Annotated in this window: 45 protein-coding genes and 10 pseudogenes; 44 read left to right on the top strand and 11 right to left on the bottom strand. The window is 42.4% G+C overall.

Annotation, left to right across the window (positions count from 1 at the left end; all coding sequences use genetic code 11):
• Positions 1–289: 289 nt before the first annotated feature.
• Complete coding sequence (locus HPY74_05675; protein ID NSW90161.1) at positions 290–589, top strand: HNH endonuclease; 300 nt, start codon at positions 290–292, stop codon at positions 587–589.
• Between the two features lie 650 nt (positions 590–1,239).
• Here the strand turns inward: HPY74_05675 and HPY74_05670 are convergent.
• Positions 1,240–1,536, bottom strand: a complete 297-nt coding sequence (locus tag HPY74_05670) for a hypothetical protein (GenBank protein ID NSW90160.1) — start codon at positions 1,534–1,536, stop codon at positions 1,240–1,242.
• Between the two features lie 219 nt (positions 1,537–1,755).
• Here HPY74_05670 and HPY74_05665 point away from each other — a divergent pair, with 219 nt between their 5' ends.
• The 8 genes from HPY74_05665 to HPY74_05630 all read left to right on the top strand — a co-directional run bounded on the left by HPY74_05665 (position 1,756) and on the right by HPY74_05630 (position 6,684).
• Entirely contained in the window at positions 1,756–2,088 is a 333-nt protein-coding gene (locus HPY74_05665; GenBank protein ID NSW90159.1) for a divalent metal cation transporter, read from the top strand.
• Positions 2,089–2,220: 132 nt separating this feature from the next.
• Positions 2,221–2,727, top strand: coding sequence for a ferritin family protein (locus tag HPY74_05660; GenBank protein NSW90158.1), 507 nt, complete (start codon positions 2,221–2,223; stop codon positions 2,725–2,727).
• Between the two features lie 222 nt (positions 2,728–2,949).
• Entirely contained in the window at positions 2,950–3,543 is a 594-nt protein-coding gene (locus HPY74_05655; protein ID NSW90157.1) for a rubrerythrin family protein, read from the top strand.
• A gap of 70 nt (positions 3,544–3,613) precedes the next feature.
• The gene (locus tag HPY74_05650) at positions 3,614–3,994 is read left to right on the top strand and encodes a desulfoferrodoxin FeS4 iron-binding domain-containing protein (protein ID NSW90156.1); all 381 of its coding nucleotides are present in this window, start codon (positions 3,614–3,616) and stop codon (positions 3,992–3,994) included.
• On the top strand, positions 3,973–4,308 hold the full coding sequence (locus tag HPY74_05645) for a hypothetical protein (GenBank protein ID NSW90155.1): 336 nt from the start codon (positions 3,973–3,975) through the stop codon (positions 4,306–4,308). Before HPY74_05650 ends, HPY74_05645 begins: the two co-directional genes overlap by 22 nt.
• A gap of 55 nt (positions 4,309–4,363) precedes the next feature.
• Positions 4,364–5,086 carry a rubredoxin gene (locus HPY74_05640; GenBank protein NSW90154.1) on the top strand — a complete coding sequence of 241 codons (723 nt, stop codon included), beginning with the start codon at positions 4,364–4,366 and terminating at the stop codon, positions 5,084–5,086.
• Positions 5,087–5,106: 20 nt separating this feature from the next.
• Positions 5,107–6,285 (top strand): FprA family A-type flavoprotein, encoded by a 1,179-nt coding sequence (locus tag HPY74_05635; GenBank protein NSW90153.1) that lies wholly within the window; start codon positions 5,107–5,109, stop codon positions 6,283–6,285.
• A 21-nt stretch (positions 6,286–6,306) separates the two neighbouring features.
• A complete protein-coding gene (locus HPY74_05630) occupies positions 6,307–6,684 on the top strand; it encodes a desulfoferrodoxin (GenBank protein ID NSW90152.1) in 378 nt (125 codons plus the stop codon).
• Positions 6,685–6,863: 179 nt separating this feature from the next.
• Here the strand turns inward: HPY74_05630 and HPY74_05625 are convergent, their stop codons facing one another.
• Positions 6,864–7,043, bottom strand: a complete 180-nt coding sequence (locus tag HPY74_05625; protein ID NSW90151.1) for a hypothetical protein — start codon at positions 7,041–7,043, stop codon at positions 6,864–6,866.
• Positions 7,044–7,796: 753 nt separating this feature from the next.
• Here HPY74_05625 and HPY74_05620 point away from each other — a divergent pair.
• A complete protein-coding gene (locus HPY74_05620) occupies positions 7,797–7,997 on the top strand; it encodes a hypothetical protein (protein NSW90150.1) in 201 nt (66 codons plus the stop codon).
• A gap of 52 nt (positions 7,998–8,049) precedes the next feature.
• Here the strand turns inward: HPY74_05620 and HPY74_05615 are convergent, their stop codons facing one another.
• Genes HPY74_05615 through HPY74_05605 form a run of 3 tightly spaced genes read right to left on the bottom strand, consistent with a single transcriptional unit; the run spans position 8,050 to position 9,030 of the window.
• A complete protein-coding gene (locus HPY74_05615) occupies positions 8,050–8,388 on the bottom strand; it encodes an ImmA/IrrE family metallo-endopeptidase (protein NSW90149.1) in 339 nt (112 codons plus the stop codon).
• On the bottom strand, positions 8,364–8,564 hold the full coding sequence (locus HPY74_05610) for a hypothetical protein (protein NSW90148.1): 201 nt from the start codon (positions 8,562–8,564) through the stop codon (positions 8,364–8,366). The genes HPY74_05615 and HPY74_05610 overlap by 25 nt, the downstream gene beginning before the upstream one ends.
• A gap of 16 nt (positions 8,565–8,580) precedes the next feature.
• Entirely contained in the window at positions 8,581–9,030 is a 450-nt protein-coding gene (locus HPY74_05605) for a helix-turn-helix domain-containing protein (protein ID NSW90147.1), read from the bottom strand.
• Between the two features lie 161 nt (positions 9,031–9,191).
• Here HPY74_05605 and HPY74_05600 point away from each other — a divergent pair, with 161 nt between their 5' ends.
• The 24 genes and pseudogenes from HPY74_05600 to HPY74_05485 all read left to right on the top strand — a co-directional run bounded on the left by HPY74_05600 (position 9,192) and on the right by HPY74_05485 (position 31,959).
• Complete coding sequence (locus HPY74_05600) at positions 9,192–9,725, top strand: hypothetical protein (GenBank protein ID NSW90146.1); 534 nt, start codon at positions 9,192–9,194, stop codon at positions 9,723–9,725.
• 272 nt (positions 9,726–9,997) lie between these two features.
• Positions 9,998–10,387 carry a recombinase family protein gene (locus HPY74_05595; GenBank protein NSW90145.1) on the top strand — a complete coding sequence of 130 codons (390 nt, stop codon included), beginning with the start codon at positions 9,998–10,000 and terminating at the stop codon, positions 10,385–10,387.
• A 12-nt stretch (positions 10,388–10,399) separates the two neighbouring features.
• A complete protein-coding gene (locus HPY74_05590) occupies positions 10,400–10,561 on the top strand; it encodes a hypothetical protein (protein NSW90144.1) in 162 nt (53 codons plus the stop codon).
• 83 nt (positions 10,562–10,644) lie between these two features.
• Positions 10,645–12,246 (top strand): annotated as a pseudogene (locus HPY74_05585) (recombinase family protein).
• The gene (locus HPY74_05580) at positions 12,247–13,227 is read left to right on the top strand and encodes a recombinase family protein (protein NSW90143.1); all 981 of its coding nucleotides are present in this window, start codon (positions 12,247–12,249) and stop codon (positions 13,225–13,227) included. It abuts the pseudogene before it with no gap.
• Positions 13,175–14,825 (top strand): annotated as a pseudogene (locus tag HPY74_05575) (recombinase family protein). Before HPY74_05580 ends, HPY74_05575 begins: the two are co-directional and overlap by 53 nt.
• 174 nt (positions 14,826–14,999) lie before the next feature.
• Positions 15,000–15,170 (top strand): DNA-binding protein, encoded by a 171-nt coding sequence (locus tag HPY74_05570; GenBank protein ID NSW90142.1) that lies wholly within the window; start codon positions 15,000–15,002, stop codon positions 15,168–15,170.
• A complete protein-coding gene (locus HPY74_05565) occupies positions 15,171–17,198 on the top strand; it encodes an AAA family ATPase (GenBank protein NSW90141.1) in 2,028 nt (675 codons plus the stop codon).
• Complete coding sequence (locus HPY74_05560) at positions 17,179–18,936, top strand: ATP-dependent helicase (GenBank protein ID NSW90140.1); 1,758 nt, start codon at positions 17,179–17,181, stop codon at positions 18,934–18,936. Before HPY74_05565 ends, HPY74_05560 begins: the two co-directional genes overlap by 20 nt.
• A gap of 33 nt (positions 18,937–18,969) precedes the next feature.
• Complete coding sequence (locus HPY74_05555) at positions 18,970–20,427, top strand: NTPase (protein NSW90139.1); 1,458 nt, start codon at positions 18,970–18,972, stop codon at positions 20,425–20,427.
• Complete coding sequence (locus HPY74_05550) at positions 20,424–21,749, top strand: ATPase (protein ID NSW90138.1); 1,326 nt, start codon at positions 20,424–20,426, stop codon at positions 21,747–21,749. Before HPY74_05555 ends, HPY74_05550 begins: the two co-directional genes overlap by 4 nt.
• Positions 21,746–22,513: a TatD family hydrolase gene (locus tag HPY74_05545; GenBank protein ID NSW90137.1), complete on the top strand. Its 768-nt coding sequence runs from the start codon at positions 21,746–21,748 to the stop codon at positions 22,511–22,513. Before HPY74_05550 ends, HPY74_05545 begins: the two co-directional genes overlap by 4 nt.
• Before the next feature lie 320 nt (positions 22,514–22,833).
• A complete protein-coding gene (locus tag HPY74_05540; GenBank protein NSW90136.1) occupies positions 22,834–25,056 on the top strand; it encodes an ornithine cyclodeaminase in 2,223 nt (740 codons plus the stop codon).
• Positions 25,057–25,443: 387 nt separating this feature from the next.
• Positions 25,444–26,165, top strand: a pseudogene (locus HPY74_05535) (AAA family ATPase).
• Positions 26,162–27,172: a phosphotransferase gene (locus HPY74_05530; GenBank protein NSW90135.1), complete on the top strand. Its 1,011-nt coding sequence runs from the start codon at positions 26,162–26,164 to the stop codon at positions 27,170–27,172. The pseudogene HPY74_05535 and the gene HPY74_05530 overlap by 4 nt, the downstream one beginning before the upstream one ends.
• Before the next feature lie 2 nt (positions 27,173–27,174).
• Positions 27,175–28,146: a GNAT family N-acetyltransferase gene (locus HPY74_05525; GenBank protein ID NSW90134.1), complete on the top strand. Its 972-nt coding sequence runs from the start codon at positions 27,175–27,177 to the stop codon at positions 28,144–28,146.
• A 318-nt stretch (positions 28,147–28,464) separates the two neighbouring features.
• The gene (locus tag HPY74_05520; protein ID NSW90133.1) at positions 28,465–29,130 is read left to right on the top strand and encodes a GNAT family N-acetyltransferase; all 666 of its coding nucleotides are present in this window, start codon (positions 28,465–28,467) and stop codon (positions 29,128–29,130) included.
• Positions 29,131–29,177: 47 nt separating this feature from the next.
• Positions 29,178–29,501, top strand: coding sequence for a hypothetical protein (locus HPY74_05515; protein NSW90132.1), 324 nt, complete (start codon positions 29,178–29,180; stop codon positions 29,499–29,501).
• Between the two features lie 74 nt (positions 29,502–29,575).
• Positions 29,576–29,836 carry a type II toxin-antitoxin system Phd/YefM family antitoxin gene (locus HPY74_05510; GenBank protein NSW90131.1) on the top strand — a complete coding sequence of 87 codons (261 nt, stop codon included), beginning with the start codon at positions 29,576–29,578 and terminating at the stop codon, positions 29,834–29,836.
• Entirely contained in the window at positions 29,829–30,137 is a 309-nt protein-coding gene (locus tag HPY74_05505) for a type II toxin-antitoxin system RelE/ParE family toxin (protein NSW90130.1), read from the top strand. Before HPY74_05510 ends, HPY74_05505 begins: the two co-directional genes overlap by 8 nt.
• A gap of 80 nt (positions 30,138–30,217) precedes the next feature.
• A pseudogene (locus HPY74_05500) lies at positions 30,218–30,505 on the top strand (phage portal protein).
• A 4-nt stretch (positions 30,506–30,509) separates the two neighbouring features.
• Positions 30,510–31,328: pseudogene (locus tag HPY74_05495) on the top strand (phage major capsid protein).
• A gap of 21 nt (positions 31,329–31,349) precedes the next feature.
• Positions 31,350–31,658, top strand: a complete 309-nt coding sequence (locus HPY74_05490) for a phage gp6-like head-tail connector protein (protein NSW90129.1) — start codon at positions 31,350–31,352, stop codon at positions 31,656–31,658.
• A gap of 109 nt (positions 31,659–31,767) precedes the next feature.
• The gene (locus tag HPY74_05485; protein NSW90128.1) at positions 31,768–31,959 is read left to right on the top strand and encodes a hypothetical protein; all 192 of its coding nucleotides are present in this window, start codon (positions 31,768–31,770) and stop codon (positions 31,957–31,959) included.
• 46 nt (positions 31,960–32,005) lie between these two features.
• Here the strand turns inward: HPY74_05485 and HPY74_05480 are convergent, their stop codons facing one another.
• Positions 32,006–32,410, bottom strand: coding sequence for a putative toxin-antitoxin system toxin component, PIN family (locus HPY74_05480; protein NSW90127.1), 405 nt, complete (start codon positions 32,408–32,410; stop codon positions 32,006–32,008).
• Positions 32,407–32,679 (bottom strand): AbrB/MazE/SpoVT family DNA-binding domain-containing protein, encoded by a 273-nt coding sequence (locus tag HPY74_05475; protein ID NSW90126.1) that lies wholly within the window; start codon positions 32,677–32,679, stop codon positions 32,407–32,409. The genes HPY74_05480 and HPY74_05475 overlap by 4 nt, the downstream gene beginning before the upstream one ends.
• A gap of 141 nt (positions 32,680–32,820) precedes the next feature.
• On the opposite strand from HPY74_05475, the pseudogene HPY74_05470 reads away from it, so the two are divergent.
• The 10 genes and pseudogenes from HPY74_05470 to HPY74_05425 all read left to right on the top strand — a co-directional run bounded on the left by HPY74_05470 (position 32,821) and on the right by HPY74_05425 (position 42,300).
• Positions 32,821–33,384, top strand: a pseudogene (locus HPY74_05470) (phage tail protein).
• A 146-nt stretch (positions 33,385–33,530) separates the two neighbouring features.
• Positions 33,531–33,962, top strand: a pseudogene (locus HPY74_05465) (phage tail family protein).
• Positions 33,963–33,968: 6 nt separating this feature from the next.
• A pseudogene (locus tag HPY74_05460) lies at positions 33,969–36,490 on the top strand (phage tail protein).
• Positions 36,491–36,708: 218 nt separating this feature from the next.
• A complete protein-coding gene (locus HPY74_05455) occupies positions 36,709–37,284 on the top strand; it encodes a hypothetical protein (protein NSW90125.1) in 576 nt (191 codons plus the stop codon).
• Between the two features lie 2 nt (positions 37,285–37,286).
• Positions 37,287–38,261: pseudogene (locus HPY74_05450) on the top strand (glycosyl hydrolase).
• Between the two features lie 280 nt (positions 38,262–38,541).
• Positions 38,542–38,961 (top strand): phage holin family protein, encoded by a 420-nt coding sequence (locus HPY74_05445; GenBank protein NSW90124.1) that lies wholly within the window; start codon positions 38,542–38,544, stop codon positions 38,959–38,961.
• Positions 38,958–39,918 (top strand): annotated as a pseudogene (locus HPY74_05440) (N-acetylmuramoyl-L-alanine amidase). Before HPY74_05445 ends, HPY74_05440 begins: the two are co-directional and overlap by 4 nt.
• Before the next feature lie 237 nt (positions 39,919–40,155).
• Positions 40,156–40,749: a type IV toxin-antitoxin system AbiEi family antitoxin domain-containing protein gene (locus HPY74_05435; GenBank protein ID NSW90123.1), complete on the top strand. Its 594-nt coding sequence runs from the start codon at positions 40,156–40,158 to the stop codon at positions 40,747–40,749.
• Positions 40,746–41,582 carry a nucleotidyl transferase AbiEii/AbiGii toxin family protein gene (locus HPY74_05430; protein NSW90122.1) on the top strand — a complete coding sequence of 279 codons (837 nt, stop codon included), beginning with the start codon at positions 40,746–40,748 and terminating at the stop codon, positions 41,580–41,582. The genes HPY74_05435 and HPY74_05430 overlap by 4 nt, the downstream gene beginning before the upstream one ends.
• Positions 41,583–41,973: 391 nt before the next feature.
• Entirely contained in the window at positions 41,974–42,300 is a 327-nt protein-coding gene (locus tag HPY74_05425) for a hypothetical protein (GenBank protein ID NSW90121.1), read from the top strand.
• Positions 42,301–42,574: 274 nt separating this feature from the next.
• On the opposite strand, the gene HPY74_05420 is transcribed toward HPY74_05425, so the two are convergent.
• The 4 genes from HPY74_05420 to HPY74_05405 are packed head-to-tail and all read right to left on the bottom strand — an operon-like array spanning position 42,575 to position 44,355.
• Positions 42,575–42,955, bottom strand: coding sequence for a hypothetical protein (locus HPY74_05420; GenBank protein ID NSW90120.1), 381 nt, complete (start codon positions 42,953–42,955; stop codon positions 42,575–42,577).
• A gap of 14 nt (positions 42,956–42,969) precedes the next feature.
• A complete protein-coding gene (locus HPY74_05415; GenBank protein ID NSW90119.1) occupies positions 42,970–43,455 on the bottom strand; it encodes a hypothetical protein in 486 nt (161 codons plus the stop codon).
• Complete coding sequence (locus HPY74_05410) at positions 43,433–43,990, bottom strand: ATP-binding cassette domain-containing protein (GenBank protein ID NSW90118.1); 558 nt, start codon at positions 43,988–43,990, stop codon at positions 43,433–43,435. Before HPY74_05410 ends, HPY74_05415 begins: the two co-directional genes overlap by 23 nt.
• 5 nt (positions 43,991–43,995) lie before the next feature.
• Positions 43,996–44,355, bottom strand: coding sequence for a hypothetical protein (locus HPY74_05405; GenBank protein NSW90117.1), 360 nt, complete (start codon positions 44,353–44,355; stop codon positions 43,996–43,998).
• Between the last annotated feature and the right edge of the window lie 259 nt (positions 44,356–44,614).

Genomic DNA, 44,614 nt, shown 5'->3' with positions numbered 1-44,614 from the left:
GAAAATTCGTTATTATTTTATCAATCTCCTTCTAATATGCATTCCTTCGTTAAATTTTGGGGTAAAGTCTTTTTTTAGTACCCTGTAATATTACTATAACAGTTGTTTTCAACTTCGCAGTTAGCTTTATATATAGTGCATATTTTATCAGACTAATAAAGACTTCATAAATAGAGGTATTTTATGTGCAAGTGCAAAGGCTGTATCTGGGGAACATGGCTGACACGCCGCAAGGTGTTGTTCATGTTTCCCTTTTGTTTCAAAGAAAAGGATAAGCTGGTGAAGCCTGATGCCAAGAAAGCCTGAAAAACCTTGCGGTTATCCTGGTTGTCCTGCGTTGACCGATGAACAGTATTGTGACCGGCACAGTAGGGAGGAATATAAAAAATATAACCGTTTCAGAAGGGACGAGTTTAGCAAGCGGTTCTATAACTCACACGAATGGCAGCGGCTTCGAAAACAGAAGCTTGCCATAAACCCCCTGTGCGAGCACTGCGAAAGAGAAGGCAAGGTAACACCGGCAACGGTTGTAGACCATATTGTACCTATCAAGGAAGGCGGCGCTGCCTTGGATATAAACAACCTGTAGAGCTTGTGCAGGTATCACGATGATGTCAAGGGCTTGAAGGATAGAGGCATGGTATAGGCGGCAAGGGGGGGTGAAATCCTCACAGGCTACGCACCGAGAGCGGGTGGCTGGTCACGCGTGAAAAACCGCAAAATTCAAGGGTGGGGATTAAAACGGGCGCAAAATGCCGGAATCCGCACAGGAAGCAGAATACAGGAAAACGGGCTTGTTTAAAAAACCGCAAAAAAGTGCTTGTTTTCAGGCATTTTTAAAGCATTACGACGGGAGGGTGGAAACGTTGGAGATTCAAAAGGTTGCCATAGACAAACTAAAGCCTGCAAAATACAACCCAAGGAAAGATTTGAAGCCGGGTGATAAGGAATACGAAAAGTTAAAACGGTCCATTGAGGAATTAGTGTTATGAGACAAGCTAATTTACAGTGGTTTGGACAAAGTAAACTTCAGGAACAAATTGTACAAATTTTATAATGTAAATAATAAGGACAGAAAATAAACATATGCTACTTTACTGGTCTATAGAAATTAATATAGAATTTTCTACTATATCCTGAAAGGATGAAATCCTTTAGCCTGGTTGTGGAGTTAGGTGTTGCATTCCTGCAGAGCACTTTATCGACACAGAGCCAGACCTCAGTTCAAATTAATAAGATCTAATATGGTATCATATACAAAAAGTTAAAAAAGCCTCTGCTTTCAACTATGTTTTTAATATAGTCTGCTGTAATAATAGGCATCTTATCAATATATGCTCCTATTATAACCCTATAGCATAACTGGTTTATACGTCTTGGTATTCCAAAGCTTATCGAATGTATTAATGGATAGTATTTATCATCAAAAACAGATGTTTTTGATTTGGCATAATCCAGTTGATGATTTATGTACTTTATGGATTGTTCAGGAGACATAGATTCAAGTTCAACAACCATATTGATTCTCTGTTTCATAGGCAGGTTTACGGAAAGCTTCATTGTTTTTGATAGAGGTTAAAAAAGTTCTTGAAGAAATGACAGAATACCAAAAGTCTATTTGGGATAAGTTGCAGGAGATAATTTGATTTGTACTATACAACACCAATTCCCCTCAAATACCTTATTTCTATCAGTTTGAGGGGCATTTATATAGATAATCTCAGGAAATTTACGCTAGCAGCAGCCACGTTTTTCATGAAACATATACAGGTAGGCGAATTGGGACAGGCACAGCACCTTCTTGAACCTATACTGGGGAAGAATGCAGCTATTGTTTTTGGCATTGCTCTCTTGTTCTCAGGAATATCTTCCACTACAACTGCAGGTATGGCTGGAGGCAGCATAATTGCCGGGATGTTTAAGGTAATGAGGCAATATAAGAATTCATTGGCGGACAAAACTGTTTTATGGATGATAGGGATTATTGTTTCAGTGTTGAACATAATGCTTTTGGCAAGCTATATTTATGTTTTGATTTATGAAAACAGAAGTTTGAATATTAGTATTAAGCAAGAAATACCAACATGAAAAAGTTCAGGAGTTATATTGAAGATTTTATATAATATCAGATTAAATCCTAATTGCAATAAATAAAAACTGATTATGATTTGACCCGGGAGGGTATTTATTAATCAAATGACGAAAACAAGGAGTGATAGTATGGATAAAATCAAGCATATTTTGAAATTTGCCATGAGAATGGAAAAAAATACAGGAGACTTTTACGATTTTTATATGGATAAAGCCGTTTCAGAAGAAATAAGAAAGCTTTTTGAAGAGCTTGTCGAGATTGAAAAACAGCATTTCAATGTTCTAAAAGAAAAATATGATGAACTTGGGTCTTCCGAACCGCTAATTGAAATTTCATGGGTGGTGGATGAGAATTTCAAAGAGAAAGATCCTCACATATTGGCTGACAACTCTGATTTATTGCCTGAATTAAATGCGGATGTGTTAGATATTTCTGTAATTCGAATGGCTTATTTGATTGAAACTGATTTTGCGCATTTCTATAGTAAAGCAGCAGCAGCTGTGGAGACACCTGAAATTAAAAAACTGCTTTCCGAGCTGGCCGGATGGGAAAAACAGCATAGTGATATGTTTTACCAAAAGTACCTTGCACTATTGGATAAGAACTGGAGAGATATAAGGGCAATTTTAGAATAGTTAAACAGTTAGGTCGTTGTGCTCTTCCTGTAGACTTAAAGCGCACTCCAAACATTAATATAAAGGATCCTGATGCAGTTTTGTAACAAATAGATCACTTTCTTTAAGAAATATAAACCAGCAATTTGGAATCTTAAAAATAATGACAGAATAACACATGAAATGGTATAATATTCTTGGCAAATAAAAGAAAAATGTAAAAAAAAGACAGGGAGGTAATTCATGAAGAACTTAAAAGGAACTAAAACTGCTGAAAATCTTTTAAAGGCGTTTGCCGGGGAGTCTCAGGCACGCAACCGCTACACTTATTATGCATCGGTAGCCGACAAGGAAGGCTACAAGCAGATCAAGAATATCTTTATTGAAACAGCTGACAATGAAAAAGAGCATGCGAAAAGGTTTTATATATTCCTGCTTGAAGCATTTCAAGGGGAACTGCCGACAACAATAGAAATTAATGCTGCTTACCCTGTTGCGCAAGGAGCCACCCTTGATAACCTGAAGGCAGCGGCAAGTGGTGAAAACGAGGAGTGGGCAGACCTTTACCCGGCATTTGCAAAGGCAGCAGAGGAAGAAGGCTTCCCTGAAATTGCAGCAGCCTTTAAAATGATCGCTTCAGCTGAAAAAAGGCATGAAACAAGGTTCAATAAGCTTGCTACAAATATCGAAAATGGCAAGGTTTTCAAAAAGGATGAAAAGGTTTTGTGGAAATGTGGAAACTGCGGCTATGTACATGAAGGAACGGAAGCACCCGAGAAATGTCCGGCATGTGTTCATCCACAAGCATATTTTGAACTGTTTGCAGAAGCTTACTAATACTTACTTACTAATACTTATTAAAAGTAAAAGGCAATGATCCTATTTATAAAAGAAGGGGGATATCAAGATGAAAGCACCTGTATCTTTTTACAAATGCGAATTGTGTGGGAACTTGGTAGGTTTGATAAAACGTGGAGGCGGTCAGCTTGTTTGTTGTGGCAAACCAATGACAGAGCTGAAGGCAAACACTACGGAAGCGTCCTTTGAAAAGCATATTCCTGTTGCAACAAGGGATAATGGGAAGATAACCGTCCAGGTCGGGTCAGTCCTCCATCCCATGACAGAAGAGCACTATATAGAATGGATTGCTGTAGTTAGTAACGATGGGACTGAAAGGATTTCACTGTCTCCAGTTGACGATCCTAAAGCCGTATTCTGTAATAAGAAAAATGCGGAGGTATACGCTTACTGCAACCTTCATGGTTTATGGAAAGCAGAAGTAAAATAGACTCAAGAAATAGAAAAGAATCAGCAGCACAACTGTTTATTAAACATGCAAATTTGAGGTATAAGTACGAAGATCGTCATTTTTCGGCTGAAGGTTACTATGTAAGTATTGTAGGACTAAATAAGGCTATTATACAAAAATACATAAGGGATCAGGAAAATGACGATTTAATGATCGACAAGACAAGTGTAAGAGAACACGAGGACCCTTTTAAGGGTCGCCAGAGTGACAATTGCGGTTGGCTAAACCAACGTGCATTTTGCGGTGCTGCTGGTAGCAGCCCTATAAGGGCACATATTACTGGCAGAGTATAAAGACTCGTTGAAAGTTCTGACAACCGCAGTTTTTTTATAAATATAAAATAATTTATTGAAAAGGAGGTCGAAACAAGTCGATACCAAAGCTTTTCATAAGTTAAGCTACGGCCTTTATGTTATTGGTTCCACCAGGGAAGGGAGACTAAATGGACAGATAGCCAATACAGTATTTCAAATTTCTTCAAATCCCGCCACAGTGGCAATAAGCATTAACAGAAAAAATCTTACCAACGAATTTATTAAAGACAGTAAAGTTTTTTCGGTATCCGTTTTAGCCAAAGAAACGCCTTTAGATTTTATCGGTCACTTTGGTTTTAGATCAGGCCGGGAAATTGACAAGTACAAAAATGTTTCTTTCAAATTGGGCTTAAACGGCACGCCTGTTCTATTGGAACGAACTGTTAGTTCTTTAGAGGTTGTGGTAATTGACAGTATTGAAGTGGAGACACATACCATCTTCATAGGGAAAGTTATAAACGCTGAGGTATTTAGTAACGATGAGGTACTTACCTATGCATATTACCAACAGGTAAAAAGAGGGACGGTACCTCCAACAGCGCCAATTCAAGTAAAAGAAAAAATAAGTATTTTAAAAGGAAAGGTGGATAATAAGATGAAAAAATATCAGTGTGCGGTGTGTGGATACGTTTATGACCCAGATCTTGGTGATCCGAATTCCGGTATTGCCCCCGGAACAGCTTTTGAGGATATCCCGGCTGATTGGGTGTGCCCTGTGTGCGGCGTGACGAAAGATCAATTTGTGGCTGTAAAATAAAATTTTAATTGAGGTGCTAAATGAAACCTGTACAAATTAAAGAAAACATTTATTGGGTTGGGGCAATAGATTGGGATATCCGCAGTTTTCACGGTTACTCAACTCCCAGAGGAACTACTTATAATGCCTATCTTATCATCGACGAAAAAATAACCCTTGTAGATACAGTAAAACATTACTTATTTGATGAAATGGTGGCGCGGATCTCTTCTCTAATTGATCCCGCAAAAATTGATTATGTGATATCTAATCACGTGGAAATGGATCATTCCGGTGGACTCCCCCGACTAATGGCTTTGGTACCAAAAGCTAAAGTTTTCACCTCAGTGAATGGAGAAAAAGGTCTTAAAGCCCATTACAAGGGAAATTGGGATTTTAACATCATGAAATCTGGAGAAACTTTAAGTCTGGGAAAAAGGAGTTTAACCTTTATCCATACTCCTATGGTGCACTGGCCCGATAACATGATAAGTTATTTGCCGGAGGATAAGATACTGTTTTCCAACGATGCTTTTGGTCAGCATATTGCAACATCAGAACGCTTTGACGACCAGATTCCTTTGGATATCATACTGGAAGAGGCCGCTAAATACTATGCCAATATTGTTTTCCCTTATGGCAGTAATGTTCAAAAAGCACTGGAAGCTACATCTGATTTGGATATCGGTATCATAGCACCTAGTCACGGGATAATCTGGCGCTCCCATATTAAGGATATTGCCCGGGAGTACCGGAAATGGTCTGCTAATGCCATTGAGAACAAAGCGGTGATAGTCTATGATTCAATGTGGGGTTCGACAGAGAAGATTGCTTATGCTATTCAGGAGGCCTTTGAGAATAAGGATGTATCTACCAGAATGCTTAATCTTAAAGTTAATGATATTTCCGACGTGATGACACACATCCTTACCGCGAAATATATCTGCGTGGGTTCACCTACTCTCAATAATAATATGTTACCTACGGTAGCTGCATTTTTATATTACTTAAAAGGTCTGGCTCCCAAAAAACGTATAGGATTAGCTTTTGGTTCCTATGGTTGGGGTGGACAAAGTGTGGAGCAGATCGAGGAGATATTAAAAAGCTGTGGATTTGATCTTATGGAGCAGATACGTATACAGTACATACCGGATGCCAAACAATTAACAGAAGCGTCTGCGAAAATCTCGGAAAGTATCGCACAAAATACAAGTAATTAAATTTAAAGAGGTGGGTTAAAAATGAAAGCTAAAGTAGCATTCTATCGTTGTGAAATATGTGGCAATATTATAGGTCTCATTAAGAATGGAGGGGGAGAACTGGTCTGCTGCGGCAAACCTATGGTCAAACTGGAAGCCAATACTATTGATGCCGCAAAGGAAAAACATGTACCTGTCGCTTCCAGGAAAGAGGGTAAAATATATGTCGAGGTAGGTTCTACAGCCCACCCGATGACAGAAAAGCATTACATAGAGTGGATTGCAGTGGTTTCCGAGGGCGGTACCGAGAGAATTTCCCTCTCTCCTGCGGATGAGCCAAAAGCAATCTTTTGCGATAAACCAAATGCTGAGGTATATGCCTACTGTAATCTCCATGGTTTATGGAAAAGCAGTATCTAAGCTTCTTTTGCTGATTTACTTGCGGACCGGTTCTGTCCAGTATGTGGGTTGGGTAAGGATGCATTCAGTAAGATATAAAAAGAGATTTATAATAAGTGGCACCAGGGGGATTCCCATGGTGCTTTTTTAATTTGTCTAGGAAACAAACACATTATCAATTGAGAGCATGTTCAGCGATACTACGTGGCTAACCGGCTGTTAAAGTTTGGATAAAAGTCTTCTTCAAGTTTGGCTTTTACTTCTTTCCAATCCAACGGAAACTTTTCAATACTGAAATATGTAGGTTTTCCACATTTTTCACAAAAAACGTGCGTTACCTGGATTTTCATATTCCCGGCACCATTCTTGGTTATAGTCATTCCATTCCCCTTTACAGCGGTTAAACAACATTGCACTACAAATGCGGCAATAAATGGCATCGTGACTGAATTCCTTATTTTCACACCGAGGACAGATTTTTACACGATAATTCTCATCAAATTCAAAACCATCTGTATATCTCTGCTCGTCGACCTCCTCTTACAAAAGTGTACTTTGGCTGTTTTTATTATATATTTGTCTAATAAGCACCACCGTTATTTTGCAACCGTTCAGACAGCAATACTTGTTAAGCAGATAGGCAAGGTGTGTACGGATATATTCTTTATTCAGAGTAGCTACGCTATAAACATCATTGCAGCATATTACGAGAGCTGTGTCTGAAATATAAGCAGTAGTATTCATAAGAGCAATATAAAGTTCAGGATTATCCTCCACTCTATATGATAATTCCAATGTTCATAAGGTTCAAAACCGGGAAGGAAATCAGGAACTGCATGCGTATTGCCGTTTTGCAGCTGGTTTTTTACACTGTACCAGGGTTTAATAACACCCTTGTATTAAACAGTGAGAGGCTTCCGCATCGGGAGCAAAATCTTGATGTAGTATCTAATAAATGCTGCTTGCGGGAAAATCCGGTCTCATTAAGGCATTTATTATATAGTGGAGTGCCGCATATTTTACAAAATAAGGCTCCTTCTGAAAACTCATGATTTGAGCATATCGAACAAATTAGGATCCGGCCATTCATATCAATTCTGTTTACCGGGCTTCATGAGGTCGGGCATTTATGGTTGTATCCAGATGTATATATTGAATACAGTGAACAGTTGTCATTTTTCGATGTGCCTGAAATAAAGCCCGTAGTATGCTGCAGGAAAGAACATATCGAAAGCTTTGGCAGAAAAAGAGTTTTCGAACAGCAGAGGAATGGAGAGAGCATCACGCTGATTATTTTGCATCAGCTCGATATTAGGCAGTTGGCGATAGAATAAACAAAACAAAAATACCCCTTACATCTTTAAAACATGTGAATGTTTCAGGGGGCTATTTTTTCAGGAAATCTCCTGTCGCATTTAATGGAGCTTCAAGCCTGTAACCTTTGTTTTTTAATATCTGAAATTTGAAATCCATTAGTTCCGGTGGGATATAAAGTTCCCTTGCGGCTCTGAAAAAATTCATTTCCGCGTCATTTATCAGTTTAATAACATCAACATCAGGCAAAAGGACTTCAGCGGCGAAAATGTTTGCTTCCCTTTCCGGTTTTGATGACATATCATAGCTGATAAGCTCCTGGGCCTGGGGATTCATTATGGCCAAGTGCCTGTGGAAGCGGTCATGGCCAATTTCGTGAGCACATACTAATCGTTTGGCAGGACTGTCCAATTCATTGTTAATGCAGATATATCGGCTCCGCCTTGTGCATATGTAAATCCCTTCCCTTTAAGCTTGCCGAGTGGCCTGTAGAGAACATTAATATTAAGACAATCGGCAATCTCAAAGGGGTTTCGGGTTTTATGCGTTTGGATCAACCTCTCGGCTTCTCTTAAAATAAATTCCATACTTTTCACCCCGCAGCTAATCAGTTGGTGGATTTTTGTTTCCTTTACTTTTACGGACACCATACTTTTTGGCTTTTTTCTTTGAGTCAAAGTATATTTCGGTTAATACCTCAAAAAGCGCATCTTTATCTTCATCTGATAATTCTCCACCGGCAAATAAACATTTTGTAGTTTCGATGAACTTTTTTGCTTCGCTTTTTCCTCTGAACTTATCTTCTGCTTTTGCTTCCTCTAAAAATATTTCTTCCTTTGTCATTGCGATGCTTTCGCTATCGTCTGTCAGAAAATCTGAAGATACGTTAAAGAAATCGGCGATTTTATCAATAAGTCCTGCCTCCCGTGGAAAACGCTCTCCGTTTTCATAATAGACCAAAGCCCGCCTTGTAATCCCAAGCTGCTCTGCAAAATCTTTCTGAGAAATGCCTGCCCTTTTGCGTAATAACCTGATTTTTTCGCCAAACTGCATTTGAAAAGACACCTCCGGTAATATTATGCCCAAATTGTTCACTCATTATGCATTAAGAGAACAAATGTTTGACAAATTTATTGACAAAAATATTGTTCACATATTATAATACAAGAGAACAAAAAATATGTCAATGATTTTGAAAAGAAGGTGAAAAACAGATGAGTACTGAAAAAATGGCGTTAGCTGTGTTGAAAAGAGGATTAGCTTCCATGCACATTGATGAAGAACGGGTATATCATAAAACAAAATTGTTACTGAAAATATACAGGGATGTGGTTTGGTGTATTGAAGACAGGGTATGCGAGATTGAAGCAGAGTATTATGCCATGGGAAGCAATCGTCTGGCTGAAGCCTTGGATTACCTGGATGACTATGACCCAAATATCAATAAGAAAGACCTTGAAGAAAAGCTGTGCTCATTATTGAAAAGCAAGTGGCTTATTGAAATTGTGGACAAGGCATTGTTAAAAATAAAGAATTATCCTGATTATGGGGACTTGTATTTCAATATTCTTTACAAGCAGTACATTGTAAAAATACAGGTATTCGGAATTGGTAAACACGCGAAGACCGCCTGCGGATCGGTCAAGGCGACCCGTAAAAACGATGGCATCAAAGGCGACGAGCGAGAAATGCCTGGCCATAAAACAGTCTGTGGTGGACTGTATCGCAATGACCTGAACGGCCTATAATGATACTCCCGCATAGTTGAGGTTAGGTCCCAGAGTGCGGCCCGGAGGCTCTCGGGGAGGTGGAATTCCTGTGATATCCGTTGACCACGGATAGTTTGCGCTGCTGCCATTGGCGCTTGGGGAGCAGTGCCGAATTAAGCGCCGGAACGAAAATGAAGAACAGGCGCAACCGCCTTCTTTTGATACCAAAAACTATGCGGCAGAGCCGTCAAAGCCCTGCCGCATCCTTTTGGCATCAAACATCAATTCAAATAACAGGAGGGATGAAAATCATGAATCAAAGCAAAAGAGCATGGCTTTACTGCCGCATCGACGCCCCGGAGGACGAGCATGGCCGCCTTAAAGGGCAGCAGAAGGAACTCTCGGACTACGCCGAGCAGATGGGGTTTGAAGTGGTCGGAGTCTCCCAGGACACCGGCAGCGGCCTGAACTTTGAGAGAAACGGCCTTGTCGAGGTAATCGAGGCCGCGGCTGAAGGCAAGATGGACGCGCTGCTGATCGTCAATCTCTCCCGCCTGGGCAGGGATACCGTAAAAACATTGGATTTCATACGGGGACTGAACGAACGGGGCATCAAGGTCTACTCCCCCATGGAGGGCGAGATCAGGCTGAAAATGCATGATGAGACCTGTTCGCAGATCATCAGCATGCTGGAATTATAAGGAGGGGAAAACGTGTTACAGATGCAAATAGCCAATGAGGTGAAGTATAAGGTGGCGCTTTTGCTGCTGAATAGCCTGCTTGAAAGAGGTCTTATTACTCTTTATGAATTGAAAGAAATTGACAGATTAAATCGGAATTCATTCGCTCCATCCCTGGCGGAGGTATATGTGTAAAAACACTTGATATGGCCGGGGTTGTGTGGTACTGTGTGTTGCTGATAAAGCATCATGTACTGAAAAGCGAAAGGAGGAAGCGTATGCCAAAAGTAAGAGTTATCAAGCCAATCAATTGCATGGAAGCGGAAGTTGAAGCTCCAAAACTGCGGGTGTGCGCATACTGCCGGGTCAGCTCGGATCACACCGGACAGCTGCAATCCTTTTCAGCACAGGTGGAGTACTACACCCGGCTGATAGAAAGCAACAATGCTTGGACTTTTGCGGGAATTTATGCAGACGAAGGCATCAGCGGCACCGCCAAAGACAAGCGGGATGAGTTTCTAAGGCTCATTGCCGACTGTGAAGCCAAAAAGGTGGACATGGTCATTACCAAGTCCATATCCAGGTTTGCAAGAAACACCGCCGACTGCATTGAGACGGTGAGAAAGCTGAAAATGCTTGGGATTGCCGTTTATTTTGAAAAAGAAAACATCAACACCCTGTCCGCTGAAAGCGAGCTGCTGATGACGGTTTTAAGCTCCATTGCCCAGGAGGAATCCATATCCATATCAAAAAACAACCGGTGAGCGATACAAAAAAGGTTCATGAAAGGCGAATGGAAGCCTTCCTCCATTCCCTACGGTTATAAGAAGGACAAGGACGGAAGAATCATCACGAATGAAGAAGAAGCCGTTGTTGTCCGAAGGATTTATACCGATTACCTGAACGGGAAAGGAACATACATCATCGCAAAGGAGCTAACGGAAGAAGGAGTTCCAACAAGAAAAGAGGCGGAAGCCTGGGGAGAAAATGTGGTGAAGGAAATCCTGACCAATGAAAAATACTACGGCGACATACTCCTTCAGAAGACCTTCACCACCGACACATTGCCCTTCCGGCGAAAGCGGAACCGGGGACAAAAACAGTGCTGCTACATCGCCAACGACCACGAACCCATTATTGCAAAAGAGCAGGCTGAACGAGTCAGGGAAATCATGGAGCAGCGAAAAACAGAAAAAGCCATGGTGGATACCGACCCCCGAAAATATAACCAACAGTACCCGTTCAGCAGCAAAATCCAATGCGGTGGATGCGGAAGCACTTTCAAAAGGCAAATCATATACAAGGGCAAACCTTACGAGACAGAGCAGTGGTGCTGTACCAAGCATATCAGGAACTGGGCGGAATGCGGCATGACGGCCATCAAGGACAATCACATCAAAGCTGCATTCATCAATCTATATAACAAGCTGAAAAGCAATTATGACAAAATATTGACTCCCCTGGCCGAGGATTTGAAAAAGCTTCACTGCGGCAGGGAGTATGAATCCCAGGTCAGGGAAATCAATAAAAAAATAACGGAACTTACGGAACAGAGTCATGTATTAAGTAGACTGAGGTCGAAAGGATATCTTGACTCTGTTCTTTTTATAGAGCAAAGCAATCTGATCACCAAGCAACTCTACGAAGCCAAAAAGCAGCGAAGCAAGCTGTTCGAATATAACGGATTTAATGACGAGGCCGCCAAGACGAAGGAACTGATCGCTTTTCTCAAAAAGCAGGATGAGCTAATGGAGAGCTTTGATGAAAACATATTTTCGCTGATGGTAGAAAAGATCATCGTAAAATCTAAGCTTGAAATCGCCTTCCGCCTGATCAACGGACTGGAGCTTCCAGAAATCATCGGAGAGGAAGTGAACTAAATGGCGCAAAGACATATGCCCTTCGGCTATAAAATCATAGATGGAGCCGTAGTCATCGAACCGGAAAAAGCGGACCTGGTCAGGAAAATGTTCAATGATTTTATATCGGGCATATCTTTAAACCGGATGGCAAAGGCTCTTACTGAAATGAAGGTTCCCAATGCCAACGGAAAGCCCTCCCGGAATCACGGCTCCATCGGAAAAATTTTAAGCAACTGTAAATACACCGGAAGCGACTTCTATCCTGCCATTATCCCGGAGGAAGTATTCAATGTTGCCAACAGGCTCAGGGAAGAAAAGAACTCCCAGCTTGGCAGAAATGTCAATTATTATGCCAACAGCATTTCCAGCACTTATCCCTTCAGCGGCAGGTTGATATGCGGGGAATGCGGGAGTGTTTTCAAAAGGTATACTGAACACCATGACAAAAACAAAAAATGCAACTGGAAATGCAAACGGTATATCGTTGACAACAGGGTCTGCTGCAAAAGCGGCGTAGTTGACGACAGGCAGCTTGAAATGGCTTTTATGCAGATTATCAACCGGGTGATGGAGTACCCTAAAATTATAGAAAAACGTCCGGCAGCTCGTGCGGTGACAGAGAGTGTTGAATTAAGAAAAATAAAATTGCAAATATCCAACGGATTTGATCAAAACAGCTTGAAACCATCGGAAATGGCACAGATGCTATTCAAAAGAGCTGCAGAACAATATCGAATCTCCCGGGTGGATGATTTTGAATACAAAACCAGGAAATTGAAAACGGCGATTGAGAGCTGCAAGCCCATTAAAGCATTTGATGAGGCTTTATTCAAAGCAACCATCAAAAGCATTACGGTGGAAATCACCGGGCAACTCCGGTTTGAACTGATCAACGGAGTGGTGCTGAGCACTTCATATACACTACGGAGAAAAGGAGGAAAGGCCCATGGCGATGGGACAAAGAACGGTATCGGTAATCCCTGCAAATCCGATTTATGATTTTAAGGAAAAAGCAAAGATAAAAAAATTGAGAGTGGCTGCCTACTGCCGGGTCAGCACGGAACTGGAGGAACAGCAGTCCAGCTACCAGGCACAGGTGGATTATTACACGGCGGAGATTATGAAAAACCCAGGCTGGAAGTTTGCAGGCATCTATGCCGATGAGGGGATATCCGGCACCAGCACAAAAAACAGAACAGGGTTCAATAAATTGATTGAAGACTGCATGGCAGGCAAGATCGATCTGGTGCTGACAAAATCCATCAGCCGTTTTGCAAGAAACACCCTTGACTGCATTCAATACATACGGAAACTGAAAGAAAAAAACATCGGCGTGTTCTTCGAGAAAGAAAACGTCAACACCCTGGACAGCACCGGAGAATTTCTCATCACCATCCTCGGAAGCCTCGCCCAGGAAGAAAGCCGCCCAGGAAGAAAGCCGTTCCTTAAGCACAAACACAAGGTGGGGTGTCGTCCGCCGGTTCGAGAAAGGACAGGTTATGGTCAACCACAACCGGTTTTTGGGCTACACGAAGAATGAGGCCGGAGAGCTGATGATTGTACCCGAAGAAGCAGAAATTGTGAAGTTGATTTTCAGACTGTACCTAGAGGGTCAAAGCATTACCCAAATCAAAAAGTACCTAGAAGAAAACGGCATAAAAACCGTTACCGGAAAAAACGAATGGTCTACTACCACCATCAACAGGATGCTCTCCAATGAGAAGTACATGGGAGATGCCCTGCTGCAAAAAAGCTACACTGTGGATTATCTCACTAAGAAAAGAGTTAAAAACAATGGAATTGTTCCGCAGTATTATGTGGAGGACAGCCATCAAGCCATCATTTCCAAAGACTTGTTTCATCGGATACAGGAAGAAAAAGCACGCCGGGCTAACATCAGAAAGTCTGCCGATAAAAGAGTCAAAACCGACAGCGGAAAATACAGCTCAAAATATGCTCTTACCGAATTATTGATATGCGGGGAGTGCGGCAAGCCCTACAGACGGGCATCCTGGACAGCATACAGCGAGAAAAGGATTGTCTGGCGGTGCTTTAACAGGCTGGAGCATGGGAAGAAATACTGTCAAAAGTCTCCAACCATTGATGAAGATGTTTTGCATAGAGCCATTATGGATGCTTTTAATTCACTTATACATGATAAGGGAGATTTTATGGACACGCTCCAGTCAAATATTCAGCTGGTGATGGGCAACCGGGCCAAGCAGATGGACATAGCAAGAATAGAGGAACGGATCGCGGAATTAAAAAATGAGATGATAGGCTTCGTAGAGGGAAATGCAAGACGTGGAGCAGATAATACGGACTTTGACGAGCACTATGCTAAAATCTCCTCCGAGTTGAAAGAACTCCAGAAGAAGAAAACGCAATATACTGAACAGGAAGCCAGGCAAGACAGCTTCCAACGAAGAATCGAGGATATGAAGAAGTTTCTGAACGCCGCAGACTGCAAATTATCGGAGTTTGATAACCAGCTTGTCAGGCAGCTTGTATATAGCATCAAGGTCGTGTCGAAGGACAAGATTATCATTAAATTCAAGTCGGGTTTGGAGATGGAGCAGGAGCTGGGGGCAAAATAACATTACCGAGAAGAGACAACCGCCAAACTGTGGAAAGCATAACGGCGGCTGTTTTATTCACGCATGTTACTTGCTTGAATAGTTTCTTCACAGAAATAATTCACAGAATTCATTGTTTTCATTCGTTTCTTCGTATATAATACTATTGGAAAATATTTCTGCGAGGTATAAGGAATGGATTATATTACGGCAAAAGAAGCAGCAGAAAAATGGGGAATATCCCAGCGCAGGGTTCAGCTTCTATGTGAGCAAGGACGAGTGGCTGGGGCGGTTCGGTTAGGCTGGGCATGGGCAATTCCAAAAGAGGCGGACAAGCCTGCAGATGCCCGTACAAGGAGGAAATAAATGTATATCAGTAAAGTTGCGATTAGAAATTTTAGAGTATTTGACGATATTGGAATTGTTGCCACTTTCAAAAAGGGTGTTAATGCTATTATTGGAGAAAACAATAGCGGAAAAACAGCCCTGATTGATGCTATTAGAATCGCTTTCTCCAGTGTCCCTTATAAAAAAGACATTTACTTTAATAAATCAGATTTCCATATTAATACTAAGGGAGAAGTTGCGAAGACTGCACAAATAGATGTATATTTTGATGAAGTGTCAGAAGATCTTTTTGAAATATGGGACCCGGAAAATCCAACCAAGGGTGAGTTTCATGTTCGGTATTATACTGTGCCCGGAAAAAATGGTTTAGAGAAGATTCGCTATACGGCTTGGGGTGGGCCTGTTGAAGGTAACACATTATCAGTAGAAACTTTTGATGCCCTTGAAGTGGTATTTTTAGGGGCCTTAAGGGATGCTGAAAGTGAATTGAAGCCTTCACGTTCTAGCAAACTTGCGAACTTACTTGGGACAGTGGCAGATAGTGATATTGCACGACAAGAGCTTATCGATATACTTATCAAAGCAAATGCAGAATTACTAAAAAAGACAGCTATAACAAAAACACGAGAAATTATTAATACTAACCTTGCAATGATTGAACAAGAAGTTATGCAGCAAAGAATCGATATAGGTTTAATTGAACCAAGGTTTGAATCTATTGCATCATCTTTAAGAACATGGCTAAAACCCCGCTGGTTTTTTATTGATAAGGACAATGATATATACACAAATATAATTGAGATATGCTCTAAAGAAGGGAATCAGAAATTAATTGAACAATGTGTGGAAGGAGTTTACCTTGATATTCAGGGTTTTTTGAGGCTAGATGAGCCTATTGAAACAAAAACTAAAGAAGCACTTACCAATTTAGCATCTCACTCATTGGAATTATATCAAAACGGACTTGGGTATAACAACATTTTGTTTATGTCGGCAGTCTTAGGGGATATGGGATATTCAAAAGGCAATATAGTTTATAATCTTCTTATAGTAGAAGAACCAGAAGCCCATCTTCATCCTCAGTTACAAGAGTTAGTACATAGCTTTTTCGAAAATAAGCAGCAACCTTCGCCCAGCATACAAGTTTTTTACACATCACATTCGCCGACTCTTGTTTCACGTATTGGAATAGATAAAATCAATTTACTTTTTGAAAAAGACCATAGGATACAATGCACTCCATTAGCTGAAGCTAATTTAAGGGGCAACGAAAAGGAGTATCTTGAACGTTACCTTGATGTAACTAAATCACAAATGTTTTTTGCAAAAGGCATTATATTCGTTGAAGGAATTTGTGAAGCCTTACTATTACCGGAGATGGCGAAACTCTTATCACGACCATTAGATAAATATGCTGTCGAGGTAGTAAATGTTGACGGCGTTTCTTTTAAACCATTTGCACATCTATTCACTAAGTCGGATTCCTCAGTTTGTGCGTTCGCGAAAACGGCACTGATAACTGATGACGATAGATGCACTGATAAAGAGGATAAAGATACTTATATATCTAAGGATTACGACTATGATACGGACAAGCTGGACGAGGTAATTAAAAAACTTTCTATAGGAAAACCATCATCAAGGTGCACAGAAATATGTTCTGTATGTGAAGCTACTCATATACAGCCATTTACCGCTAAAAAGACTTTAGAGTACGAACTGGCACTATCACCTAATAATGTGCCGTTTATTCTTAACGCTATAATTGAAGCATACCCACAGGTAGGACCAAAACTATCAGAAAGAGTTGCATCCTTAAATACCGATGAAGAAAGGGCTGCATGCATATGGCTCTTTATTCAAACCAGAAATAAAAGCAAAGGTAGTTTTGCTCAAGCATTGTCAAAAATTATAAGAGACCAGGTTGAAAAACTAGCAGAAAACATAGAAGTAGAAAAGAAATTTTGTGTTCCATTGTACATTAAAAAGGCTATCTATGCTGTTACTGAAGAGGAGGACTCCGTTGATGAAGAAATTAACACCTGAGCAAGAAGCCTTTTTAGAAGCAGAGGGTAAAATTGTTCTTTGTGCGTGCCCCGGAAGTGGCAAAACATTTATCGTTGCAAGGAAATTGCTAAAATACGTTGAGAATTGGGAGTATGCACATAGAGGTGTAGCTGTACTGTCGTTTACTAATGTTGCAAGTCAAGAAATAGATAAACAAACTAAAGAACTGATGCCAGAGGGGTATCGTATAGAATACCCTCATTTTATTGGAACAATAGATAGCTTTATTGACAGCTTTATTCTATTAAGGTTTGGGTATCTGATGCAAGAAGGAAGTAGGAGAAGACCAGTAATATTACATGAAAACTATGGTGAGATAAGGTTTTATACCAAAAATAAGGAATGCCATGCTCGAGGTTGTATATCCAATCCTTTTGAATTTCATTGGTCTTCAGATGGGAAGTTGTTGAGAAATGGTAAAAAAGTCGATTGCTCCATTACGACCAAAAAACCATGTGTTGCGTTTAAACAGGCAATGATTAAAAAAGGCTTTGTAACACAAAATGAAGCAACTGCGTTATCATATATACTTCTTAAAAAATATCCTCAAATTGTGGATGCTATTGTACGGCGCTTCCCTATTATAATGATTGATGAAGCGCAAGATACATCAGAGGAACAAATGGCAATTATTGATTTGTTAACTGATGCAGGCATAAAAACTATTATTCTCGTTGGAGACCCAGACCAGTCAATATATGAATGGCGTAATGCTACTCCAGAATTTTTTATTGCCAAAGTGGAGGATGACAACTGGAAAACAATGTGGCTGACTTCCAATTTTAGGAGCTCACAGTTAATATGTAATGCAACACATTTGTTTTCACACTCATTGGCTTCAAGGGAACCAAGCAAGGCTGAGGGAGAGTTTGCCCAATATCAACAGAAACCGATTTTATTGAATTATAGCAATCAAACTGATAAGAGTCATATTATTAATAAATTTAAGGAACTCTGCCAAGAAAACGGAATTGACTGGACTCCAAGCAAAGTTGCAGTTTTGACTAGAGGTAAAATCCATAAAGGTATTGATATTGATGGGCTTTGGAAGAGCCCAGAGGTTGAATCTTTAGCTAAAGCATCTTACGAATGGTATATGGGTTCACGCCGTAAAGCATTTAGTCTTTGTGAAAAAGTACTGTACAGCCTTACAATTGGAGACATAGGTGATATCAAACATGAGATTAGGCAATATATCGAACAAATTATGCCTTACGAAAACTGGAGAAAACATGTAGTAAAACTACTTGTTTCACTCCCTGATCCAAACATCAAATTATCAGACTGGCTTAAAAGTATGTTATCAATAATTACTAATATAATTCAGTCTGCGGAAGATATTTCTCTGATACCAGCTATATCATTGCAAGATAAAATAAAAATTAAGTTACGGGATACTAAAAACCCAGGTTTTCAGTCAATACCATTACGTAATTATATTGAAAAAAGGGACGAAAATGATATTACCTTATCTTCTGTACATGGAGTAAAGGGAGAAACCTATGATGCAATTATGTTAATTATTGAAGGGATAAAAGGCAATACGTTAACGCCTACCATGATAGATACAGCTCCTTTAGATAGTGAGTTAATTCGTATAGCATATGTAGCTATGACAAGACCACGAAAGCTTCTTGTCGTAGCACTTCCGGTAATGAAAAATAAGAAGTCGTTTAAAAGGTTACCACCAGATAAATGGATATATACGCAAATTTAGTAAAGAGTTTTAAATTATTGCGGGGGGATAGAAATGAATTTATGGCCAGATCATGAAACAAATATCGACCTTCTTGGCTTTTCCTACATTGCTGATGTTGTTGCAAATCTGGCTTCCGCAGATCATTTGCTTCCGGCTACCATTGGCGTTTTTGGTGACTGGGGTAGTGGCAAGTCAAGCCTGATTTCAATGGTTCGACAAAAGCTTGAAAAAAACGAAAGAACATTAGTGCTAGATTTTAATGGCTGGCTCTTTGAGGGATATGATGACGCAAAGTCCGCGCTTATGGGTACAATTATCGATGAGATTTTAAGTCATCAAACACCAAGTAAAAAGGTAAAAACTCTTGCGGTGAATTTGTTGCGCCGGGTAAATTGGTTCCGGGTGGCAGGTACGCTGATGCGCCACAGTGTTAAATATGGGACAGCATTATTTACCGGAGGTCCAGCAGGTGTGGGGCTGATTGCAGGCCTTGATGCCAAACAGGCTCTGGAAAAGGCCTCAGAGAAAATTAATGATGTAAAAGAGGAAGAGTTAAACAAGCTGTTTGAGAGCGAGACGGCACACAATCTAAGGCGGGGCATACGTGAATTCCGGAAGGATTTTGAGTTCTTACTCAGTGAGAGTAACATAGAAAAACTAGTAGTTATCATTGATGATCTTGATAGGTGCCTGCCTGACACAATTATAGAAACTCTTGAAGCCATTAAGCTTTTTCTCTTTGTACCCCGGACAGCCTTTATAATAGGAGCGGATGAGAGGCTGGTAGAATACGCTGTAAAACAGCGTTTCCCAGAGTTTCAGGGCAACAAATCAGAGGTAAGCAAGGACTACCTGGAAAAGCTAATTCAATATCCGGTAAGGGTACCCCCTCTTGGCAGGGCAGAAATGGAAACCTATATCTCACTACTTTTTACCGAAGCCTCTGGTTTAGACAGTGACTTAATAACGAAAACACGCACCAAAGCTTTAGAGTGTATAGGCACGGACCTTGAACTAAGCTTTGGCATTGAGGAAGCCCAGGGAGTGATTGGGGAACTATCTAAAGAATTACAGGAGAGCCTGGCCATCTCTGCTCGGATTGCGCCGCTTTTAGCGAGGGGACTCAATGGGAATCCACGTCAGTGCAAGCGATTCCTAAACACATTTGTTCTCCGTTTAGAAATGGCTAGACTGCGTGGAATTACCCTTGAGCAGCGCGTCCTGGTAAAACTGATGTTGCTTGAGCGATTCAGGCCGGAATCTTTTAAACAACTTGCTCGCTGGCAGGCTGCCCAGGGGGGGCGGCCACAACAACTAAAAAATAAGGCAATTTCACCATTACAAGCAGTAGGTTTAGAACGTGATGTCAGGGTATATGTCAGGGAACGTGTAAGGCTTGAACTCGGAGAACAAGACCCGGTGTCGATTGACTGGAATGGTCCTGCTGGGCGTAATATCATTGATACAGTTTTTCAGGAGGCGTATGGCTTTTTGGAGGTGGAACAATGAGTTGGGATGTAGTTATCATAATTGGGAATAGTGATATTTTTGCTCCTATAAGCCAAGGTGGGCCAGTATTAGGCGTCTCCTTTGACAGGCCGGAAGATCCGTTTTTGGCTCGGGAAAGTGTTCTTAATAAAATCGCAGATGTTCTTGGTTCTGTCCCAGGAAATACTGCCTGCGATCTTTTGCGTGCTGCAATTGCTGTCTATTCTGCTGATCTATTAATCTCCCGCAGATATGCATCAGATGGGTGGACAAGGGATATTAATATCTATCTCCCTGTCACTTCGTTAGCAGTTTGGCAGCAGGCAGGGCCGTTACTTACCGAATTATTGACCTTTCTTAGTGGGGACCGCTGGCAATTTTACTTCCGGGAGTTTTCAGCAGAACGGGAAGGTTATAAAAAACTGCCTGAAAATCTGCCTGAGGCAGTATCTTTATTTTCCGGGGGTCTCGACTCCCTTATTGGTGCTATTGACCTGCTATCGGAAGGTAAAAAGGTAGCACTTGTGTCACACCATGGAGGGGGCAGCACGCCAAAATTCCAGAATGACCTATTTAAGTGTTTAAAAGACGAATATGGTGAACAGTTAGTGCCACTCCAGTTCTATGTTCTTCCCCCGCAAGTTCCCAGAATAGATTCGGACCCAGACAACGAAGATACTACACGCACGAGATCTTTTCTGTTTTTTGCACTAGGTATTGCAGTGGCAGATGCTCTTGGTACAGGTATTCCGCTATATGTGGCTGAAAACGGGCTTATCTCACTTAATGTTCCGCTGACACCAGCCCGGCTTGGCAGCTGCAGCACCCGTACAACCCATCCATACTACGTTGCTTTATATAGGGAAGTATTACAGGCTCTAAATTTGACTCATTCTCTTAATCTCAATTACCGTTTTAAGACAAAAGGTGAGATGATTAGGGAAAGTAAGAATCAGGATCTGCTCAGAAGAACCCTTCCTCTCATCATGTCTTGCGCACATCCGGATAATCGCCGCCTTGAATACCTGCCGCCTGGCGGTCACTGCGGTTATTGTTTTCCCTGCATCATCCGCCAGGCAGCAGTCTTTGAAAGTGGCATGCATGATGCAGAATATGACCATGATATTTTTAATCTTCCGCCACTCTCAGGATCGGATAAAGGGAAAGATCTACGGGCAATGGAAATTGCTCTAGAAAGGTTTAGTCAACGGGGAGAGGAGAAGGCTGTTTTTGACGTGCTCAGTTCTGGGCCTATTCCCCCTGATGAATTATCCCAGTATATCGAGGTATATTGCCGCGGTATGAAAGAAATAGCAAAATTTTTAGGGAGAAACAAAGGATGAATAGTCTGAATACGAGTCGGCTGGTAGACTGTCATTTTCATTTGGACCTGTTTGAGAATCCAGTAAAGATCGCAACTGAAATTGAGGCTTCAGGGGTTGAGGTAATAGCTGTTACAAATACGCCCTCTGTTTTTAAAGCCACTCAGAACCTTGTGGGTTGTTATAAATATATCCACGCTGCTCTGGGTTTACATCCCCAACTTGTAGGAACGCGGAGCCAGGAACTTGCACTCATGGAGAATCTATTGAAGGAAACCCGTTTTATTGGGGAAGTAGGCCTAGATTACACTACTGGCAACGAACAGGAAATTAAGCTCCAGCGAAAGGTCTTCGAAGAGATTTTAAAGAAATGCGCAACAGAAGGAAATAAAATCCTAACGGTTCATTCACGCCAGGCAGCCAGTGATGTTATTGCCATGATTGGGCCTGACTATCCGGGACGAGTTATTCTTCACTGGTTTAGCGGATCAGTAAAAGACCTCAAAAAAGCAATGGATTATGGTATGTATATATCAATCAATATTTCCATGGTAAGATCGGCTAAAGGTCAAAGCCTAATAAAGCATATGAACCCTGATTTGGTGCTTACTGAGACTGACGGTCCTTTTGTTCGTGTCGGAAAAGTACCAGCCGTTCCTGCTGATGTAATTAATGTGATTCATTTTCTAGCTAATGCCTGGAATTGTGATGTAAAGGAAGCAAAGGCTCGTGTGTATGAAAATTATTTGAAGGCTATAGGTTTTACACATATGAATCCTATATAAACCCAGTTAAAAGGCAACGAACTTATCTAATTTTTTAGGAGGGAGGGGAATCAGATGGGTTTATTTGACGGAATAAAAAAGCTATTTTTAGGGGCTAAGCTCCAGGAAACTAATTTGCCAGCTGTTTCGGGGGCAAACCTTACTATCAAAACATTACAAAGCCGTTATTTAAACAAGTTTTAAAAGTACAGCTAGCGAGTGAAATTGAAGACACCTGGGACAGTTTCTTTTCCAGTAGCAAAACGAACGAAAAGTTGGAAGGCTTTATTCGGCAGACAGGAAAAAAAGTACGCCTTCACTATTATGGGACTAACTCGCTGGTGGCTGAACACAGTAGCCGTATAGAAATAGTAAGCAAATCAAGTCTAAAAAGGATTCTCTTAAAAGACACCCCTTTTGAAGGAATGAACGTGCTTGAGGTGAATGCCAATGGGGCAATTTTAGGGGATAAAGAACGCATCGGTTTTATTAACTTTCGTTCGTTGGAAGGGATGATCTATGAGTTCCAGTGGCAGCCATTCAGCCAGGCACTGGCTAAAGACTACTGGCTTGTCGGTACCCGGGAGACCTATTACGGGCCTGGGGAGCTGTATTGTTTTTCTTTTTCTGGGGAACATCAGTGGGGTATTCGCTTTACTGAAAAGATGGATACCATGTTCGGCACTATAGAGGTTACGCCTTATCATCTTAAAGTTTCCAGTGATTCAAGCGATATTTTTGTCTCCAGTATGGATCGACTATACCGTATAAATCCTGATGGTTCTCTAGCTATGCGAGTGGCTATTTCTGAACTGAAAGAGACTGAACTACAAGAGAAAGAGAGAAAACGACAGGCCAAATACTCGTCTAAACCTAAAACAGAAAAAGAAGCAATTGAAATGATCGCTAATAAGATGGCCCAGAATTTTATCAGCGGCTTTACCAGGCTTACTTTTAACTCTCCCTTTACAGCTTTTACCCATGACCCCAGTACCGATATGGTTTTTATTCTAGAAAATGAAGGACGGTTAACAGGCTGGGATAAGAAAGGATTTTTAGCCTGGAGCGTTACCTTTAAAGAGGGTGGGCGTTATCTTAAGTGGTTGGATGAAAACCTTATAATATCTTTAGAATCCGGGCAGACTTTCTGGCTCAATCACAGGGGAGAATTTACATATGCTGCCAAACTTCCCAAACAAGCCAGTACTGTTTTGCCTATACCTGGCCAAGAAAAACAACTGATTGTTTGTGAAGACAACAGGTTATATGAGTTGGACAAAATCACCGGTGAGCTGGTGGCAGGAATGGAAGGCCACCCTGGAATGCAGCTATTCCAAATAGAAGGACACAACATTTTTTATGATGGTAAGAATTCAGCCATGGGTTACCTGTGGTTGGCACCGGCGGGGCAATCCTGGCAAATCAAAAGGGTTCAGCATGTTACAAATTCCGCCCAAGGTACGGATGATTTGAATTCAGTAGTACCTGAAGTTAAAGCGGACAAGCCGTTTAAACTAAGGTGGAAATACGAAGATGCAAAGGGTTATGGGATAAGGCTAATAGATAAACAATACAAGCATTTTATTACACTAAAACGGATTGATTCTCAATCCAAAACAGGTAGACTACAGGATATAGTCGAGATACTGTGCTTTGATTTTGACCTGCACTTGCAATGGAGTAAAGAGGTAAAAACCTACCCTTTTAGTGTATACTTAGCTCCCGATGGTGAAACCCTCTTTATAGGTTTAGGTAAAGGGGATGGTAGTGATGTGGCCTATGACCCGGGTTATTTATTAATGATAGATTCCAAAGGAAAAGAGATTGCTAAAAGGAAGATACCGGCTATAGGTTTTTCCATAGACTTTATTACTGATGATCGGGCCATTTTTATGTTTAGTCAAGAAAACGGTACTTTGCATTACGAATACTCCAAAGATGAAAAAGGTGTATGGCATCAAGGAAAACAAATTAAGGAATCACTGGCGAAAGGGGAGTTTGGAGCCGGGCTTAATGATCTGAATCTAGCAGATTACACAATCAAGCGAACTGATAAAAAACAGTACCAGATTTCGCACGGAACCATAAGTGAGGAAATCAGACTACTGGCTGCAATTTACGAAGCCTTAGAACTAACTAACGAAAAATTGGTTTTAAGAATAGGTAATAAAACCATTCGCTGCCTTGGACCAGACTTTCAGAAAGAATGGGAGCTTAAAACAAAGCATAATATATCCTCCCTTGTACTAGGAGAAAATGGCATCTTACTCGTGAGCAAAGAGGAGATTGCTTTTGTCGATCTTGACGGGGTCATAAAATGGCGGCTTTCTGCACCGCCCAATTCTTATGAAAATCAAGCCAGTTGGATTAAAGAAAAAAGTATATTTTTATGGGTAGCTGGGAATGAACATAACTTTGTAATTTGCAGTATTAAGGAAGAAGGGAAAATCGAGAACAGCCAGGCTTTTCAGGATATAAGAAAATATGAAGGTGCTTTGTTTATTGAGGAAGCTGGCATGTTCCTAGTTCATTTTCTCGATTTTGTTGAATGTTATTCCATTTAGAATGGCTATTACCTTTTCTGGAATATAATTAGGGGAGAATTTTGTTCCTTAATTTTTGATTTTTCGTAGATAATAAATTCTTTAGCTTTTTTAAGCACTATTATGATTTACTTGTTTTAAAAGATCTTTGACTGAAAAAAGATTAATTTACAAAATATGATATGCCGTTAAATGACTGATGACTGAAATAAGATTAATGTTTAGCCGTCGAATATGTAGCGGCTTTCTCAATATATACAGGATGAAATAAATTGATTTAGGCCTTCTAATTATCTTTTTCATGCACTCAAGGCATATAGAAAGCGTCGCGAGGATTTATTAATTAGGTATTAATATTTAAACAAAACTTGTAATTAATTATAGCATATGTTATATTTTTTATAATATATGCTATAATTTGAGGTGTAAACATACGGTCTTATTGGTGATAATGTAAATTTTAGAAAAGCAGCTGAAGCTATTTGCGCTGAAGAACGAGCGAAATAACATGGTGTTTTAGCAGATAAAATTGAAGAATTATTAAAAATGTCTAGCTGCCCAACAGTAAAAGAAAGTACTTCGCCTGTTATTATGAAAAACGGGGTGAATGAACAGTCTTTATTTTGGAAGAAAACTCCTCGAAAAAGGCTAGACCGCTTAGTTTTGCCTTTAAATGTGATTGAATTATGTAAAGGTTTAATTGAAGAGCAAACACGTGCAAATTTATTGCGTTCATATGGTGTAGAACCGAGAAACAAACTTTTATTGATTTTGGGCCTCCAGGGAACGGAAAAACCTCTCTAGCTGAAGCAATTGCCGAATCGCTGATGTTGCCCTTCCTTATTGTTAGGTATGAGGGTATAGTTGGAGCATATCTTGGAGAGACAGCCAGCCGACTTTCCAAGCTTTTTGAATATGTGAAGACCAGAAAATGTGTGCTCTTTTTTGACGAATTTGAAACACTGGGCAAAGAACGTGGTGATGTTCACGAAACAGGTGAAATTAAAAGGGTTGTCAGTTCACTGCTGCTTCATATAGAAAATCGGAGGAAAAATGCTCATGGTGACAAAACGGAAAGAATGGTACAAAAACAAGTTTATATCAATTTTTGGCGGCGTTATTATCCATGAAATTGATGGATATTTTGTATTCGAAGCAGAAAGAAGAAATAAAAATTATGGAAAGAAAAGAGGATGATTCAATGTATATGTTGGAAGAGATACTTGAGAACTGGAATATTGCAAAACCCTATAAGGTATCAGAGGTTGATGTAACAAAATATGAGAATGGAAAGCCTAATGCATGGATAGTCAATGAAATATATGTGTTAAAAAGGTTTGTAAATCCGGATTACATGAAACAGGGTATAGAAATTACCAAGGCATTAGCTGGTGAATGGGTGCCTGTAGCAGTACCTGTTAAAACAAAAGCACAAACAGACTATTGTATGATAGATAATGAGTATTTCTGCTTATATCCAAGGCTTGCAGGAAAAGGCCTGAGAGATCACTTTGAAGGAAATTACCTGAACCGTGCCACATATCTCGGACAAATAATTGGAAATTTGCATCGTGCTTTTGTAAAGTGCGGGAGCATTATTACATTCCATGAGAATAATCTGTTTGAAGATGTGGCAAATTGGGCAATTCCTATTGCAAAAGAGTTTGCAGAAAAAAGAGGTGTTTTGATTTGCGATGAACTTATCAACAATTATAAAAGTGGGTTTGAGGGTATTTATAAAGAACTCACTCGTCAGATCATTCACAGGGACAGCCATGGCGAAAATCTTCTTTTCGAGAATGGGAGGTTTACTGGATATGTGGATTTTGACCTGAGCCAGTGGAATGTCCGGATTTTTGACCCATGCTATATGTCTACCGGAATTTTGTCAGGCTGTTTTGAAGATGCCGATAAACGTCAGCATTGGATATCAATATTTAAAAATATTATAGAAGGATATGATGCTGTTTGTATTCTGAGTCATGAAGAAAAGAGAGCCCTCATTTATGTGCTATATTCTATTCAGTTCATCTTCATTGCCTATTTTGTTGAAAATGGATACCCACAGTTAGCTGAAACAAATATCAGAATGCTGAATTGGATTTATGAAAACAGGAACAGATTGGAGGTATTATAAATATGTCGATAACAAAAATTGAAACCAAAAGATTGACACTTCGACCTTTCACACAAAAAGATGCTGGTGTGGCAGCAATAAATAGCCAGCAGCCCAATGTAGCTTACTGGATGCCGGATATGATATTGGAAGATGAAGCAACTGCAGCGAAGTGGATTGACTGGATTAATGAAAAGTGCCTGGCATCTGAACTATTCATGTTTTTTGCCATTGAACGCAAGGAAGATGATATATGCATTGGGCTGGTAGGATACGCTCCAAAAACGGAGATAAATAATGAGATTGAAATTCTTTATGCAATTACCGATCCATACCAGGGTTACGGCTATGCCACTGAAGCGGCAAAAGCACTTATATGGTACGCTTTTGAGGAGAAAGGACTGAATATGCTGTCAGCTGTTATTAAGCCTGAAAACACTGCATCGCGAAAAGTGATTGAGAAATTGGGATTCATATATGGCGATACACGCAAGCTGCATTATAACGGTAAGATGGCAGATTTTGAATATTACCGTTTATACCATATTGAGCATATTCCGGACCCTGAGTGGAACTTTAATTGCAATGTGGAAGAAATGGCCGGGTTTTTCGATGTTCGTGCAGGTGGTTATGATTCGCACATGCTTAGAAGTGCTACTGATATTGAAGACTATAAGCGTGCGGTTTTACCCATATCGGTTAGCAGCAATGAAATCAATATACTTGACCTTGGCTGTGGCACCGGAATTGAACTGGAGCATCTGTTTGAACGTGTACCGAATGCCAGGGTTACTTGCATTGATTTATCAGAAAAAATGCTGGAGATATTGAAAAACAAGTACCTGTCGAAATCGCAGCAGATTAAGACCATATGTGGTTCATACATTGATTGGGAGTACCCTAAAGAGTTCTTTGACTATGTTATTTCCAGTTGCACGATGCATCATTTCATGCAGGATATAAAAGTCGGGATATACAGAAATATTCTATATTGATATTCCTTTTACTATTGAACTGCAGAAGGAACTGCTTTTAAAGGCTGGTTTTTCTGAGGTATCTGTATTCCATGAGGATATTAAGCCTTCCGGTAGTGGAGCTGTTTTGATTGCCAAGAAATAATTTTTCTTATTATAAGAAATATGTAATTATAGTTAATATGTAGCAAGGGGATATACTTAAAACATAAAGTATATTTAGCCGGATGTCCGTTATTCTTATAAATAATTTCATGTGGAAAGCAGTAATCTAGTAATATATAATAGATGGCACATGGAAAGTTTTTCTATGTACCACTTTTATTTGGGGTGAATTTAATGATGCTTTTGAGAGATGTCACAAAATCCGATGAAAGCATATATGCAGTTTGGCAAAATGATAAAGAAATAACCGGCTACTTAAGCAGACTGTGTCCATACAATAGTAGTGTGGGAGATTATGATACATCAACAGTATGCTGGTTTATCATCGAAGAAGAAGCATGTGATATTGGATCCGTCTGGCTTGAAAAAGACAGATCACAACCTGATACTATGATCTTGGGTATTTTCATTTCCGGAGAGCAGTACAGAGGTAAGGGAATAGGAAGCAAAGCGATAGAAGAAGCAATCCGGATTTCAAAACAGAGAATTGCTTTTGAAAAAGTAAGCCTGAATGTTCGAAAAAGCAATTTGAGAGCAATACACTGCTATGAAAAATGTAGTTTCAGAATTTTTGGCGAAGGACAAAAGTTAGCTTCAGACGGTACTGTTCCTCCACCACTGACATCACAGCTTTTGTGCTGGTGTTCCCGCCGCTGGATGAAGCGGATAAATATCAGATCCTGCCGTTTTTCTGGATTCCGGAGGACAATATTGACCAGCGTGTGCGGCGGGAACATGTGCCGTATGACATATGGGAGCGGCAGGGCTTATTATACACGACCGAAGGCAACGTGGTACATTACGGATTCATTGAGAGTTTCATTGAGGAGCTTGGTATGAAATATAACATTAAGGAGATTGCCTTTGATCGCTAGGGAGCGGTGCAAATGACACAGAACCTTGAAGCTTTGGGCTTTACTGTTGTCCCGTTCGGTCAGGGTTTCAAAGACATGTCGCCACCTACTAAAGAACTGATGAAGCTGACTTTGGAGGAGCGCATAGCCCATGGCGGTCATCTGGTGCTTCGCTGGATGATGGACAATATCTTTGTCAAAACCGATCCTGCCGGAAATATAAAGCCTGATAAGGAAAAGTCCACAGAGCGGATAGACGGCGCGGTCGCACTCATTATGGCGCTTGACCGCGCTTTAAGGCATGGCGGGGAGAATGTCGGCTCAGTTTATGATGAGCGAGGGCTTTTGTTCATATAAATTTATAGCGAATAAATAATTGATATTGGGGCATAATTATGGTACAATAAAGCCACAGAAAGGAGCCGAATATTATGCCTAAAATTATTCCAATTCGCGAGTTAAAAAATACAAGTAAGATTTCTCAGATGTGCCATGAATCAGATGAGCCTATTTTTGTAACGAAAAACGGATACGGGGATATGGTCATCATGAGTATGAAAATGTATGAGGAAAAGATGTTCATGTCCGATGTATACCGTAAACTGAATGCTGCCGAGGAACAATTGACGGAGGTGAAAATACTTGACGGAGATGAATCTCTGAAAAGTATAAGAGAAAAGTACAATGTATAAGCTGGTTGTTACAGAACTTGCTCACCAGGATTTGGACAGTATTGTATCGTACATTGCCGTCCAATTGGCGAATCCAACGGCTGCGTCGGATTTTCTTGACGAGGTTGACAAGTGCTATGGCTATCTGAAAAGCAATCCGATGATGTATTCCAAATGTAACGATAACCGTTTGGAAAAAGAGGGTTATCGCAAGGCCGTTATTAAAAACTACATCCTTGTTTATAAAGTGGATGAAAGCAATAAAACAGTAAGTATTCTGCGTTTCTTCTACGGAGCGCGGGATTACGCTAAACTGATATAAATTGATGTAATCCAAAAATAACGAAGAGCATCGCTATGGCGGTGCTTTTTTTCATGCCCATTTTAAGGAGAGTGATGCCTATGAGAATATTCTCTCGTCTGTTCAAAGCAAGAGACAAGCCGAAAAACAGCCTGTTCGGCAATGCCTACAGCTTTTTCTTCGGTGGTACCAGCAGCGGCAAGACGGTCAACGAGCGGACTGCCATGCAGACAACGGCAGTGTATGCCTGTGTAAGGATACTGGCCGAGGCCATCGCAGGGCTTCCGCTTCACGTGTACCGTTATAAGGAAGACGGCGACAAAGAAAAAGCGCTCACCTACCCGTTATATTATCTGCTCCATGACGAGCCAAACCCTGAGATGACTTCATTGTCCCGACGAGTTTGAACGTACTCTTGTAGAAGCGCTGGAAGAGGAAAATATCTTCCGCCAGATTGCCAATGTCATTACAACTTCCAGCGGCGACAAGAAAATTCCGGTGGTGGCAAGCAAGGGCACTGCATCCTGGGTGGATGAGGAAGGCCAGATCCCGGAAAGCGACAACTCCTTTGCGCAGGTATCCATAGGAGCCTACAAGTTGGCAACAATGATCAAAGTGTCTGAGGAGCTCTTAAACGACAGTGTATTCAATCTGGAGCAGTATATCGCCAAAGAGTTTGCCCGCCGTATCGGTGCGAAAGAGGAGGAAGCTTTCTTTATCGGGGACGGCTCCGGCAAACCCACCGGCATCTTAGCGGATACGGGCGGCGGCGAGGTAGGAGTGACTGCAGCAAGCGCGACAGCCATTACCCTCGACGAGGTAATGGACTTGTTTTACAGCCTTAAGTCTCCCTACCGCAGGAACGCGGTATTTATCATGAACGACTCAACAGTCAAGGCCATACGAAAGCTCAAGGACAATAACGGCCAGTATCTCTGGCAGCCTTCCGTTACTGCCGGAACGCCGGATATCATCCTCAACCGCCCTGTCAAGACTTCGGCCTACATGCCTGCTATTGCCGCCGGAGCTAAGACCATTGTGTTTGGTGACTTCAGCTACTATTGGGTGGCAGACCGCCAGGGCAGGGTCTTCAAGCGGCTTAACGAGCTGTATGCCGCTACCGGACAGGTAGGATTCATGGCTACCCAGCGCGTGGACGGCAAGCTGGTGCTGGCCGAGGCCGTCAAAATTCTTCAGCAGAAGGCATCCTAATGAGAAACGGGGGACGGCGGTATGGAGCTTATAGAGAAAGTCAAAGCCAACCTCATACTGCAGCACAGCGAAGACGATGCGCTTTTGCAGGAATACATCAAAGCCGCAGTCGCCTATGCGGAGAGCTATCAGAAAAAGTCGGAGGGGTATTATGCCGACAATCCCATGCCACCCACCACCGAACAGGCCGTTATCATGCTGTCGTCCCACTTTTATGAAAGCCGGGACGGCAGCGCAGGCGGTTTTTTTGCCGATAACGTGCAGGCAGGGCAGCAGGTGTGGAATACGGTAAATCTGCTGCTCCGGCTGGACAAGGATTGGAGGGTTTGAGAGATGAGTTTTGGGAAGCGGCATACAAGAACGCAATAATGGAAGCGATGTTCAAAGGTACCAAAAGAAACATTCAAAGCGAGGATGACTTAAAAAACACACCGGCCGGGTGAGCGATGAGGAATTGTTTACCCGGCTTTTATATTACGGCACTGTCCAGCTTCATCGCTCGGAGGAGGAAGTATGGCTCATGCCCATCGGGAACCTGCTGGATTTATGGGAGTGCCACAAGCAGTTCTTAGGTATTTCCAAACCGAAACGGGAGCTGAGCATAGATGATGTGATTCCTTATGGAATATAAGCATCAAAAAAGCAGGGAATCCAGTCCCTGCTTTAAAAAGCTGCTGTTATTCCATTTGCAGAAACTCTGCCGCTGTTACGATCTTTAGGCTTGTGATGCCGGATTCAAGAAAATCCTTGTCACCTGTTACAAGTATGTCGGCTTTGGCCGTAATGGCGGCCCTGAGGATCGGCCTGTCTGATACGTCCCTGACAAGCGCTTCATCGGATATATCAACGGCAGGAGTCGGAACAACTTCAAGAACGGTAAGCGCAAGCGCCAAAAAGCGTTCAAGCGCCTGGATTTTGTGAGGGAATTTCCGGTTGTATACCCGGCGAAGCTCGTCAATGTTTTGATCGCAGACTATACCATGGTTGGGGTGTGTAACGGCTTTCACATAAGCCTGATAAGGCGTTCCTTCACAGCTTAAGGATGCGGAGATGAGGATGTTGGTATCGATCAATACTCTCATAGTCCTTCAATCTCCGCGCGGACGTCCTTTACCAGATCCATGACGTCGTCATCGGTCTGGATCCCGGCTTTTTCCGCTTCGCCCTCCATTTCCTTCTGCAGCATTTTCATGGCATAGACAGCGGAATTCATAAGAATGACCCGATCTTCCTCGCAAATGAGGGTGACACGGTCTCCTGTGGAAAGGCGAAGCTTGGAGCGTATATCTTTAGGAAGCGTGATTTGGCCTTTGGACATTACCTTTGCATTATCAACAATTGGAACACTCATAGTGAACCCTCCTTTATTGGATATAAAAGCAGGGTAAACCCTACTTTTCCTACCATTAGTATATGCCAAATCGCGATAAAATACAATAGCTTTTCGTATTTTTAAGATTAAATTTACAGTTCACAGGAAGGAGGCGGTTTTGTGGCAGACGATTTTGGCCTGAAGATCGGCATTGAAGGCGAAAAGGGGTTTAAGAAGGCTTTATCTGAAATCAACCAGAGCTTCAAGGTGCTGGGCAGTGAAATGAACCTTGTCGCATCCCAGTTTGACAAGCAGGATCAGTCTGTAGAGGCTATCACCGCGCGCAACCGGGTGCTGAATAAGGAGATCGACACGCAGAAAGAAAAGATTGCCACCTTGGAGAAAGCGCTTGCCAATGCCGCCTCATCCTTCGGGGAAACCGACCGGCGTACTCAGTCCTGGCAGATCCAGCTTAACAACGCCAAAGCTGAACTGAACAAAATGGAGCGCGAGATGGAGGCCAACAACAAAGCACTGGACAATGCGGGAAAAGAGTTTAATGAAGCGGAAAAACAGGCGGATGAATTCGGCAATGAGGTGAAAAAAGCCGCGGATCAGGCGGACGACGCAGGAGGGCGTTTTGAAAAATTAAGCGGTGTTTTGAAAGGGATCGGCGTGGCCATGGGCGCGGCTATGGCCGCTATCGGTACGGCGGCGGTCGGCGCAGGTAAGGCGCTGGTGGATATGTCGGTAAATTCGGCAGCCTATGCCGATGAGATTATAACCGCTTCAACCGTAACCGGCATGTCCACCGACAGCCTGCAGGCGTATAAATACGCCGCAGAGCTTGTGGACGTTTCATTGGAAACTCTGACCGGCAGCATGGCGAGGCAGGTGCGTTCGACCTGCGGTTCATCTGCCCTGACCCGCATGCCTATGCGCTGGAGGATGAAGTATTCGTTCTTTCCGAAACAGGAAAGCATGTGGTAGAGAGGCTTACAGGAAACGCCGATTCCGAGCCTGTGTATTTTCTCAAAGGCATAATCTCAGCATCGTCTTCAAGCTATATTTCGCTCATTACAAACGGTGAGGAATTGCGGATTGTCGGGGCTTTATCAGAGGGTGAGACGCTGGTTATTGATACCGGCATGGTAACTGCCAAGGTTATTGATGAAACAGGCGGCACCTTGCGTAACGGACTGCCCTGCCTGCAGGATCTGAACTTCCCGATTCTCAGAAAGGGCGTGAACAACATTGAGATTACTGCGGCAGACGCAACTTTTACACAGCTTAAAATACAGGCAAAAAGCAGATGGAGGTGAGATTTAATGGCGGTCAAGTCTATTCTAACGAAACAAGAGGATTTTACCGGCGAGTTTCCTGTAACCACACGGACATCTGCTTTATGGCGTTTCAACGAAAGCGCTTCGGACAGCAATCTGCGGCTTATGGATTCGTCGGGACATGGCAGGCATTTTACCGTTTCCGGCTGGTCAGGCACTTCGGCGAATCTGATTGCCGGAAGATTCGGACGATACTTCCGGCAAAACATCGTTAACCCAACTTCGGAAAAGACCCATCTTATAGCGACGAACGACGGGAGTTTTTTCAGCAATTTAGGCGAGAGGATTGTCGTAGGCGGCTGGCTCAATCCCACCACCTATTCGGTCGGGCAGACATATTGCCCTATCTTTAACACTCGCCAGGGACCCGGCCAGCCGATTTTCTATGTGTCATTGTATCAGGGAAGGCTCAGGCTGATGCTGTACAATTCCTCCGGCACCCTTATTTATGACCAGAGCGAAACGGCCGCCATCACCATGAAAAACGGTGGCTGGTATTTTATCGCCTCCATTATCGAAGTAAACAGCAAAAAGGTGCAGAACATCCTCTGTGACCGCAGCGACGGCGCGACGTGGGTATCTCCTCTGCGCACCTTCACCGGCGAACTGAACCGGCAGTGCACCGCCAACATCGTCATGGGCATGCACGCGGATACATATTATTTTGCCGGTGGCTTCGACGACTGGTTTTTGGAAACCGGTTCCCAGCTTACGGCAGACGATTTGCTTGAGTATTTTAAGGCGTCTCTTTATGCCAACGGCGGCGATACAAGCGCGGATGTGGACGCTCTGACCGAACCGGGTAAGGTCGTGCTTAAAGCGACCGGCGGCGTGTATCCCGAAAGCGTGTACTATATACGAAAGCAGTACCATGTGCATTATCCGGAAATGGGCGTGTGGCGGTGACCAGCGAATATGCCGCAGGTGTGATGTCGGTTTCCCTGGTAGAAACCAGCACGAGCGACGATCTGAAAGAATGGTCGGCATGGCAGACCATCGGCACAAGCGGAGAACTGAATTCCCCCGACCGGCAGTATATCCGCTTCAAGGTGACACTCGCAACTGCCGGCACATCGAAAACGCCGAAGCTCTTGGAAATCCAGCTTCACGATATTCCCAAAGCACCCTATGAAAAGCTGGGCTTTGCAAGGCCTGTTGTGCTGGATGAGAACGGCGCGTGGGAGGCTGTGCTTGAAAACGCCTACGATATTATCGTCACCGGCGAGGTAAACGGAGCGGATACGCTGGAGTTCAAGCTTCTGTTCCATGACCCGAAAAGAAGCGCGCTGGAAAACGAAAAACAGGTGCAGATCGTAAACGACATCTACCGGATCCGCACTCTGACAGACAACAAGAGCGAGGACGGACGCATCATAACACAGGTCTACGCCGAGGTGGCATTTTACGACCTGTCCTTCAGCGTGGAAAAGGAACCGGCGGACTTCAACGCCGATACTGCAGATGTTCCAATGCAATATGCGCTTCAGGACACCGGCTGGTCGGTGGGAAACGTCACCGTCACTGCGAAGCGGACATGGCAGTGCACCGAGAAAAACGCGCTGTCCATCCTTCGCATGGTGCAGAACATATATGGCGGCGACCTTGTTTTTGACAGCGCCAACCGGATGGTGCATCTGTTGGCATTCAGCGGCGCAGACAGCGGAGCGCTTTTTTCTTACCGCAAAAACCTGAAAAGCATTCAGCGGGTAGTAGATATCCGAAGCCTTGTCACCCGTCTTTATGCCTACGGAAAGGACGGCATGACCTTTGCTTCCATCAACGAAGGCAAGGATTATGTGGAAGATTACAGCTATTCGAGCGAGGTGCGGGTATCTACACTTGACTGTTCGTCATTCAACAATTCGTATCAGATGCTGGAATATGCCCGGATGCGGCTTGCCGAATATGCCAAACCCCGCGTTTCCTATGTGCTGTCGGCCATGGACTTGTCGGCGCTGACCGGCTATGAGCATGAAGTGTGGAAACTGGGCGATATCGTAACGGTGGACGACAAAGAGTTGGGACTGTCCATCAAGACCCGCGTTGTGCGGCGGCAGTACAACCTTCAGGAGCCGTGGAAAACGGTGATCGAGCTTTCAACAAAACTTAGAGAATTAGGCGATTCTTCGGCGCAGTGGGACAAGGCGGCGGAAGCGCTGTCCTCCACCGACCTGCTCGACCGGCAGGAGATCAAGGATATGGTGCCGTTCAACCATCTGCGCAATTCCCGGGCAGATGATGGCTTTGCTTATTGGGTCAATTCCGGCTTTGAGGTGGATACCGAGAACGGCGTTTCGGGAACGGCTTCCTTTAAAGCCGAGGGAGTTTTAGGCATGACAAAGAGCCTGTCGCAGACAGTATGTCCGGCTACACGCAAAAGCTACACCTTTTCGGCGCAGATTGCGTCTGAAAACCTCGAAAAAGGCGAAAACGGCCAGGTGGGTGCTGAAGTAGTCATAGAGTATGAAGATGGCACAACCGAAACAAGGTTTATAGACCTGATTTGAGGGTGGTGGCGGGTATGGCGTATTTCAATCAGACTGCACATAGCATTTCCCCAAAAAGTGGAGGCAGAGTCAAATCCATTACCATCCGGCTGTGCGTCACCGACTGCACCGGTACGGTGTATTTCACTGACTTATTATTGCAGGGCGGCTCGGTGGCCACCGGCTGGGTCGGTCATGTGTGCGAGATACAGTGGACATTGGACGGGTAGGTGACATTGATGCAGTTTTCAAGGTTTGCGGAAACCATACAGATAAAAAGCGACAAGCATGTGGCAAGCGTGACAGTGACTTTGCGGATTTCCGACTGCACCGGAACAATCTATTTTACCGACCTGCAGTTTCAGGAAGGCGACCGGCTGACGGGGTACACCGTCCACACCGGCAAAATGCTGGCGAAATTCCGGGAAAACGGAGAGGTAGCTCCGCCCAGCCATTATAACGGCGTGGTGCGGACAGCGGAGACCGTCATTTTATTTAACTTGGGCAAAACATCTGCAGGACTCGACTGTTATATATATCCCGTACAGGATATGGCGGCAGGCAGCATTGAACTTTCGCAGGGCATGGGCGCGCACAAGGCGAGGTTTCTTGATTCGGTGAATGCAGGCGATGAGCTGGCGCTGCTGGCATCTACCCGCCAATGCTTGAAAAACGGCAGTCCTGTTCATAAGGATGGGTTTTATCAATATACGGCAGCGTGGGACAGCAAGCATACGGTCAAGTTGGAGGACAGGAAATCGGCAAGCATATTGTTTGAGTTTCAGGAGATGCAGGACGGAGGTGAACGCCTGTGAGGGTGAGGGATTATTTGAAAGGCAAGCGGTGCATGGTGTGGAGCTTTATGGGCAATGCCAGAATGTATGAAGCGCTCAGAGACTATGGCGACCGCTTTGATACAGTTGGAATTTTTACCTTTGAAGTAGACGCGACAGGCACTGTTACCGAGACCGGCACCAGCATCAGCAGCATGCTGCCATACATCCAGAAATGGCCGCACATCAAGTGGCTGCTGACCATTATGAATCATAGAATAGCCAGCATATTTACTGCGCTTCGCAATAACGAGAATGGAGCAAAGGATAAGTTCCTGACGGAAATAATCCGTATCATGGAACTATATCCTTGGTGCACCGGAGTGGATATTGACCTGGAGCGCGGCGGCGGATATGAAAACAGGGATGCGGCAAATGCCCTGTTCCGGGATATCTATAATACCGTAAAGTCATATGACTCAACAAAGCTTGTCAACATCTGCCTGCCCGGGATGACAGGAGTTCAGGGGTCGGTCGGCGGCGAAAACTGGTGCGTATACGCTGATCTAAACGCCTATTGCGATACCGCTGCCATTATGAGCTACGGCATGGCGTGGGCAGGTTCCGCTCCCGGCCTCGTTTCTCCCCAGGACTGGCTGGAGGACATATACGATTATGCCGTCACTGCGATGTCGCCGGACAAGATATTCATGGGACTGCCTGCTTACGTCTGGAACTGGCGGATCCACGACACACCCGAGAACCTCGGAGTTACCTACCGCGGAGTATCCAACACCTACTATGCGGCGAAATACTGGATGAATGGAGTATATAATTTTACGGATGATGCACCGCCGCAGCCGTTTATCCCGATTGTTGCCTACTGGGACGATTACAATAAAGTTCCATGGGCGCTGCCACATGTATATGATTATATGGAAGGTTGGGATACTTCCCAGCCACAAGAGTATCCGTTGCAGAGGGAGACATATAACAGACGGCGGTACCTGACGGCCTACGGCAATGTATGGATCTCCCGCTTGTTTCTCGGAGATGCGGACGGCTTTTCCATCCTGTATTATCAGGATGTGGACAGCCTTGTTTACTGGGCAAACGAAGCGGCTTACCGCTGGAAGCTGAGAGGCATTGCCATCTGGTCGCTTGGCCAGGAAGATATGCGGCTTTGGGAGGCGCTTCCGAAGCAGGTGTAGATTTAGGTAAATATATATAAACTCAGCGCTTTGCTTAAATGTAGGGCGCTTTTTAATTATGAAAATACAAGAAACGGAGGTTCTGACAATGAAAACAGTATGGAACTGGGTGCAGGCAGCCTTTACTGCCATCGGCACATTTTTAGGCTGGTTTCTAGGCAGGCTGGACGGATTTCTGTATGCACTTATCGCTTTCGTGGCTATCGACTATCTGACAGGCGTGATGTGTGCCATTGTGGACAGGAAGCTATCCAGTGAAATTGGAGCAAAGGGCATCTTCAAGAAGGTGCTCATTTTTGTACTGGTGGGCGTAGGACACATAATAGACAGTCAGGTGCTTGGCAACGGCGGCGCAGTACGGACGGCGGTCATCTTCTTTTACTTGAGCAACGAGGGGATTTCAATACTGGAAAACGCCGCACACATAGGATTGCCGATTCCTGAGAAGCTGAAGAACGTACTGGAGCAGCTGCACGATTGCTCAAATGAGGAGGACGAAAGAAAATGAAGCTGTTCACAAAGTACATGACACGAAACGACTGCTATACGGCGGGCAGGAAAATCACGCCCAAGGGCATCATGGTGCATTCGACTGCCGTACCTGGCGTAATGGCGGCCGACTGGTTTTCACGCTGGAACAAATCCTACAAGGCGGGCGAAATTAATAGGCAGGTCTGCGTCCATGCTTTTGTGGACGACAAGGAGGTTTGGCAGTACCTGCCTTGGAACCATCGCGGCTGGCACGCAGGCGGATCAGCCAACAACACCCACATTAGCTTTGAAATCTGCGAGCCAGCCAGATTTACATATAAATCCGGCTCGGTGATGATCGGCTATGACGCGGCAAAGCAGGAAGACTATCTCCGAAAGGTGTGGCAGAACGCTGTTGAACTCTGCGTCATGCTCTGCAGGGAATACGGTTTTGATGAAAACGATATTATCTGCCACTGCGAAGGATACAAGCTCGGTATTGCCAGCAACCATGCCGACGTGATGCACTGGTTCCCTAAGCATGGGGAGAGCATGGACACCTTCTGTGATGCCGTAAAAAAGACGCTGGAAAGCAATGCGGATGACAGCACTGATATTGGAGTCGGCGATCTGGTGGAGTTTAAAGACAGAGCCGGTAACTATTATCCCGGCAGAGCGGCCATTCCTTCATGGGTAAAGACCGACTATTACCACAGGGTTACACAGACAGTATCCTGTGGCAAGCCGGTGGTCAAAGGCGGCAAGGCATGTGGTTCTGCTGGGCAAAAAGATCAAAAAGACCGGCGGGACAGAAATTGCAGGTATAAACACATGGGTTGACAGGGATGTCTTAAGGAAAGTCGGCGACAGTCCAAACAATGAAGGCTATACCGTTTATACCGTTGTCAAAGGCGACTCCCTCTGGAGGATTGCGCAAAAGGAGTTCGGCAGCGGAGCAAGGTATCTGGAGATTATGTCCTTAAAATGGAAATGAAAGTTGGGGTTTTAATATAACTTTTTAGGTTTTTCAGGTGCTATCTCAAAACAAAGAGGATGTTACGGATAAAGAATAAATGGACAATTGGATATGAAAAAGCAGATACAAAAATGGAACCATCAGGTCACGTTAAATGTGGCTTGGTGGCAATTTTTGTTTAGTCAATAATGTTTACTTTCATGCTAAAGTTGGATATAATATTAGCATAAAAGTAAAATAGCGTAGGTGGGAAAATTGACTTACATGGAAAAATTAAAAAAGATAATTGAAGAAAGTGATGGACTTATTTGCACAAAAGACGTAGTGGCAGAAGGCATTCCCAAAATCTATCTGTCGCAGCTTGTGAAAAAAGGCAAGCTTGAGAGAATAGCCCATGGAGTATATTTGACTCCCGATGCATTGGCTGACAAAATGTACTATCTGCAGCGCAGAAAACCGGCTGTTGTATTTTCCCATGATACTGCGCTGTTTTTGCATGACCTCTCTGACAGGGATCCATTGACCTACAGCGTGACCGTTCCAATTGGCTACAACACAAAGAATCTCAAAGATGAAGGCTTGACAGTTTTTTCAGTCAGGAAGGAGCTCTATGAAGTAGGATTGACAACTTTGACCACACCTTTCGGCAGAAGCGTCAAGGCTTACAATATGGAAAGAACGGTTTGTGATATGATCAGGAGCCGCAGCAAAATGGACATTTCAATTTTAACCGACGCTTTAAAACGGTATGCCAAGCGCAGGGATAAAAATATTCCTAAACTTATGGAATATGCAGAAGCCTTCAGAGTAACTAAGCTTCTCAGAAATTATATGGAGGTGCTGTTATGAAGACGGCTACTCAGTTAAAGGCATTAATTCGTAATTTGGCAAAGCAGAAAAATGTTGATGCGCAGATACTCCTCAGAAACTATATGCTCGAAAGACTGCTTGAACGTATTTCTTTGTCGAACTATAAAAACAACTTCATTTTAAAGGGTGGAATGCTCGTTGCAGCGATGGTCGGGCTTGATGCACGTTCAACTATTGATATGGATGCGACAATAAAAGGATGGCCGATCACTGTAGACGCTGTTCAAAAAATGTTTGAAAATATATTATCAATTAAGCTTGATGACAATGTGGAAATGAAAATGAAAGACATTACAGAAATTCGAGATGAAGCTGAATATACGGGCATACGAGCAACCATAGAAACAGTGTTCGACAAAATAAGGCAGACCCTCAAAGTAGATATGACCACCGGGGAGGATATTACTCCCAGGGAAATATGCTATAGCTTCAGATTGATGTTTGAGGAAAGAAACATCAGTGTTATGGCGTATAACCTTGAAACTGTTCTTGCGGAAAAGCTTGAAACGATTCTTTCCAGGAGCATAACGAACACAAGGATGAGAGATTTTTATGACATATATATTCTTTCAATATTGCAGAAGGACAACATAAACAAAGATTTATTGAATGAGGCAGTCAAAGCGACAGTAAAAAGGCGGAGAACCTACGAATTGCTTTCTGAAGCTGAGAAAATTCTTGAGCGTATTGGCAAAAATGCTGAAATGAGAGACTTGTGGAAGCGCTATCAGGCTAGGTTCAGCTATGCTGAGAATATTGGATGGGATGAAGTGATGCAGGCAGTAAAGTTGATGATTATAGGATTATTATAGTAATGGCATTACTTCTGAAAGGTTTAATGGATCGTGACTTGGTGGCGTATTTAGTAACCGTACCAAGAGGGTACAACACATGCAAATTAAATCAGGATGGTAACATGAGGGAAATAGAAAACTCTCAGGACTTTCAAAATTCTGGGGTCGATATCAGCCGAATTCTTAAAAGGAAAGAATAATTTTTCAAATGAGGTTGAGTTAAATATAAAAGGTAGATAATGGTTGTTTTTGTTTCTCACCGAGGAAATAAGATTCTCTATTAGGAATGAAAATAAATGGCAAGTACTCATAAGAGGTGCCACGATAAGAAGATGACTGACGATAGATACCATATATAAGTTTTAGACGATTAAATTATACTAAGAAAAAACTTGGAGGAAGATAGATTATGAAGTGGAAATTATTTAAGTGGTTGTTTAAGAAAGAGTTTGCTATGTATAATAATACGATTGTCCGAAATATGCAGGAATGTGAGAAGAAAATTAGTGAAATGAAGGCAGAGATTGAAATTGGGAAAAAACAATATGATCTTGTACATAGAATATTTTATCTTTTTCCTGATGCAAAGATAGTTGGAGTTGAGATAAATAAAAATAAAGAAGAACTAATGGTTGTAGAAAGAATGGATGAATCCGCACTTACAATTTATTTATTTGGTCGTTCTTATCAAGGAATAACTCACTTGCCGAGAATAATGGCAACAATTAAAAAGTAAAAAGAGTGAAATATTTGGCTGGAATTATGTACATATAGAAGATATTATAAATGAAGATGACGACATTGGTGATGGCTCTATTTTAATGAAGTATTTCCTAAAGGCAGTAGAGAAACTTCATGTTGATTATATTGACGGATGGCTATCATCAGTCGATAAAAAACACTTTGATAGATCTGAACACTTCTATAAAAAGTTTGGGTTTGAAGTTCATTTTAATGAAGATCGAACAAGTGGTGGTATAAAAAAGATAATGAATTAGGGGTAGGGGTATCTAAATCTCTTGAATAAAATTATGCAACTGGATAATATCTACACATAAAATTATCTTTTTCATGCGCTCAAGGCAGCCAAGCAGGTTGAAAAGGATACATGTTAGCAGGTATTGACCGGATGTAAGCCTAAACGAAGAAAGCCTATACCCATAAATCATTTGCAATGGAGAATTCCATCCATTAAGACTGCCGAAAGAGTTGACGATACAAATCAAGGCCGGCAGAGAAAAAATAATAGAAGCATTTGCCGAATATATGAAGGACGCAAGTATTTTGGCCGTAATAAGCTGCAGTTTCCCCATACAGGTAGATAATATCAGGCCATCCATTTTTGGTTTGTATTCGTCAGTGAAAATACCTGAAAGTCCAATAAGAATCATCCCCACAGGCAGAATTATACCAAATGTTTAAAATAGTCGATCAGTTCGGTTATGGGATGGTAGTATTCTATTCTTATCTGCGGCAGGTTTTTAAGCATTTTTAACTCAAGGGAAGCTAGCGCCATTTCGCTTTTTGACAAATTTCCGGATAAAATTTCTGATGAAAGGATGTCCTTCCTTTCCTGTATTATTCGTATTTTTTTATATTCATTTAAAATGCTTTCCATGGCTCCAAGCTTTACTAATGCATTGTTGCCGGGATTGTTTTTGATCCTCTCAATTTCTTTTTCAAGAACATCTACTTTGCCGGGTGCGTATGTTCCTCCAAACTCTGTATAAACCTCGCGGGCAATCTCTGCTCTATTCCTCCAGTCTTCCTGACTTGAAAGAAACCTTGAAAAGAAGAAAAGGTAAAATAAACCCATCATAACAGCCATGGTAATATATATAAGAGAATGTGAATAAATTTTCTTTAATTCAAACCACAGTAGCATCTTCATAAAATTCCTCCTTAAAATATAAGAGATAAACATCTTCTAAAGTTGGCGGCAAATTGACAGCATTTTCTATTGGCTTATTATCCGCTATTATTCTTACTTCAATCCCTTTATCCACACGGCGAAGATTTGCTACATCATAATGGTTTTTAAGCCAATCTGCAGTTTTTTCGTCGGTTATAGCACTCCATACCCTGCATACCCTGCCTGCTAGTTTTTTTGCAATTGCATGAGGGTTGCCTTTTTCAATTAATTGTCCGCGCCGCATAAATATAACTTCCCCGGCAATGTGTTCAACGTCTGCTACAATATGTGTGGAAAACAGTACAATCCTGCCCTGTGAAATGTCGCTTATAATATTCCTGATTTCCCCAGATGTTGGACGCAGTACATCTGCTATCATGCGCATGAGTGTTGTTTTACCACTTCCATTTGGCCCCAAAAGCCCATATACTCCGTTGTTAAGTTTTACTGTAAAACGGTCCACCGCGAGTTTGCCGTTATACTGTTTTGTTACTCTATCGAAGTATAATTCCATGTCAATTATCTCCTTTCAAAGCCATAGTTTTTCACAAGATTACGAATTTCAAAGGTTAAAACAAGCAGGCCGGCACACAAAACGGCTGCCCATGTTCCGGTGTAAATATCTGTAAATATCAACCGGATATCTTCCGTAGCAGTCATAAGTATCATTAAGATTATTACCCAGACTGTACAAAGTAGAATTACCGTGTTTCTGAGGCGGACTTTCCGCACTATAAGCATTGATATACAGGCAGTCAGAGTAAATGATGAAAATGTCAGCAAAAGCGAATGCAAAAGAGCAATCTCGGCATGCATCAGATTTAATAAGAGAACTATAGTCAGCAGTATAAATACATCTACTCCGCCAATTAGAATCATCCTGCTTAACAGGATTTGCCCCGGACTGTATTTACTTTACAGGTTGTATTTCTTATCATATGTCATTCGATTAATACATCTTAATTTAGATCTTATTTGGTTAATCTATAATCTATGTTTGTGAATATAATAGTGTTGGTTGATAAAAACAGTGTTGACCTATCCTGTTAAAAAATACACCGGTTCTTGTAGGTGGAAAATACGTAGCACACGTAGAGGAAAACGGGTTATAATACCAAAGGCAATCATTCACTCCAGG

The organism is Bacillota bacterium, from assembly GCA_013314855.1.
In the GTDB taxonomy this organism is placed as follows: Bacteria; Bacillota; Clostridia; order Acetivibrionales; family DUMC01; genus Ch48.
This window is presented reverse-complemented; position numbering and strand designations above follow the sequence as displayed.

Excerpts from the sequence above, each read along its gene's own strand:
- HPY74_05550 (NSW90138.1), top strand. The coding sequence starts at position 20,424 with ATGAGTTGGGATGTAGTTATCATAATTGGGAATAGTGATATTTTTGCT.
- HPY74_05430 (NSW90122.1), top strand. The coding sequence starts at position 40,746 with ATGAAGACGGCTACTCAGTTAAAGGCATTAATTCGTAATTTGGCAAAG.
- HPY74_05630 (NSW90152.1), top strand. The coding sequence starts at position 6,307 with ATGAAAGCTAAAGTAGCATTCTATCGTTGTGAAATATGTGGCAATATT.
- HPY74_05625 (NSW90151.1), bottom strand. The coding sequence starts at position 7,043 with ATGACTATAACCAAGAATGGTGCCGGGAATATGAAAATCCAGGTAACG.
- HPY74_05600 (NSW90146.1), top strand. The coding sequence starts at position 9,192 with ATGAGTACTGAAAAAATGGCGTTAGCTGTGTTGAAAAGAGGATTAGCT.
- HPY74_05405 (NSW90117.1), bottom strand. The coding sequence starts at position 44,355 with ATGATTCTAATTGGCGGAGTAGATGTATTTATACTGCTGACTATAGTT.
- HPY74_05505 (NSW90130.1), top strand. The coding sequence starts at position 29,829 with ATGTATAAGCTGGTTGTTACAGAACTTGCTCACCAGGATTTGGACAGT.
- HPY74_05605 (NSW90147.1), bottom strand. The coding sequence starts at position 9,030 with ATGCAGTTTGGCGAAAAAATCAGGTTATTACGCAAAAGGGCAGGCATT.
- HPY74_05480 (NSW90127.1), bottom strand. The coding sequence starts at position 32,410 with ATGAGAGTATTGATCGATACCAACATCCTCATCTCCGCATCCTTAAGC.
- HPY74_05445 (NSW90124.1), top strand. The coding sequence starts at position 38,542 with ATGAAAACAGTATGGAACTGGGTGCAGGCAGCCTTTACTGCCATCGGC.
- HPY74_05425 (NSW90121.1), top strand. The coding sequence starts at position 41,974 with ATGAAGTGGAAATTATTTAAGTGGTTGTTTAAGAAAGAGTTTGCTATG.
- HPY74_05415 (NSW90119.1), bottom strand. The coding sequence starts at position 43,455 with ATGAAGATGCTACTGTGGTTTGAATTAAAGAAAATTTATTCACATTCT.
- HPY74_05555 (NSW90139.1), top strand. The coding sequence starts at position 18,970 with ATGAATTTATGGCCAGATCATGAAACAAATATCGACCTTCTTGGCTTT.
- HPY74_05570 (NSW90142.1), top strand. The coding sequence starts at position 15,000 with ATGGATTATATTACGGCAAAAGAAGCAGCAGAAAAATGGGGAATATCC.
- HPY74_05515 (NSW90132.1), top strand. The coding sequence starts at position 29,178 with ATGACACAGAACCTTGAAGCTTTGGGCTTTACTGTTGTCCCGTTCGGT.
- HPY74_05525 (NSW90134.1), top strand. The coding sequence starts at position 27,175 with ATGTCGATAACAAAAATTGAAACCAAAAGATTGACACTTCGACCTTTC.
- HPY74_05650 (NSW90156.1), top strand. The coding sequence starts at position 3,614 with ATGAAAGCACCTGTATCTTTTTACAAATGCGAATTGTGTGGGAACTTG.
- HPY74_05645 (NSW90155.1), top strand. The coding sequence starts at position 3,973 with ATGGAAAGCAGAAGTAAAATAGACTCAAGAAATAGAAAAGAATCAGCA.
- HPY74_05475 (NSW90126.1), bottom strand. The coding sequence starts at position 32,679 with ATGAGTGTTCCAATTGTTGATAATGCAAAGGTAATGTCCAAAGGCCAA.
- HPY74_05530 (NSW90135.1), top strand. The coding sequence starts at position 26,162 with ATGAAATTGATGGATATTTTGTATTCGAAGCAGAAAGAAGAAATAAAA.
- HPY74_05610 (NSW90148.1), bottom strand. The coding sequence starts at position 8,564 with ATGGAATTTATTTTAAGAGAAGCCGAGAGGTTGATCCAAACGCATAAA.
- HPY74_05510 (NSW90131.1), top strand. The coding sequence starts at position 29,576 with ATGCCTAAAATTATTCCAATTCGCGAGTTAAAAAATACAAGTAAGATT.
- HPY74_05410 (NSW90118.1), bottom strand. The coding sequence starts at position 43,990 with ATGGAATTATACTTCGATAGAGTAACAAAACAGTATAACGGCAAACTC.
- HPY74_05565 (NSW90141.1), top strand. The coding sequence starts at position 15,171 with ATGTATATCAGTAAAGTTGCGATTAGAAATTTTAGAGTATTTGACGAT.
- HPY74_05455 (NSW90125.1), top strand. The coding sequence starts at position 36,709 with ATGCAGTTTTCAAGGTTTGCGGAAACCATACAGATAAAAAGCGACAAG.
- HPY74_05670 (NSW90160.1), bottom strand. The coding sequence starts at position 1,536 with ATGAAACAGAGAATCAATATGGTTGTTGAACTTGAATCTATGTCTCCT.
- HPY74_05635 (NSW90153.1), top strand. The coding sequence starts at position 5,107 with ATGAAACCTGTACAAATTAAAGAAAACATTTATTGGGTTGGGGCAATA.
- HPY74_05580 (NSW90143.1), top strand. The coding sequence starts at position 12,247 with ATGGCGCAAAGACATATGCCCTTCGGCTATAAAATCATAGATGGAGCC.
- HPY74_05545 (NSW90137.1), top strand. The coding sequence starts at position 21,746 with ATGAATAGTCTGAATACGAGTCGGCTGGTAGACTGTCATTTTCATTTG.
- HPY74_05660 (NSW90158.1), top strand. The coding sequence starts at position 2,221 with ATGGATAAAATCAAGCATATTTTGAAATTTGCCATGAGAATGGAAAAA.
- HPY74_05665 (NSW90159.1), top strand. The coding sequence starts at position 1,756 with ATGAAACATATACAGGTAGGCGAATTGGGACAGGCACAGCACCTTCTT.
- HPY74_05520 (NSW90133.1), top strand. The coding sequence starts at position 28,465 with ATGATGCTTTTGAGAGATGTCACAAAATCCGATGAAAGCATATATGCA.
- HPY74_05560 (NSW90140.1), top strand. The coding sequence starts at position 17,179 with ATGAAGAAATTAACACCTGAGCAAGAAGCCTTTTTAGAAGCAGAGGGT.
- HPY74_05655 (NSW90157.1), top strand. The coding sequence starts at position 2,950 with ATGAAGAACTTAAAAGGAACTAAAACTGCTGAAAATCTTTTAAAGGCG.
- HPY74_05420 (NSW90120.1), bottom strand. The coding sequence starts at position 42,955 with ATGATTCTTATTGGACTTTCAGGTATTTTCACTGACGAATACAAACCA.
- HPY74_05675 (NSW90161.1), top strand. The coding sequence starts at position 290 with ATGCCAAGAAAGCCTGAAAAACCTTGCGGTTATCCTGGTTGTCCTGCG.
- HPY74_05490 (NSW90129.1), top strand. The coding sequence starts at position 31,350 with ATGGAGCTTATAGAGAAAGTCAAAGCCAACCTCATACTGCAGCACAGC.
- HPY74_05595 (NSW90145.1), top strand. The coding sequence starts at position 9,998 with ATGAATCAAAGCAAAAGAGCATGGCTTTACTGCCGCATCGACGCCCCG.